The organism is Lysinibacillus sp. VIII_CA (genome assembly GCF_049943995.1).
GTDB classification, from domain to species: Bacteria; Bacillota; Bacilli; order Bacillales_A; family Planococcaceae; genus Lysinibacillus; species Lysinibacillus pinottii.
In genome coordinates this window covers 1-57671 of record NZ_JBNFXM010000014.1, presented here as the reverse complement: position 1 = coordinate 57671, position 57671 = coordinate 1, and the positions used below count along the sequence as shown (strand labels likewise).

Annotated in this window: 51 protein-coding genes, 3 pseudogenes and 1 riboswitch; of the genes and pseudogenes, 38 read left to right on the top strand and 16 right to left on the bottom strand. The window is 35.4% G+C overall.

Annotation, left to right across the window (positions count from 1 at the left end):
• Positions 1-58 precede the first annotated feature (58 nt).
• Positions 59-1135: an undecaprenyldiphospho-muramoylpentapeptide beta-N-acetylglucosaminyltransferase gene (locus ACP3VS_RS16965; protein WP_012294400.1), complete on the top strand. Its 1077-nt coding sequence runs from the start codon at positions 59-61 to the stop codon at positions 1133-1135.
• Positions 1136-1207: 72 nt separating this feature from the next.
• On the opposite strand, the gene ACP3VS_RS16960 is transcribed toward ACP3VS_RS16965, so the two are convergent.
• Positions 1208-1756, bottom strand: coding sequence for a GNAT family N-acetyltransferase (locus ACP3VS_RS16960; RefSeq protein ID WP_012294401.1), 549 nt, complete (start codon positions 1754-1756; stop codon positions 1208-1210).
• A 541-nt stretch (positions 1757-2297) separates the two neighbouring features.
• On the opposite strand from ACP3VS_RS16960, the gene ACP3VS_RS16955 reads away from it, so the two are divergent.
• The 9 genes from ACP3VS_RS16955 (at position 2298) to ACP3VS_RS16915 (ending at position 14475) form a co-directional block, all read left to right on the top strand.
• A complete protein-coding gene (locus ACP3VS_RS16955; protein WP_426389323.1) occupies positions 2298-4325 on the top strand; it encodes a diguanylate cyclase domain-containing protein in 2028 nt (675 codons plus the stop codon).
• Positions 4326-4438: 113 nt separating this feature from the next.
• Complete coding sequence (locus tag ACP3VS_RS16950; RefSeq protein ID WP_036168245.1) at positions 4439-5116, top strand: response regulator transcription factor; 678 nt, start codon at positions 4439-4441, stop codon at positions 5114-5116.
• Positions 5113-6498, top strand: a complete 1386-nt coding sequence (locus ACP3VS_RS16945) for a HAMP domain-containing sensor histidine kinase (RefSeq protein ID WP_036161625.1) — start codon at positions 5113-5115, stop codon at positions 6496-6498. The genes ACP3VS_RS16950 and ACP3VS_RS16945 overlap by 4 nt, the downstream gene beginning before the upstream one ends.
• Positions 6499-6730: 232 nt before the next feature.
• Entirely contained in the window at positions 6731-9556 is a 2826-nt protein-coding gene (locus ACP3VS_RS16940; RefSeq protein WP_036168246.1) for a 2-oxoglutarate dehydrogenase E1 component, read from the top strand.
• 91 nt (positions 9557-9647) lie between these two features.
• The gene (gene odhB / locus ACP3VS_RS16935) at positions 9648-10904 is read left to right on the top strand and encodes a 2-oxoglutarate dehydrogenase complex dihydrolipoyllysine-residue succinyltransferase (protein ID WP_426389320.1); all 1257 of its coding nucleotides are present in this window, start codon (positions 9648-9650) and stop codon (positions 10902-10904) included.
• 297 nt (positions 10905-11201) lie between these two features.
• Positions 11202-11388: riboswitch (Lysine riboswitch) on the top strand.
• A 118-nt stretch (positions 11389-11506) separates the two neighbouring features.
• Positions 11507-12364 (top strand): transporter substrate-binding domain-containing protein, encoded by an 858-nt coding sequence (locus ACP3VS_RS16930; protein ID WP_031418189.1) that lies wholly within the window; start codon positions 11507-11509, stop codon positions 12362-12364.
• A gap of 169 nt (positions 12365-12533) precedes the next feature.
• Positions 12534-13259 (top strand): amino acid ABC transporter permease, encoded by a 726-nt coding sequence (locus tag ACP3VS_RS16925; RefSeq protein WP_012294408.1) that lies wholly within the window; start codon positions 12534-12536, stop codon positions 13257-13259.
• A gap of 12 nt (positions 13260-13271) precedes the next feature.
• On the top strand, positions 13272-14006 hold the full coding sequence (locus tag ACP3VS_RS16920; RefSeq protein ID WP_012294409.1) for an amino acid ABC transporter ATP-binding protein: 735 nt from the start codon (positions 13272-13274) through the stop codon (positions 14004-14006).
• A gap of 271 nt (positions 14007-14277) precedes the next feature.
• Entirely contained in the window at positions 14278-14475 is a 198-nt protein-coding gene (locus ACP3VS_RS16915) for a DUF6501 family protein (protein WP_012294410.1), read from the top strand.
• A 46-nt stretch (positions 14476-14521) separates the two neighbouring features.
• Here the strand turns inward: ACP3VS_RS16915 and ACP3VS_RS16910 are convergent, their stop codons facing one another.
• The 4 genes from ACP3VS_RS16910 to ACP3VS_RS16895 all read right to left on the bottom strand — a co-directional run bounded on the left by ACP3VS_RS16910 (position 14522) and on the right by ACP3VS_RS16895 (position 19016).
• Positions 14522-15595, bottom strand: coding sequence for a toxic anion resistance protein (locus ACP3VS_RS16910; protein ID WP_012294411.1), 1074 nt, complete (start codon positions 15593-15595; stop codon positions 14522-14524).
• Positions 15592-16242 carry a 5-bromo-4-chloroindolyl phosphate hydrolysis family protein gene (locus tag ACP3VS_RS16905; protein WP_012294412.1) on the bottom strand — a complete coding sequence of 217 codons (651 nt, stop codon included), beginning with the start codon at positions 16240-16242 and terminating at the stop codon, positions 15592-15594. Before ACP3VS_RS16905 ends, ACP3VS_RS16910 begins: the two co-directional genes overlap by 4 nt.
• A gap of 722 nt (positions 16243-16964) precedes the next feature.
• Positions 16965-17246, bottom strand: a complete 282-nt coding sequence (locus tag ACP3VS_RS16900) for an acylphosphatase (RefSeq protein WP_031418192.1) — start codon at positions 17244-17246, stop codon at positions 16965-16967.
• A 42-nt stretch (positions 17247-17288) separates the two neighbouring features.
• Positions 17289-19016 (bottom strand): methyl-accepting chemotaxis protein, encoded by a 1728-nt coding sequence (locus tag ACP3VS_RS16895; protein ID WP_012294415.1) that lies wholly within the window; start codon positions 19014-19016, stop codon positions 17289-17291.
• A gap of 87 nt (positions 19017-19103) precedes the next feature.
• Between ACP3VS_RS16895 and ACP3VS_RS16890 the strand changes: the two genes are divergently transcribed.
• The 3 genes from ACP3VS_RS16890 to ACP3VS_RS16880 all read left to right on the top strand — a co-directional run bounded on the left by ACP3VS_RS16890 (position 19104) and on the right by ACP3VS_RS16880 (position 20657).
• Positions 19104-19424 (top strand): DUF1033 family protein, encoded by a 321-nt coding sequence (locus ACP3VS_RS16890; protein ID WP_227256844.1) that lies wholly within the window; start codon positions 19104-19106, stop codon positions 19422-19424.
• A gap of 222 nt (positions 19425-19646) precedes the next feature.
• Positions 19647-19847, top strand: a complete 201-nt coding sequence (locus ACP3VS_RS16885) for a cold-shock protein (protein ID WP_004230088.1) — start codon at positions 19647-19649, stop codon at positions 19845-19847.
• 324 nt (positions 19848-20171) lie between these two features.
• Positions 20172-20657: a YkvA family protein gene (locus ACP3VS_RS16880; protein WP_036161631.1), complete on the top strand. Its 486-nt coding sequence runs from the start codon at positions 20172-20174 to the stop codon at positions 20655-20657.
• A 52-nt stretch (positions 20658-20709) separates the two neighbouring features.
• Here ACP3VS_RS16880 and ACP3VS_RS16875 read toward each other — a convergent pair whose 3' ends face one another.
• Together ACP3VS_RS16875 and ACP3VS_RS16870 are read right to left on the bottom strand one after the other, a co-directional pair.
• On the bottom strand, positions 20710-21534 hold the full coding sequence (locus ACP3VS_RS16875) for a S1C family serine protease (protein WP_031418196.1): 825 nt from the start codon (positions 21532-21534) through the stop codon (positions 20710-20712).
• Between the two features lie 61 nt (positions 21535-21595).
• Positions 21596-22204, bottom strand: a complete 609-nt coding sequence (locus tag ACP3VS_RS16870) for a hypothetical protein (RefSeq protein WP_036161635.1) — start codon at positions 22202-22204, stop codon at positions 21596-21598.
• A gap of 169 nt (positions 22205-22373) precedes the next feature.
• Between ACP3VS_RS16870 and ACP3VS_RS16865 the strand changes: the two genes are divergently transcribed.
• The 4 genes from ACP3VS_RS16865 to ACP3VS_RS16850 all read left to right on the top strand — a co-directional run bounded on the left by ACP3VS_RS16865 (position 22374) and on the right by ACP3VS_RS16850 (position 25639).
• Entirely contained in the window at positions 22374-22844 is a 471-nt protein-coding gene (locus tag ACP3VS_RS16865; protein WP_031418198.1) for a DinB family protein, read from the top strand.
• Positions 22845-22923: 79 nt separating this feature from the next.
• A complete protein-coding gene (locus ACP3VS_RS16860; protein WP_207890008.1) occupies positions 22924-23481 on the top strand; it encodes a TetR/AcrR family transcriptional regulator in 558 nt (185 codons plus the stop codon).
• A gap of 19 nt (positions 23482-23500) precedes the next feature.
• Positions 23501-24736, top strand: coding sequence for a beta-ketoacyl-ACP synthase II (gene fabF, locus ACP3VS_RS16855; RefSeq protein ID WP_426389316.1), 1236 nt, complete (start codon positions 23501-23503; stop codon positions 24734-24736).
• Positions 24737-24895: 159 nt separating this feature from the next.
• On the top strand, positions 24896-25639 hold the full coding sequence (locus tag ACP3VS_RS16850) for an amidohydrolase family protein (RefSeq protein ID WP_099805151.1): 744 nt from the start codon (positions 24896-24898) through the stop codon (positions 25637-25639).
• Between the two features lie 49 nt (positions 25640-25688).
• Here the strand turns inward: ACP3VS_RS16850 and ACP3VS_RS16845 are convergent, their stop codons facing one another.
• Positions 25689-27293, bottom strand: coding sequence for an ABC-F family ATP-binding cassette domain-containing protein (locus ACP3VS_RS16845; protein ID WP_031418205.1), 1605 nt, complete (start codon positions 27291-27293; stop codon positions 25689-25691).
• Positions 27294-28456: 1163 nt separating this feature from the next.
• On the opposite strand from ACP3VS_RS16845, the gene ACP3VS_RS16840 reads away from it, so the two are divergent.
• Both ACP3VS_RS16840 and ACP3VS_RS16835 read left to right on the top strand, forming a co-directional pair.
• Positions 28457-28993 carry an RNA polymerase sigma factor gene (locus ACP3VS_RS16840; RefSeq protein WP_099805149.1) on the top strand — a complete coding sequence of 179 codons (537 nt, stop codon included), beginning with the start codon at positions 28457-28459 and terminating at the stop codon, positions 28991-28993.
• Position 28994: 1 nt separating this feature from the next.
• Positions 28995-30596 carry a DUF4179 domain-containing protein gene (locus ACP3VS_RS16835; protein ID WP_426389345.1) on the top strand — a complete coding sequence of 534 codons (1602 nt, stop codon included), beginning with the start codon at positions 28995-28997 and terminating at the stop codon, positions 30594-30596.
• A 556-nt stretch (positions 30597-31152) separates the two neighbouring features.
• Here ACP3VS_RS16835 and ACP3VS_RS16830 read toward each other — a convergent pair.
• From ACP3VS_RS16830 to ACP3VS_RS16820, 3 genes and pseudogenes are all read right to left on the bottom strand, one after another.
• Positions 31153-31341, bottom strand: a pseudogene (locus ACP3VS_RS16830) (DUF6262 family protein); the annotation flags it as partial.
• 206 nt (positions 31342-31547) lie between these two features.
• Positions 31548-31985 carry a DUF3021 domain-containing protein gene (locus ACP3VS_RS16825; RefSeq protein ID WP_080695195.1) on the bottom strand — a complete coding sequence of 146 codons (438 nt, stop codon included), beginning with the start codon at positions 31983-31985 and terminating at the stop codon, positions 31548-31550.
• A 4-nt stretch (positions 31986-31989) separates the two neighbouring features.
• A complete protein-coding gene (locus ACP3VS_RS16820; RefSeq protein ID WP_012294430.1) occupies positions 31990-32436 on the bottom strand; it encodes a LytTR family DNA-binding domain-containing protein in 447 nt (148 codons plus the stop codon).
• A 174-nt stretch (positions 32437-32610) separates the two neighbouring features.
• On the opposite strand from ACP3VS_RS16820, the gene ACP3VS_RS16815 reads away from it, so the two are divergent.
• The 7 genes from ACP3VS_RS16815 to ACP3VS_RS16785 all read left to right on the top strand — a co-directional run bounded on the left by ACP3VS_RS16815 (position 32611) and on the right by ACP3VS_RS16785 (position 37093).
• On the top strand, positions 32611-33234 hold the full coding sequence (locus tag ACP3VS_RS16815; protein WP_012294431.1) for a CPBP family intramembrane glutamic endopeptidase: 624 nt from the start codon (positions 32611-32613) through the stop codon (positions 33232-33234).
• 430 nt (positions 33235-33664) lie between these two features.
• The gene (locus ACP3VS_RS16810; protein WP_036161646.1) at positions 33665-34087 is read left to right on the top strand and encodes a hypothetical protein; all 423 of its coding nucleotides are present in this window, start codon (positions 33665-33667) and stop codon (positions 34085-34087) included.
• Positions 34088-34394: 307 nt separating this feature from the next.
• Positions 34395-35357, top strand: a complete 963-nt coding sequence (locus ACP3VS_RS16805) for a helix-turn-helix transcriptional regulator (protein WP_416278067.1) — start codon at positions 34395-34397, stop codon at positions 35355-35357.
• 76 nt (positions 35358-35433) lie between these two features.
• The gene (locus ACP3VS_RS16800; RefSeq protein ID WP_012294434.1) at positions 35434-36066 is read left to right on the top strand and encodes a type 1 glutamine amidotransferase family protein; all 633 of its coding nucleotides are present in this window, start codon (positions 35434-35436) and stop codon (positions 36064-36066) included.
• Positions 36067-36282: 216 nt separating this feature from the next.
• Positions 36283-36654 (top strand): IS3 family transposase, encoded by a 372-nt coding sequence (locus ACP3VS_RS16795; protein ID WP_206700888.1) that lies wholly within the window; start codon positions 36283-36285, stop codon positions 36652-36654.
• Between the two features lie 3 nt (positions 36655-36657).
• On the top strand, positions 36658-36984 hold the full coding sequence (locus ACP3VS_RS16790; protein WP_426389313.1) for a DDE-type integrase/transposase/recombinase: 327 nt from the start codon (positions 36658-36660) through the stop codon (positions 36982-36984).
• Positions 36926-37093, top strand: coding sequence for an IS3 family transposase (locus ACP3VS_RS16785; RefSeq protein WP_080695197.1), 168 nt, complete (start codon positions 36926-36928; stop codon positions 37091-37093). The genes ACP3VS_RS16790 and ACP3VS_RS16785 overlap by 59 nt, the downstream gene beginning before the upstream one ends.
• Positions 37094-37196: 103 nt before the next feature.
• Here ACP3VS_RS16785 and ACP3VS_RS16780 read toward each other — a convergent pair whose 3' ends face one another.
• Both ACP3VS_RS16780 and ACP3VS_RS16775 read right to left on the bottom strand, forming a co-directional pair.
• Positions 37197-37835 (bottom strand): response regulator transcription factor, encoded by a 639-nt coding sequence (locus ACP3VS_RS16780; RefSeq protein WP_426389311.1) that lies wholly within the window; start codon positions 37833-37835, stop codon positions 37197-37199.
• Between the two features lie 184 nt (positions 37836-38019).
• A pseudogene (locus ACP3VS_RS16775) lies at positions 38020-38379 on the bottom strand (glutathione-dependent formaldehyde dehydrogenase); the annotation flags it as partial.
• A 1235-nt stretch (positions 38380-39614) separates the two neighbouring features.
• On the opposite strand from ACP3VS_RS16775, the gene ACP3VS_RS16770 reads away from it, so the two are divergent.
• The 7 genes from ACP3VS_RS16770 (at position 39615) to ACP3VS_RS16740 (ending at position 45796) form a co-directional block, all read left to right on the top strand.
• The gene (locus ACP3VS_RS16770; RefSeq protein WP_062794080.1) at positions 39615-39908 is read left to right on the top strand and encodes an ETX/MTX2 family pore-forming toxin; all 294 of its coding nucleotides are present in this window, start codon (positions 39615-39617) and stop codon (positions 39906-39908) included.
• Between the two features lie 498 nt (positions 39909-40406).
• A complete protein-coding gene (locus ACP3VS_RS16765) occupies positions 40407-41387 on the top strand; it encodes an epsilon-toxin family protein (RefSeq protein ID WP_426389309.1) in 981 nt (326 codons plus the stop codon).
• 160 nt (positions 41388-41547) lie between these two features.
• The gene (locus ACP3VS_RS16760; RefSeq protein ID WP_426389307.1) at positions 41548-41877 is read left to right on the top strand and encodes a hypothetical protein; all 330 of its coding nucleotides are present in this window, start codon (positions 41548-41550) and stop codon (positions 41875-41877) included.
• A 24-nt stretch (positions 41878-41901) separates the two neighbouring features.
• Positions 41902-42234, top strand: coding sequence for a DUF4288 domain-containing protein (locus tag ACP3VS_RS16755; RefSeq protein ID WP_051563241.1), 333 nt, complete (start codon positions 41902-41904; stop codon positions 42232-42234).
• 1129 nt (positions 42235-43363) lie between these two features.
• Complete coding sequence (locus ACP3VS_RS16750) at positions 43364-43801, top strand: helix-turn-helix domain-containing protein (protein WP_036161659.1); 438 nt, start codon at positions 43364-43366, stop codon at positions 43799-43801.
• Positions 43798-44979: a macrolide family glycosyltransferase gene (locus ACP3VS_RS16745; protein WP_426389305.1), complete on the top strand. Its 1182-nt coding sequence runs from the start codon at positions 43798-43800 to the stop codon at positions 44977-44979. The genes ACP3VS_RS16750 and ACP3VS_RS16745 overlap by 4 nt, the downstream gene beginning before the upstream one ends.
• A gap of 469 nt (positions 44980-45448) precedes the next feature.
• Positions 45449-45796, top strand: a complete 348-nt coding sequence (locus tag ACP3VS_RS16740; RefSeq protein ID WP_243432493.1) for a DUF5839 family protein — start codon at positions 45449-45451, stop codon at positions 45794-45796.
• Between the two features lie 836 nt (positions 45797-46632).
• Here ACP3VS_RS16740 and ACP3VS_RS16735 read toward each other — a convergent pair.
• Positions 46633-47349 carry a hypothetical protein gene (locus ACP3VS_RS16735; RefSeq protein WP_197149045.1) on the bottom strand — a complete coding sequence of 239 codons (717 nt, stop codon included), beginning with the start codon at positions 47347-47349 and terminating at the stop codon, positions 46633-46635.
• 886 nt (positions 47350-48235) lie between these two features.
• On the opposite strand from ACP3VS_RS16735, the gene ACP3VS_RS16730 reads away from it, so the two are divergent.
• A complete protein-coding gene (locus tag ACP3VS_RS16730) occupies positions 48236-49258 on the top strand; it encodes an alpha/beta hydrolase (protein ID WP_031415857.1) in 1023 nt (340 codons plus the stop codon).
• Between the two features lie 285 nt (positions 49259-49543).
• Here ACP3VS_RS16730 and ACP3VS_RS16725 read toward each other — a convergent pair whose 3' ends face one another.
• Positions 49544-50416 (bottom strand): GNAT family N-acetyltransferase, encoded by an 873-nt coding sequence (locus ACP3VS_RS16725; protein ID WP_196243900.1) that lies wholly within the window; start codon positions 50414-50416, stop codon positions 49544-49546.
• A 668-nt stretch (positions 50417-51084) separates the two neighbouring features.
• Here ACP3VS_RS16725 and ACP3VS_RS16720 point away from each other — a divergent pair.
• The 3 genes and pseudogenes from ACP3VS_RS16720 to ACP3VS_RS16710 all read left to right on the top strand — a co-directional run bounded on the left by ACP3VS_RS16720 (position 51085) and on the right by ACP3VS_RS16710 (position 54781).
• Positions 51085-52584, top strand: coding sequence for a methyl-accepting chemotaxis protein (locus ACP3VS_RS16720; protein ID WP_422762360.1), 1500 nt, complete (start codon positions 51085-51087; stop codon positions 52582-52584).
• 236 nt (positions 52585-52820) lie between these two features.
• A pseudogene (locus ACP3VS_RS16715) lies at positions 52821-53118 on the top strand (MFS transporter); the annotation flags it as partial.
• 514 nt (positions 53119-53632) lie between these two features.
• Positions 53633-54781 (top strand): copper amine oxidase N-terminal domain-containing protein, encoded by a 1149-nt coding sequence (locus ACP3VS_RS16710; protein ID WP_426389302.1) that lies wholly within the window; start codon positions 53633-53635, stop codon positions 54779-54781.
• A gap of 138 nt (positions 54782-54919) precedes the next feature.
• Here ACP3VS_RS16710 and ACP3VS_RS16705 read toward each other — a convergent pair whose 3' ends face one another.
• On the bottom strand, positions 54920-55120 hold the full coding sequence (locus ACP3VS_RS16705; protein WP_031415863.1) for a hypothetical protein: 201 nt from the start codon (positions 55118-55120) through the stop codon (positions 54920-54922).
• A 590-nt stretch (positions 55121-55710) separates the two neighbouring features.
• Between ACP3VS_RS16705 and ACP3VS_RS16700 the strand changes: the two genes are divergently transcribed.
• The gene (locus tag ACP3VS_RS16700; RefSeq protein ID WP_197149047.1) at positions 55711-57597 is read left to right on the top strand and encodes an FAD-dependent oxidoreductase; all 1887 of its coding nucleotides are present in this window, start codon (positions 55711-55713) and stop codon (positions 57595-57597) included.
• Positions 57598-57671 lie beyond the last annotated feature (74 nt).

Here is a 57671-nt window from a genome sequence, read left to right as displayed (position 1 = left end):
ACACTGTAAACAAAAAGTAGTCTACCTACAATGGTTTTTAAGGAATAGGAGAATTCATGTGAAACAACAAACAATCATTTTAACCGGTGGTGGGACAGCTGGCCATGTATCGTTGAACCAAGCGATACTCCCGTCTTTACTTGAACTAGGTTATGATGTCCACTATATTGGCTCAGAACAAGGTATTGAAAAAGAATTAATAGGCGAGGCTTTCCCTGATGTACCTTTTTATGGTATTGCAAGCGGCAAATTGCGTCGTTACTTTTCAATGAAAAATTTTACTGATCCATTTAAGGTGCTTGCGGGAATGATGCAGGCTTTTCGTATTATTAAAAAAGTAAAGCCGCAAGTCGTATTTTCGAAAGGGGGCTTTGTTTCTGTCCCTGTTGTCATGGCAGCCAAACTGGCAGGTGTTCCAGTTGTAATCCATGAATCAGATGTGACACCTGGGCTTGCCAATAAAATTGCTTTACCTTTTGCCTCTCACGTGTTCACCATTTTTGAAGAAACATTGAAGCATTTACCAAATGATAAGGCAACTTGTACAGGTTCCATCATTCGTCCTGAATTGTTGGAAGGGGAAAGAGCAAAAGGATTAGCATACTGTGGCTTTACGACATTAAAACCTGTTTTGCTTGTCATGGGTGGAAGCTTAGGCTCAGTGGTTTTAAATGATGCCCTTCGAAAAAATTTACCAGAGCTTTTAAAACAGTTTTATGTCATTCATTTATGTGGGAAAGGGAATTATGATGAAACGTTAGCTTCATTGCCTGGCTATAAACAATTTGAATATGTGACGACAGAGTTGCCTGATTTAATGCATGCAGCAGACTTCATTGTGTCTCGAGCGGGGTCAAACTCTATCTTTGAATTTTTGGCACTTCATAAACCGATGCTTTTGGTGCCATTATCTGCTCAAAAAAGCCGTGGTGATCAAATATTAAATGCTAATTTATTTAAAAAGCAAGGCTATGCAGAAGTGTTACAGGAAGAAGCTTTAACAAAGGAATCCTTCATGAAGTCTGTTTATACATTAACAGAGCGACAAGTGGAAATGGTTGAAACGATGTCCAAAACAAAGAAACCAAAAACACCTGACGAGATGGCGTCATTAATTTTGCACTATCAAAAATAAATATCCATTAAAAAAGCTATGAGGGATGTCGATGATGACAACACCTCATAGCTTCTTCTTATATTAATAGGCTTACATTGCTTGCTCTTCGCCTTCTTGCATTTCATAAGCAGTTGTTAAGTAGAATAAATCCTTTGGAATTTTAAATAAATCAAATTGTGCCATACCACTATTTACTTGAGCTAACAAAGTTGGGTGACTTTCATTAGCGCTCACAACATAGGGTAATTTTAACGCAGCACGCTGTGATTTTATATTTTCAACGCGAATACGGAGGAATACCGTATGAAAATTATATTCAAAAAATAACTCGTTTAAAAAAAGCATTTTTGCCTTTTGATTATAGCCTTTTCCTTGGTAAGGGAGTCCAATCCACGTTCCTAAAAAACCTGCACCGTCTTCAACATCGTGTATACTAATGGTGCCGATTGGTTGACCCCAGTCATCAGTAATGGTCCTCGAGATAGCGAGTCCTCTCGCTTCCTCTTCGATCAATTGCTTTGTCATAAACCAGTATTCATCAGCGGATGTGGCTTTCTGACGGACAAAAGGGAATACAGAAGGGTGTGATAATAGCTCATAAAGCTCTGTACATTCATGCAGGTCTCGATGTTTAAGCATACGAAACGCCTCCTTTACTAGGGTAGTTAAAACAATTCCGTTGAAGCATAAAGAAGAAAACTAAATTTCGTACTGGAATTAAAACCCAAAGAACTAGACGTTATAACTATGATATTCCATAATCTCCCGCTGTCTTACTGATTTCGACCATACCGAAAAAAGACTAGTTTTTTAAATATAATATAACATGCTAGCTGTTTGATGCAATCATTTTGCTCGTAAAAAACAAAATTTTAAGTTTAATAGTCAGTAAATTCTGATAAAAGGATAGAAATGATTCATTTATTTGCCATATTTAAAATTAAGTAAATTCTATTACTTTTATCTAAAATTAATCAATTAAATAGTTCTATAGTATTATGTTTTTATGTTTAAATAGTTAAATTATCAAAAATGTCCTTAAAAGGATATAATTTATCTAATTCTAGAACGGTAATTTTTTATTTTTATGTTATAATAGCAGAATTAGTTTTTGCGTATAATGACGTATATACATAGCATTTTATTATGATGGCAATGGCCTTTTTCTGGAGGTGACAGTATGGAGTATCTTTTAAGCGAAGATTTTTTTAATGAATTATTTATTGGCAATGATTTTGTTTTTCTTATGAAAAAAGTAAAGGAAGATTTTCAATATATTCGCTTAAACAATGCAGCTCGAGAACTGTTATCGATCGATGTAATTAGAAAAATGCTTTCCGCCGTTACCTCGAATCGAAATTTTTCGATCATTCAGAAAAACTATCATCATGCAATTGAAGAACATATTCAGGTTGACTATGTAGATTATGCATATGTACAGTCGGAGGTTCGTAAATATGAAACAACTGTACGCCCTTTGCGCTATAATCAGGAAGACTTTGTTTTAGCCATTACAAAGGAAATTCATTATGACCGTAGTATTGAAGATAAGTTTTTATTTATGCGGTCCCTATTCGATCATGCCTTTTTTTCGACTGTTGTGTTATCAGCTGAAGGTATGATTTATGAAGTGAATTCAAGCTTTATGGAAGATTTTCAAATAGATAATGAAGCCGTCAAACAAAAAATGTTTTTTGATTTACCGATTGTTCCTAAAGAAGAAGTTCAGCAAATTAAATGGTATCTACAGCAAGCGGCTAGAGGAGAAAACGTTCATGAAAAGTTTGTAAGACTGCTTACGTTGGATCACCAAGAACGCATGTATTTACTGTCACTTTCGCCTGTCATGCAGGAGGATAATTCCTTTGCAATCTTTCTGATTATGCAGGACTTCACACAGTTCACCTTGCAAAAAGCAGAATTACGTTCGAAATCTCACGGCTTTGAAGTGTTTAAGTCGGCATTAAATTCAGCTACGGCCATTGCTATTTTAGATAGTGAATGTCATATTTCAGAAGTGAGCGAGATGTTTTTACAAGCTTCAGGTTACACAGAAGAGGAATTAATTGGTCAGCCTTATGCGCTACTTAAGCCACGGTACCAAACACAAAATTTTTTACAATTAATCAATGATAAACTTGCTAGTGGGGAAATCTGGCGAGGAGAGCTGTGCTATCGGACCAAATATCATGCTGATTATTGGGTGGAGGCAACTATCGTCCCATTAAAAAATGAGTTTGGTGAAATTGAACAAATTTTAACCATTAACTATGATATTACAGACAAGAAAAGAATGTTCACAGAACTAAAAAATATTGAACGAACTTTCCGTCTCATTACGGAAAATACAAATGATTTAATTGTCATCACGAATGAGGATGGAATCATTATTTATGCTTCACCCTCCTATGAAATATATTTAGGCTATGAAAATGTGGAGCTACAAGGTCAGTTTTACAGTGCCATTATTGATACAGAAAGCCAGCATGAATGGCAAACATTTATAAATAACTATACTGGTCAGACAGATACACAGTTCGAGCTTTTATTGAAGGCGAAGGACGGCACACCTATTTGGACAGAAGGCAATGTCACGGTGGTTCATGACCCTGATCGAGAAAAAGTTTCACAAATTATGATGGTGTCCCGTGAAATTACCCATCGTAAAGAGAGAGAAAATGATTTGCTGTATCTTGCCTACCATGATTCTTTAACACAGCTTCCTAATCGCCGTTATTTACAAAAAGAGTTTCCGACAATATTGGCAGAAGCCAACGAAAACAATGCAAGTGTAGCGATGCTTTATTTAGATGGGGATGATTTTAAAGCTGTCAATGATCGCTTTGGCCATGATACAGGGGATGCTTTTATTCAGAGCTTTGGTCAGGCTTTGAGCAAAACCGTTAGAAGTCATGATATCGTTATTCGAATAGGGGGTGATGAATTTCTTGTCATCCTCACAGGTCTAACGAGGGAAATTGAAAAAAGGCATAGTCAAATTATGCATATTATCCGTCGCATTCGAGATGAATTAGCAACAGGCTGGATGATTGAGAATCATCAGTTTACGCCAACTGCTTCAATAGGAATCTCGTATTATCCTGATCATGCCCAAACATTGGATGAATTAATGGATTTGGCTGATCAAGCACTATATAAATCAAAAGAAGCAGGGAAAAATAATCTCTATATTTCGGAAGCCCATTAAAAAAGTCTGTCCACAAATTATTCGTTGTGAGACAGACTTTTTATTTGATGTTATGCTATAACAGTATAGGGATAAAAATCCTACATCGTTATTTCGGAATAGAAGGTGATTATGTGCCTAAGAAAATATTATTAGTGGAAGATGAAAAGCATATTGCGCGTTTTGTTGAGCTCGAATTACAGCATGAAGGCTATGACGTGACGGTTGCCTTTGAAGGGCGGGAAGGGCTATCCCTGGCAACAACAGATGCATTTGATGTGCTATTACTAGACGTGATGCTACCGGGTATTAATGGTATTGAAATTTGTCGGCGAATTAGGACACAATCTCAAGTGCCTATTATTTTAATAACGGCAAGAGATGCTGTTATGGATCGTGTAGCTGGTCTAGATGCTGGAGCAGATGACTACATCGTCAAGCCATTTGCGATCGAAGAACTATTAGCAAGAATTCGAACGATTATACGTCGTGCAACAACACAAGAGCCAGCAAATAGTGAATGTTTGAGTTTGCGTGATATTGAGATAGATATTGCAGCCTATGAAGTTTTCGTGCAAGGGAATAAACTCGACCTAACTAAGACAGAATATGATTTACTGAAACTATTAATTGAACACAAAAATAGAGTTTGTACACGCGAGCATATTTTAACGTCTGTATGGGGCTATGATACAGATATAGAGACCAATGTGGTAGATGTGTATATACGTCATTTACGGTCTAAGCTCCCAGGTGATACGAATGCCTATATTGAGACGGTTCGAGGGGTTGGGTATGTGATGCGTGAATGAATCAGTTACTTATGTACCTCCGTCGTCAATCTTTGCAGAAAAAATGGATGCTCACCTCCAGTAGTGTGATTTTTTTAAGCTATACGATTATTTGCGTGGTTGTTTATATTTCCCTCCATACGTGGCTATTAAATGATGAGGAAAGCAAAGTTGAACGGACTAGCAGGGATATTATTTCATTTTTACAATCACAGGGACCAGATATTACGATTCAACAAATTCAACAAAATACTGGTTTGCTCAAATCGATTGTCGACCGAGATGAAACTGTTAGAATGTTTAATGCGGACGGCGTGGATATTTTGCGTATCAATAATACTTCAGCTGCTGCACCACTTAGCTCCATGCAGGAGATTTTTGAGACGACCATTGATAAGCAGGATGTACTGGTCATGAATGAACCAATACGCTTAGGCTTTTTTCAAGGATATGTCCAGGTTGTCCATCCGCTCACTGGTTTTCAATCGCTCATGCATTATCTATTAACAGCCATGCTCATCGCAGGTGTTGGGGCATTGGTGTTATCAGGTTCTATTGGATATTATCTAGCCAATTATTTAATGAAGCCATTGCGTGAATTACGTGCTTCCATGAAAATGGTGATGGATCAAGGCTTTAATGAGCCCATACAGTTAACCAACACGTCACACGATGAGATTGGTGATTTATTGAACATGTACAATGCCATGATGAATGAGCTGCAAATTTCTTTTACACAGCAGCAACAATTTGTCGCTGATGCTTCTCATGAGCTTCGTACGCCCATCCAAGCAATTGAAGGACATCTTTCTCTGTTGAAAAGATGGGGCAAAAATGATCCAGCTATTTTAGAGGAGTCGATTGATACTTCATTAACAGAAATTGCTCGCATGCGTAAAATGATTGAGGAATTATTAGAGCTTGCAAGACGTGAGGAAAAAGATGAAATGAGTGAGGCGAATGCACTAGCTGTAATTGAAGCTGTTATCGATGAAATGGAGCTTGTACATCCAAAAGCGCGAATTATGCTGTCGAAAAATGATGAAATAGGTCCTTTATTTATAACTGAAAATGCACTAAGTCAAATCATTCGTAATATAATAGAAAATGCAATTCGTTATTGTGAAAAAATTCCTGAGATACAAATTTCTATTTCAGTTGCTGGAAATTATGCATGTTTAGAAATTGCTGATAATGGTATAGGAATAGCAAAAGACAATATTCCTTTTATATTTGATCGTTTTTATCGAGTGGATGAGGCAAGGAACCGTAAAATTGGTGGAACAGGCTTAGGATTAAGTATCTCGAAGATGTTGCTTGAAAAGTATAATGCCACGGTAGAAGTCAAGAGTGAGGTTAATATTGGAACCGTTTTCTCGTTAAAGATCCCGCTAAAATATTAAGAAAAATGCACGCTTTATTTCATTATTCTATCCTTTGCGAAAAAAATTGCTTAATTTGCTAAAAAGAGTTGTATTTTTTGTGAAGAGTAGTAAGATTGAGATGGAAAAAACGTTCTTTAAAATATGGAAAAGTAGTGTGAAACATTCTTTTAAAGAACGGCTAAATATTATATAATTAATTGCAATTTAATTAATGGAACTGCCGTAAGGCAAAATTTGGAGGTCATTTTTCATGTCGAACAACGTTACAACTGTAAGTTCTCCATGGTCAGCTTTCTCTGGTCCTAACCTAGGATATGTGATGGAGCAATACGACTTATTCTTACAGTCTCCTGAAGAAGTAGAACCGGAGTTAGTTTCTTTATTCCAACAATTTGGTGCACCAGTAGTAGTAGAAGGTGAAGTAGCTGTAGCTAGTCATACAGCAGCGGCTCCTGCTGGCGATTACAAAAAAGTGTTAGCCGCTGTGAGATTAGCCGATGCAATTCGTTCACGCGGTCATTTAGCGGCAGATATTTATCCTCTGAAAAACCGTGAACTACAAACAGCTCAAATTGACGAAAGCGCGTTCAACTTAAGCGCTGCAGATTTAGCTGAAATTCCTGCAGCAATCTTCTTCAAAGATGTGCCAGCAAACGTGAAAAATGGTAAGGATGCAATTGACTATTTAAAAGCTATTTATACAAATAAAGTAGCGTTTGAATATGAACATGTAGTAGCTACAGAAGAACGTAATTGGATTCAAGCGCAAATTGAATCAGGCTCTTTCCAACAAGCACTTTCTTCTGATGAAAAGAAAGCCTTATTAGATCGTTTAACACGTGTTGAAAATTTTGAGAAATTTATCCATAAAACATTTGTAGGACAAAAGCGTTTCTCTGGTGAGGGCTTAGATACGCAAATTGTACTATTTGATGAAATCATTAAAACTGCAGAAGCGCTAAGTGTTGAAAAAGTACGTATTGGTATGGCACACCGTGGTCGCTTAAATGTTTTAACACATATTTTAAATAAACCTTATGACATGATGTTCTCTGACTTTGCACATGTATCAAATGATTTATTTATGCCGGAAAATGGTCGCCTTGAAATTACAAAAGGGTGGACAGGTGATGTGAAATACCATATGGGTGCTTCTTATAACCGTGATTCAGGTATGAATGTGAAACTTGCCTACAACCCATCTCACTTAGAAGTGGGCAACCCAGTAGTTCTAGGTGCTACTCGTGCAACACAAGATGACACTTCAAAGCCAGGTCAAGCGGTTCATGATCGTACAAAAGGCTTAGGAATCCTAGTACACGGTGATGCAGCATTCCCAGGTCAAGGTATCGTAACTGAAGTATTAAACTTCGCTAAAACTGAAGGATTTACAACTGGTGGTACTATTCATATTATCGCGAACAATATGATTGGTTTCACTACGGAACAATATGATTCTCGTTCTTCTGTTTACTCATCTGACCCAGCAAAAGGGTATGAAGTACCAGTAGTTCATGTGAATGCAGATAGTCCAGAAGCAGTGGCTCAAGTAGGTCGCTTTGCAGCTAACTATCGTCAAAAATTTGGTAAAGATATTGTTGTTGATTTAGTTGGTTACCGCCGTCACGGTCATAACGAAACAGATGATCCAACGGTTACAAACCCAGAAACATATAAATTAGTTTCTAAGCACGAAACTGTTCGTGCGTTATATGGTGCAGCATTAGTAGCAGAAGGTCTTGTATCAACTGAAGATGTAGCAGCATTAGATACAGCTATCTATGCAGAAATGCAAGCTGCTTACGATCATGTAAAAGAAATGGCTTCAAAAGATGAGCATCATCAATTAGAAATGCCAGAAGAATTAAAAGTAGAGTTCCCACAAATTGATACAGCAGTTGGTGCAGAACGTTTAGGTAAAATCAACGAAGAGCTTCTAGTGTTTGAAGAAAACTTCGAGCCACAGAAAAAGCTTGGAAAAATTTTAGAAAAACGTCGTGATGCATTTGCATCTGCAAAAATCGATTGGGGTCATGCGGAAACTTTAGCATATGCAACAATTATCCAAGATGGCACACCAGTACGTTTCACAGGTCAAGATGCTCAACGTGGTACTTTCTCACAACGTCACTTAGTGCTTCACGATAAAAACAATGGTAATGTCTTTACACCACTTCATCATATTTCTGGTGCAAGTGCATCCTTTACAGTACACAACTCACCACTGACTGAAGCAGGGGTAGTTGGCTTTGAGTATGGTTACAATCTAGAAAATGGCCATGTATTAACAGTTTGGGAAGCACAATTTGGTGACTTTGCGAATATGGCACAAGTAATGTTTGATAACTTCATTTCAGGGGCACGCTCTAAATGGGGTCAAAAATCTGGCATGGTGATTCTATTACCACATGGTTATGAAGGCCAAGGTCCAGAGCACTCTTCAAGCCGTATGGAACGTTATTTACAAATGTCAGCAGAAAATAACTGGTTTGTAGCAAACTGTTCAAATGCAGGTAACTACTACCACTTATTACGCCGCCAAGCAGCGTTATTAGGTACTGAAGGTGTTCGTCCACTTGTGGTTGTATCACCAAAATCATTATTGCGTCATCCATTAGCAGCAGCTAATGCTGAGCAATTAGCAGATGGTTCATTCCAAGAAGTGATTGAACAACCTGGCTTAGGTACAAAAACGGATGCTGTAGAGCGTATCGTATTAGGTACTGGTAAAGTGATGATCGACTTAGCAGATCGCGTGAAAGATGGAGAAGGTTTCGATCACTTACACATTGTTCGTGTAGAACAACTTTACCCATTCCCAAAAGAGCAAGTTGCTGGTATTATTGCTAAGTATCCTAATGCTAAAGAAATCGTATGGGTACAAGAAGAACCTAAAAACCAAGGCTCATGGAATTATGCACTAGAAACATTATATGAACTTGCAGAAGGTAAAAAGCTTCGCTATGTAGGTCGTCCTGCAATGAGCTCAACTTCTGAAGGAGATGCAGATTCTCATAAAGCAGCTCAATCATCACTTATTGAAGAAGCAGTTGCTGAGCCAGTAAAGGTTAAATAATCACATATAAATATTGATAGCTGGGCTACTTGCCCATAAGCAGTAGCCCTTTTATGTGCATCATGCACGTTAATCAAAGGAGGAAATGAAAGTGGCTGAAATTAAAGTCCCTGAATTAGCAGAATCGATTACAGAAGGTAGTATCGCACAGTGGGTAAAAAAAGTGGGCGATCGCGTTGAAAAAGGTGAATTCATCGTTGAACTTGAAACAGATAAAGTAAACGCTGAAATCATTTCTGAAGAAGCAGGTGTATTAACACAAATTTTAGCTGAAGAAGGCGATACTGTACTAGTTGGTCAAGTTATCGCAATTGTAGAAGCAGGCGAAGGCGCAGCAGCTGCACCAGTAGCGGCAGCACCAGCTGAAGCAGCTCCAGCTCCAGCAGCGCCACAAGCGGCACCTGCAGCACCAGTAGCAGCAGCTCCTGTAGTAGAAGAAACTTCTGGTGAGCGTGTCATCGCATCTCCAGCGGCACGTCGACTTGCACGTGAAAAAGGTATTGACCTTGCAGCGGTATCACCAGTAGATCCACAAGGCCGTGTACGTGTACAAGATGTAGCGGCACATGGTACAGCACCAGTAGTAGCAGCACCTACACCAGTAGCAACTACAGGTGGCCCAGTTGTATTCACACCAGTAGCTAATTCTGACCGTGTAACGATTGAAAAAATGAGCCGTCGTCGTCAAACAATTGCAAAACGTTTATTAGAAGTTAAACAATCAACAGCAATGTTAACAACATTCAACGAAATTGACATGACAAACATCATGGCACTTCGTAAACGTAAACAAGAAGAGTTTGTGAAAGCAAACGACATCAAACTTGGTTTCATGTCATTCTTCACTAAAGCTGTTGTTGCAGCACTGAAAAAATACCCATACGTAAACGCTCAAATCTCTGGCGATGAAATTCATTTAAATAACTTCTTTGATATCGGTATTGCAGTATCAACTGAAGAAGGTTTAGTAGTACCAGTTGTACGCGATGCGAATAGCAAAAACTTTGCAGAAATCGAAAAAGATATCGCTAACTTAGCGACAAAAGCTCGTGATAAAAAATTAGGCTTAAATGACATGGCTGGTGGATCATTCACAATCACAAATGGTGGTGTATTCGGTTCATTAATGTCAACACCAATTATGAACGGTACGCAAGCTGGTATTTTAGGTATGCACTCCATTGTAAACCGTCCGGTTGCAGTAAATGGTGAAGTTCAAATCCGTCCAATGATGTATGTAGCACTTTCTTACGATCACCGTATCATCGATGGAAAAGATTCTGTAGGATTCTTAAAAACAGTTAAAGAGTTAATCGAAAATCCTGAAGATTTATTATTAAATTCATAATTCCTTTAAACCCTGCAAACTTTGCAGGGTTTTTTCTTGGCTTCTGTATCACTAAAGTCATTAGTAATTTTGATAATCCAAAACTATTTACTTAGTATAAAAAGAATAGGTAGTAAAAATATGTTGTTTTCCAGCAGATATATGGATAAAAATACGTAGATTAATAATGGATAGGGCAAGCATAATACCCTAATATTGTCATTAGTCAGAAAAATGATAAAACTCTCTTGACGTACATACTAGTTTTATAGTAGTATCTAAATATCAATTAAATAAACAAACCTCACTAACAAACATCAGTGAGGTAGAGGCGCGGTATTTATTAGTTCATTGTTGAGTACAAGCAAACAAAGACGCAATGAAGAAGGAAATATCGCCGAAGTATAAAAGGAGCTCGTACTTTTATGCTGGGTCTGCAGTGAATAAGTGCAGGACTGTCCTAGTAAATTCATTTCCAGGTTTACTAGGTTGTGCTATCTCGGAAACATGGAATACTAGTGAGGATTTGGGCAACTGTCATAAAAGGTAAGACCTAAGTTCACAAAACTTAGGTCTTTTTTCGTACAGTTGTCTTATTTTTTTACAGAAAAGGGGAGTTTTTCATGAAAAGAAAATGGTTGTTAGTAATGATCTCTATCATGACGGCAATTGTGCTAGCTGCATGTGGCACTAGTGACAAAAAAGAAAGTAGTTCAGGTGATGCTGGCGCAGATAAAGAAGAAGGCGGCGGTGAATTCCGAATTGGAATGGAGGCGGGCTACCCACCATTCAACTGGACACAGCAAAACGATGCAAATGGAGCAGTAAAAATTGCAGATAACGCAGAGTATGCAGGTGGCTATGATGTACAAATGGCGAAAAAAATCGCTGAAGGTTTAGGCAAAGAATTAGTGATCGTCAAATTGGAATGGGACGGCTTAGTACCAGCGCTACAATCTAATAAAATTGATGCAATCATCGCGGGAATGTCGCCAACAGAAGAACGTAAGAAAACAATTGATTTTACTGAAAACTACTATACTTCTGATTTTGTAATGGTTATTAAAAAAGGTAGTAAATATGAAGGTGTCAAATCAATCCAAGATTTCTCTGGCGCAAAAATTACATCACAACTGAATACTTCCAACTACAATGTGATTGATCAAATTAAAGGTGTCAATAAACAAACAGCAATGGAAAGCTTCCCAGCGATGCGTGTAGCTTTAGAGGCAGGCAAAATTGATGGATATGTAGCCGAACGTCCTGAAGGAATTTCTGCGGCAGCTGCCAACGATAAATTCACATACGTAGCATTTGAAGAAGGCTTTGATACAGATCTTTCAAATACTTCGATTGCTGTAGGCTTACGTAAAGATGATGCTAATCTAGAAAAAATCAATGAAATCCTAAAAGGTATTTCTGAAGATGATCGTCAAGCGATAATGGAAGAAGCTATTTCTCAGCAACCAGCAGCACAATAAAAAAATGGCACGGACTAGTTGCTAGTCCGTGCACTATCATTTCATCATTATTAAAATGAGAACCTCTCTACATAATGATAATGTCCTAGCGAAATAAATCATAGACTAGTAGAAAAAGCTAGGGCACGAAAAAGATAGCAAGCAACATGACATTGTAAGGAGGAACATCATGAGTCTTGAATGGATACTTTCAATTATTGAAAACAACTGGCAAATGTTTTTACGAGGTGCGTATTATACGTTACTGATTTCGACTATAAGTACAATTATTGGTGCATTTATCGGATTTTTCATCGGAATTATGCATACGATTCCAGTTCGTAAAAAAGGTGTGAAATTTTATAGCTTAAAGCTTATTAATTTTATACTCACATGCTATGTTGAATTTTTCCGTGGTACACCAATGATTGTACAGGCTATGGTTGTCTACTATGGATTAGATATCGCATTTGGCATAGACATGCACTTTATTACAGCGGGGATTTTAGTCGTTTCACTTAATACAGGTGCCTATATGGCAGAAATTGTCCGAGGTGGTATCGTATCGATTGATAATGGTCAATATGAGGCAGCATCAGCTATCGGTATGAATCACTTCCAAATCATGCTTCACGTAGTCCTACCACAAGTAGCACGAAACGTACTGCCTGCGACAGGCAACCAATTAATTATGAATATTAAAGATACAGCTGTACTAAACGTTATTGGAGTAACAGAATTATTCTTCCAAACAAAATCAATCTCCGGTAACAACTTCCGTTATTTTGAATCGTTCTTTGTAGCTTGTATTCTTTATTTCATAATGACATTCACTGCATCACGAATCCTTCTCTATGTTGAAAAACGTTTAGATGGACCAGATGCCTATCAAAAAGAACAAAAAGAAGCAATATAGGGGGACGCACAAATGGCAGTCATTAAAATTGAACATTTAAGTAAATCATTTGGACGTAACCAAGTGTTAAAAGATGTTAATTTTCAAGTGGAAAAAGGAGAAGTTGTTTGCTTAATAGGCTCCTCTGGTTCAGGCAAATCCACTTTACTTCGTTGCATTAATTTATTAGAAACACCAAGTGGTGGGCAAATTATTTATCAAGGGGAAGACATCCTAGATGAAAAACACAATATCCAAGAATATCGAACACATTTAGGGATGGTATTCCAGCAATTCAATTTATTTAACAACCACAATGTTTTAAATAATTGTACGGTGGGGCAAATAAAAGTTTTAAAACGCTCGAAGAAGGAAGCAGAGGAAACAGCGCTTAAATATTTGAACATTGTTGGTATGGAACAATATGTAAACGCAAAGCCTCGACAGCTTTCAGGGGGGCAAAAGCAACGCGTAGCCATTGCCAGAGCATTATCCATGAATCCTGAAGTGATGCTTTTTGACGAACCTACATCAGCACTAGACCCTGAGATGGTAGGGGAGGTATTAAAAGTGATGCGTCAATTAGCTGATGCAGGCAATACGATGCTGATTGTAACGCATGAGATGGAGTTTGCCAAAGAGGTAGCAGATCGCGTAGTCTTTATGGATAAAGGTGTAATTGTCGAAGAGGGCCCACCATCACAGGTATTAATAAACCCTCAGCATGATCGGACGAAAGAGTTTTTAAAACGAACATTAAAGCAGTAGGACCTCATCAAAAAAAGTGAGTCCTATAATAGAGACTCACTTACTTTCTGGAATTCCATTCTGCATAAAGGACAAAGCAGATTACGAATGCTATTGCAATAATAAAAAACCATTGTGGTACACCGCCAAAGCTCATCATAACACCTCAAATGTAAAATTATTTTTGGATAGATTAGGTATTGTATTTCTTTTTTCTCCACAAAAGCCTAAAAATATTATAAAATAGGCATTAGACATTAGCTTTATGCTAGTAAAGAGAGGTAGAGAGAATATGTTACATTTAAAATGGAAAGATGCGCCAACATTACGAACAGTGACTTGCAAACATACCAATGCATCAAAATACCTAGTATCAAATGTTTTAACAGTAGGAAAAGAATATGAAGTAAAAAATGAAACAGAAGAGTTCATTTTTATCATTGATAACACTGGCAACGTCGGTGGCTACTATAAAGATTATTTTGCATAAAAAGAAGATAGGGTGGTTCAGATCATTTACTGAGCCACCCTTTTTTTCATGAATCCCTCTGATAGCCTCTTATATCCGTCGTATTTTGCAACTGTTGCTTTTCCTGTTCCGTCGCCGTATGTAAGGCGAACACATCTTTTATAGCTGTTTGTAGCTCATATTGCGTTTCCTTAAATTTCGATACTTGCTGTTCGAATGAAGGTCTTGCAAAACGATCCTGTGTCTGTGATAATCGTTCCTCAAGCTGTGCATAATGATGATCCATATGCATGGATAGCATCATTGCTAGTTGATTTTTCCATAAAGGAATTAATGTGACAATGGAAAACTCAATTTTTTCAGCTAATGTTTGATTCGCTTGTTGTATCATACGAATTTGTGGTGCCGTTTGTAGGGCTACTTGTTGAGAAACCTGTAAATCATAAATACGTTGGTCCAGCCTCTCAATTTGTGCAGCGAAATCATTTAGTTGTTGAATGGCAAGAGGCTGTTTATTTGCTTGGACACTTGTTATTTTTGTAGGAAGCTCCACCTCAATGGCCTGCTGCTTTTTCATTTGACCAGCTGCAATCGCAGTAGCTAGTTCCTCGAAAAATCCTCGATTATGTGTATAAAGTGCTTCTAAGTTCTCTACATCCCGAATTAGTTGGAGCTGAGCACGTTCCAATTGCACCCCGATACGTTCCACCTGAATACTAATACGCTCAAATTCTGTTAGCGTTTGTTTCACAGTAGGCTCTGTTTTACCACCAAATATTTTTTTGAAAAAGGTTTGTTTTTTTGGCTCTAAAGCTGTCGGGTCTACGCGATCTAAGGTTTGCATTAAGGAGTCTAGCATTTGACCTATTTTGGTCACGTCCTTTTGCTTCACCTGCGCTAACATTCGATCCGCAAACTGGGACAGGGAACGCTGTGAATCCTGTCCTAAAGACAGCAATGATTCAAAATCAGTTAAATCAATTTGGCTGGCATATAGTAAAGCCCGACTTTGCGCAAGAGGCGATAGCGTTTCGTACGTCGCCATCGCCTCATTTTGTGGAGTTGTTTCTAAATAAGATTGTACTAATGGAGAAAGACCAGGAATGGTATTTAATTGAAAAGCATGTTCATCTGCCGTCATTTGTCATCGCCTCGCCAGTCCAATTGTTCTCTACGTCTAAGATTAGAACGATTTGCGAATTCAATCTCCATTTGTAGGTGGTCAATATCATTCGCAAGCGCATCCTTTAAATCAATTTGAATCGTATCATTTAAGTCCGTTAATGTTTCACGCGTTTTTGATAACGTCAATTGAATTTCTTTATCCTTCACAGGCTGTCTAGAAAGCATTGTATACTTATCCGTTAATTCCACTGCTGAAGGTAAATGCGCATAGAAAAAGGGTTCAACATTGTAAAACTTACGTGGGTCTGTCTTGACAATTTTGACGATGTTTTTTGAAATACGGGTCATCTCCAGTAGTTGTTTAAAAGCAGATACGGAACGTACACGTAAATAGTTTTGACTTAATGTTTGAATTTGCTTATTAGCGGTTGATAATTGTGTTTCAATGTGTTTGAATTCTTCTTTTGTGATACCTGCTATTTGCATGACTTTCTTTTTTTGTCTATGTTTCAGCAACGCTGTACTCGTCGCATATGAACCAGCAAACAGTAAACCACCAAGGAAGAATCCAGGATTTGCTGCAATTGCTGCGATAGAAACAGTTGTTAGCGAAATAACGAAGCTAGCAGTATGTCTAGAAAAAAACTGTCCAATACTAAGCATTGTTTCTTCCTCCTTGCATTTCAATATGTCTATCTTCTTATACGAAATAATCGACATAAAGTTTCAATGAAAAATGAAACCTTACATAAATTTTACTGCGAATCGCAAATTTTCTCAATGATATTACCTAGAATAACTAGGATTAAGTTGTTCAGTATGTATGTCCACTTATTTTTAAGAGATTTGTGAACATCATATCGTATGGATTCGAATTTCTAATGATTAGGTTTATGTGCTGTCTAGCTTGAAATAAACGTGTTGACTTATTTTTCGATCGTGCGGTTCTATTTCCTAGTGTAAGAATTAAGCATGGATGCTACTTTTTTATTCCCTAATACAAAACATCAACAACTGCTTTTAAACGAACCACCAATCTAAGTGCTTATTTTAAAATAGTTTAATAAACCAAAATAGGATAATTATTGTATAATAAAGTCGGTATATACGATAATAGGATTGTGAAAAAAGAAAGCGGTGGAAAAATGAACAATAGAAAAGGAATAATTATTGCTAGCATCATACTCTTATACTGTGTAATTGACGTTATCTATACATTTGTATTATCTGGAAAAATCAATTGGTCTATATTATTTTTAGCCGTATGTATGATTGGTTTAATAGAGGTCGCCATATTCAATAATAAATACCTAAAAAAGAATATAAATCATTAATAATTATAGGGTGCATTTACCTTTAATACCTTGTAAAAAAGAAGAGCCAGACTAAACAATGTCTGACTCCATTCGTACATATCCTTTTAAATCATCATATAACTCTAAAGAAAATGAATTGGAATCGGCTTGGGGACTAACACCCTTTTGGACAAAAAGAAGGAATTCATTCAGCGCTTTTTCAGGTCCTTCTACTTCAACCTCAATTTGCTCGGCAGCATTCAATCTACAATACCCTTTTAGCCCTAATTCAATGGCTTTTTGTTTAATAAAGAATCGGTAGCCTGTCCCATAGACGTCACCAAAAAATTTAATACTTGCTCGTTTGTTCAAGGAAATACCTCCTACCATTAGAGAGGGGATGAGCCTCTCTCTTTATTGCATAACTCGTTCCTTTTCTAAATAGGCAATTAAGTTATTAATATAATATAGAACTTGAGTTGACGCTTCATCTACTTCTTTAAGATGGCTATCAGCTTGTGCGATATTGCCAGCTTTAAAGGCTGTTGCCGCACGCTTCGCTGATTCGTGGACAAGTAAATGATAATTGTCTAAATCATGATAATCCTGTAAATGACCGAAACGCTCCACCGTACGAGAAGCTGTATACCATTTGCCAAGTCGACATTCTCTATGCGAAGAAACATCACTTGGTTCAACATGTTCTAGGCCAAGGAACATATTATAAATGCGCCATTTCCATAAAATATGATCAGCTTTAGATAGCTGTAAAAGGGCTATGGATGAAAGCTGTACATTATTATTGGCAATAATATCATTACGGAAACGATTGATTTCTTTCCCTAAAAGGTGGATATCACTGGATGTATTATGACTATAATCTCGAATATCTTCCTGCAAGCTAGAAATTTCAATCATTCTAGAGGAGACTTCATCGATGGCTGCCGCCTGTTGCTGCGAAATCGCTGCGGTATTGGTCACATCTAAGTTAATACCTTCAATCGCATGGACAATCGCATTCAATAATGGTAACGATTCTTTCGCCTCAACAGTTGCTTCTTTAATGATTGCTGTTGTTTCAGTAATCGAGTCGGAGACTTCATTGGAATAGCTCTTTAAATGGTGAACATTCGTTGAAACCTCGCTCAAAGCCGAGACTGTGCTTTCCGCAAGTTTTCGTACTTCTTGTGCGACAACCGCAAAGCCCTTGCCATGTTCACCCGCACGTGCAGCTTCAATGGAGGCATTTAGAGCCAGTAAATTGGTCTGGTCCGCAATTTGGTTGATTAATGTCACGACTTGTTCAATATCATTCACCCGTTTTTGTAATTCTGAAAAAGATTCTACAATCGAAGTAAACGTTTCTTCTGTTTTAAAGATTTCTGATAATGCATGTTCAATGGCATTTTTACCTTGTGTCGCATGGTCAACAGATTCAGTTGTTTTCTCAGATATATGAGAGGACATGCGGGCAACTTCATTGATTGAAGCGGCAATTTCCTCAGTAGCAGCTGTAGAGGACTGGATCTCCTCATTTTGCTTATCTAAACTAAATACTAAATCTTTCATATACATGATTTTGGCATTGACGTCCATCAAGGATGATATTTCACCCACAACATTCTCAATGATGCGCTCCGTCAATACCTCCACTAATAGTTCCTGATCGACATTGACAGCGGACTGGAAGGATTTCATAAACTGAAAGGCTTTATTGGGCTTCATTCCAAAGTTATGTAAAATATAAGTAGTAATATAAAAGGCAAACTGATTGAAAACGACAATTAATTTACCAGGCTCATATTGATGCTTACGGAATAAATTGAAAAACTTGACGGTTTCATCCACATATTCGTCATCCCGCGTTGCTAGGAAAAATTGTGTTAAGTATTGATTAATGTTTTCTTCACTAATGGTTAATTGAGAGGTAGGGGATATCTCACTTAAATAGTGGTGAAAAATGGCATTCATAGAAGGAGTAATATCTTTTAGCTTTTCGTAGAGCGTCTTTAAATGCTCTTCATCTTGCGTATTGAAATGGTTAAATGCCAATGTTTGATGGAATCGGCCTGTTGCACGTAAATCTGTACCACGTTTTAGTAGTTCTTCTAGCTCAGCTTTAGGTCGAATGCTTGAAAACATATAAAAACCTCCAAAAATTATGTATAATAAGGTAATAATAGCATAATTCAGGTGGTTTTAATAGACATTTCGGGTGTGTTTGCTAAAATGAAAATATCTTATGACAGCAAGGAATGGGCAAATATGTATACAATTATTTACATGAAAGCAGACTATGAGCCTTGGTGGAAATTTGAGGGCTGGGAAGCTTTTATTCAAACACACGATACATTTGAAGCAAAGGAGCAGTTTGAGCTGGCTTTACAGCATAAATTAGCACACTTTCGTTCAACATATGATAATGAAGCAGTAAAAGAAGGGCAATATTGGGCTTTTTGGTCAGAGGATGAAAGTTTCTACTGTGAGGCATGTGATGATGACGCACAAGTATATCATGGAATTATTGCATGTAAAATGGAAGATATGTAAAAATTTTTTGAAATAAAGTAAAAAAACAATTTTCTTTATTTGACAAAATTATGAATGATGGTTATACTTAGGTTAACAATTTAATTGCTTCACCGGAAACATGAATTCACATATTACAAAAAGTGATCGCATTAGTACGGTACTCTTTGTAATATGTGAATTTTTTTCAATCGCTGAAGAAATTACATATTGTTCACTTTTATTTTTTGGAGGTTTTCTTAAATGAAACAAGGTACAGTAAAATGGTTTAACTCAGAAAAAGGTTTTGGATTCATCGAAGTTGAAGGTGAAAACGACGTATTCGTACACTTCTCAGCTATCCAAGGCGAAGGTTTCAAAACTCTTGACGAAGGTCAAAAAGTGGAATTCGAAGTTGTAGATGGCAACCGCGGACCACAAGCTGCTAACGTAACTAAACTTTAATTCTCAGAAATTAAAATTACTTTCGTTAAACCCAGACATCCTATGCAAATAGGATGTCTTTTTTTTATATCATTGCAATGTTCAATGATTATAAATCTTAAAATGGGATAAATATAAAGTAGTACTGGCAATGTGCTATGAAATGGATAGCGCGACAAAAGATGCAGATAGAAGTGTCAAAGTACTGGATCACGCGCAAAGCGGTGGATAGAATGAGCAGAGTGACGGATAGAACCACAAACGTGAAGGATTGTGCCATGAAAGTAACTGATTAGCGTCATAAAAAGGCAAACAAGGGTACTTACTATTGGAGGTAGATTTATTATGGAAAATTTAGCAAAATTACCGAATGAACAGGAGCAGCAAGATTTTTATCAGAAGTTACGTACAAAATTAGTAGAATTTCTTGGGTCGAAAAAGGGGAAAAGCAGTAAATTTACACCGTATTTAATGTTTGTGCCTGATTTATTTCATCTATTAGTGAAAACATTAACCGATGCAGGGGTGGATAAAAAAAGTCGGGCATTGATTGGTGCGTCAATTGCGTATTTTGTGTTTCCAATGGATTTGATGCCTGAGGGAATATTAGGATTTGGTGGCTATTTAGATGATATTGTGTTGGCAACATTTGTGGTGAATACGATTATTAATAAATTAGGGCCAGAAGTGCTGGAAAAGCATTGGTCAGGGGATGATCATCTTTTGCATGCCCTCCAGAAGGTCGCTGAGATTAGTGATGAGGTTGTAAGTAAAATACCTGTGAAATCAGCCATTGCTCAGTTTGTGAAACAGGAAAATAAAGATAAATAATATTATTATGTAAACTTAATAGCTGATAAAAATGAACCTGTATCTTACAGGTTCATTTTTTGTTCGCCTGTTCTAATATGTGGTGGAGTTGCTGGACAGGGACAAACAGACCAACTCGTCCTATAGGTTCATATTTCATTGTTGCGAAGATAACACCGATGACCTCACCCTGTTGATTAATGACGGGGCTACCACTATTACCCCGATAAACGGGCGCTTTCAGCATCATTACGGGTTCTTGCCACTCGTCTAATTGAATGGATTCCAGCAATGTTCCCTCATTAGCTATTCCTGTAAAGGCAAGGGGGTTACCGATAAAATGGATATGCTCATTGGAAGGGAAGGTTGGATCATCTGCTAACGGAAGATAAGGGAGCTGTTCTGCTTGTACTTGCAATAAGGCTAAATCCACATCCGGATAGCTTTCGATTAGCTCTGCTTCCATTACTCCTTCATCAGGAAACACAACGGATAAAGTTCGTGCTTGTCCTACTACATGGGCATTGGTGACAATGAGACCATCAGGTGAGATGGCAAAACCAGTGCCTTTACTGGAAGCTGTCGAAATTTCCACAACAGCTTTTTTGTAGGTTTGTATATCTTCTTGTGCGGATAGCTTTGTTGATACTTTCATAAATTCGATAGCTGGAATGGAATAGATTTGAAAAATAAGTGCGAATGTATTGAAAAACAGGACGAAAGCCATACTCCATACAATCCAGCGTACGAATGGCTTGGGTTTTTTTGTTTTTTTGCCTTGAAGACGGTCTTCTTGCTCTTGTGCTAATGCTTTTTGCTGTTCAGTTAACACAAGCTCAATAAATTCTTCTTCCGTTAATTCTTCCTGCTCGTTAGCTGGCTTATGTAGGTCACTCATAGGATGATGCCTCCTTTTGCTACATAACAGGCGCCCAAGCAGAACGCCTGCTATCATCATACTATTCTATTTTTTGTAAGGTTGAGGTTACGACAAATGGCTGCTCTTGATCAGACTCCATTCTATCTTCCTTTTTGATGAGTCCAACCCCTTGTGCAAAATAATTGGTCGTTGTGAATTGATCTTCCGTGCGTGTAACTTGGATGACATTCGAATAGACTTTTGTTCCTGTATCGACTTTAGCGGTTATGGATTGAATGGTCCAGCCTTGAAAGCTTGTCCCTACTTGTATAGGTTGTTGCAGTACTGTTTCTAGCACAGGGTAAGCAGCTACTTCTGTTGAACTAGGTAAACGAGGGTTGCTGTCAACGGGTTCACGATAGATAAGCTCAATCTTTGAATCTGTAATGCGATAAATTTTTAATAGGGTGACACCACCATTATCTTCAACCTGAGCGATATGTTGTGGATCTAGATAGGTAGTTTGTAGGGTAAAGCTTGCAAATTCATTTCCTTCACCTTGAAAATAAGCGATAGAGCCATCAGGTGGGAAAAAGGTGAGTAGGGACATTTGATCTTGGACAATTGGGTGCACAGGTTCATTTTTTATTTCTTCATTGCACCCTGTCAATAAAAGGGCAACAGTAAGTATGAGAATAGGATGTTTCATGGGCACACTCCTTCGCTACTTTTTATAATTATACGTGAATGCAGGGAATTATACGAATCATAGCTAATGTTTATTATAATATTATTATGTAAACTGAAAGCTAGAAACTTGTAACTATGGAACAATTTAACTAACATAGAATTGAAGTTAAAAAATGGGGGGCATGGTTATGTATAGACAAGCGGATGATTTTTTACAGGAATGGACAATGGCTGCAGAAGGAACATTGAAAGTATTACAGGCAGTAACTGATGACAAGTTAGATCAAAGTATCGTGGAGGGTCATAGTACACTCGGCTGGCTTGGTTGGCATTTAGTTGGAGCGGCTGGATACTTTAGTTATCTAGCAGGCTTAAAGGTACCAATGATTCGTCAAGAAGACCCTGTACCAACATCAGCAGTAGAAATTGTACAAGCGTATGTGAAAGTTGTGAATGGTATAAAAGAGGAAGCGGCAAAGCTTTCAAATGAAGATTTACTTGAAGTCGTGAATGGCTTTAAAGGACCAATACCAAAAGGCGCATTATTACGTGCATTAATCGATCATCAAACACATCATCGCGGACAAATGACAGTGCTACTTCGTCAAGCTGGTTTACCAGTACCGGGTGTTATGGGACCAACAAAGGAAATGCAATAGACTTCCATTGCAGCAGATAAACAACGTATCTGCTGTATTTTCAGTTGACACTTACCTACTAGTAAGTTAGTATAGAGCCATGACAAATAGAAAATCACAAATTATCGAATTAACATTGAAGAATATTCAAGAAAAAGGTTTCACATCATTTAGTTATGATTATTTAGCGAAAGAGCTCGGTGTCACTAAAGCAAGTATTCATTATCATTTTGAAAAGAAGGAAGACTTAGGGCTGGCTGTTTGCGAAAGAATTCAAAAAGGATTAAGGGAGGTTTATACATTCATTAAGGAATCTACAGTTGCAGTTGAGGATAAACCTTTCGCTTTTATATTACAACGGATAAAATTCCTAGAACAAGATGGTGTTTGTCCCATTTCAGCATTGCATGCGGACTATCAAGAATTATCACCTGCGATGCAAGAAAAAGTTCAACAACTTAGCCAAATGGAAGTAGATGTCTTGGTGGACTTACTTCAGGATGCTAAGCACCATGGCTCATTAAAGTCGACAATGGATTTAGAGGCATTAGCCATATTGCTCATTTCTAGTACGAAGGGTGCCTTGCAATACAAACGCGTTTTAGGGGAAGATTTCTTTCACAAAGTGCTAGATCAATTAAAGGAACTGTTAAAGTAAACGAGGAGGAGAAACATAGATGGTACGTAGAGTAGTTATTACAGGATATGGTGTCATCTCACCACTTGGTCAAACAGTATCAGACTTGTGGGGGAATATTAAAGAAGGACAATCAGGTATTAAAAGGTTAGAAGCAGAAGAATTCCACGGCATTAATACACAAATTGCTGGTTCTATCACTGACTTTGATGCCACTAAGTATATGGATAAAAAGGAAGTAAGTAAATATGATCTTTTTGTACAATATGCACTGGCTGCATCTCAGCAGGCTTTGGAGCAAGCAAACTTAAATATGGAGCAAGTTGAGAAGGAACGTCTAGGTGTTTATATTGGCTCAGGTATTGGAGGAATTGAGACAATTTTAGCGAATCATCAAGCCATGCTTGATAATGGACCAAGGAAGGTTTCACCGTTTATGGTGCCGATGATGATTAGCAATATGGCCGCAGGGATTATCGCGATTAAAACAGGCTTTAAAGGGCCAAGCTTTTCACCAGTTTCTGCTTGTGCAACAGGTAACCAAGCGATTGGTGAAGCATTTTTAAATATACGTCACGGCTATGCAGATGGAATTTTAGCTGGTGGGGCTGAGGCACCGATAAATCCGCTGAGCTTTGCTGGATTTTCCCGCATGAAGGCGATGTCTACTAGAAATGATGCACCAGAACAAGCTAGTCGACCATTTGATAGTCAACGTGATGGCTTCGTAATGTCAGAGGGAGCAGGGATTGTGTTCCTAGAGGAATATGAACATGCTAAGCAAAGGGGCGCAACAATTCTTGGAGAGATTGTAGGCTATGGGGTGACGACAGATGCTTTCCATATAACAGCCCCTGACTATACTGGGGCGGCTCGTGCGATGAAACTGGCATTAAAAATGGCCGATATTGACGTGACTTCTGTCGATTATATCAATGCACATGGTACGAGTACACCAGAGGGAGATAAATCGGAAACAAAGGCTATTAAAAGTGTATTTGGTGAGCATGCCTATCAATTAAAAGTGAGCTCTACTAAGTCGATGACAGGTCATCTTTTTGGGGCGGCTGGTGGAATCGAGGCCATCATTACCTTAAAAAGTATTATGGAAGACATCATTCCACCAACGATCAATTACGAAAAGCCTGATCCAGAGTGTGATTTGAATTATGTTCCAAACGAGGCGCTTCATCAAACCGTCAACATAGCTTTGTCTAACGGTTTTGGCTTTGGTGGTCATAATGCTGTATTGGCTTTTAGAAAGTTTGAGGAATAATAGCACTCAATGGTATGAAATGAACGTTTCATACCATTTTTTTATTATAGGAAAGGAGTTACATCTACATAATAAGTTTTACTTATGGAATTACACAAATAATCAATATTTTCGCTTATGTTCTTTCTATGATATGTTTAAAAGAAGGGGGGATGGATAGTGAGAATTTTTGATGCGCATTTCCATATTATTAATTTTGATTTTCCAATTATAGAAAATCAAGGCTATACACCGCCAAGCTATGTGGTAGAGGATTATCAAAAGGAAACAGCTCTTTTTAATGTAGAGGGGGGCGCCATTGTCTCTGGTTCCTTTCAAGAATTCGATCAGAATTATTTATTAAAGGCTTTGACACAATTAGGTCCTGCTTTTTGTGGCGTGACACAATTACCGTATACAGTGACTGATGATGAAATCCTTCATTTACATAAAAATGGGGTTAGAGCCTTACGCTTTAATAGTCAACGAGGCGGTTCAGAGGATTTATCAAGACTTGATAGCCTGGCAAGAAGAGTGTTTGAGCTGGCAGGCTGGCATAGTGAACTTTATATAGATGCCAAATATTTACCTGAGATTGCTTCAATGCTTGAAGCATTACCAGCTATTTCAATTGACCATTTGGGCTTATCGGAGGAAGGGCTACCACATTTGCTAAAGCTTGTAGAAAAGGGTATACGTGTGAAAGCGACTGGTTTCGGACGGGTAGAATTGAATGTGAAAAATGCTTTGCAAGCCATCTATAGCATCAATCCAGATGCGTTAATGTTTGGAACAGATTTGCCATCGACAAGAGCTAAACGACCTTTTGAATGGGCGGATGTTGAAATGATTCAAGAGCTTTTTGATGAACAGGCTGCGGATAAAATTCTCTATCAAAATGCTAGGAAATGGTATAACAAGTAAATGCAAAAAATCCTCTACCCAAACGTACGGTAGAGGATTTTTATTGGGATTAGCTTAAACCTTGGCTATCTTTCCACTCTAAGAATTCATCATATGTTAATTGCTTATCTAAAATTGAACCGTCTTCACGGATTTCAATTACACGGTTAGCAATTGTTTGAATGAACTGATGGTCATGAGATGTGAAAATCATTGCCCCTTTGAAACGAATTAAGCCTTCGTTCAATGCTTGAATGGATTCAAGGTCAAGGTGGTTTGTTGGTTCATCTAGTAAAATCACGTTTGCTGTTGCAAGCATCATTTTTGATAGCATACAACGTACTTTTTCTCCTCCTGATAAAACAGAAGGTGATTTTTTCACTTCTTCACCAGAGAACAGCATGCGTCCTAAGAAACCACGTAGGAAGCTTTCTGTTTCATCATCAGGAGAATATTGACGTAACCATTCCACTAATGATTTTTCTGTGCCTTCGAAGTACTTGTCATGATCGTTTTCGAAGTAGCTTTGAGAGGTAGTTACACCCCATTTAAATGTACCAGCATCTGCTTCTTTATCTTCCATTAAGATATCAAGAAGCGCCGTTTTAGCAAGTGGGCTACCCAGTAAAACGATTTTATCTTCTTTGTTCATGGAGAAACGAATATCTTTGAATAGTGATTCGCCCTCATGGCTGGCAGTTAGACCTTCAACTGTTAATACATCATTCCCGATTTCACGACCAATTTGGAAATTGATGAATGGATATTTACGGCTTGATGGTTTAATGTCATCTAACTCGATTTTATCCAGCATTTTTTTACGAGATGTCGCTTGCTTCGATTTAGAAGCATTGGCAGAGAATCGTGCGATAAAGGCTTGTAATTCTTTAATTTTTTCTTCTTTTTTAGAATTTTGGTCTTGAGCCATTTTTTGAGCTAATTGAGAAGATTCATACCAGAAATCATAGTTACCTACATATAATTGGATTTTAGAGAAGTCCAAATCGGCAATATGTGTACATACTTTGTTTAAGAAGTGACGGTCATGGGATACAACAATGACTGTGTTTTCAAAGTTAATTAAGAATTCTTCTAGCCATTGAATAGCTTTTAAGTCAAGGTGGTTGGTAGGCTCATCGAGTAATAGTACATCAGGCTGACCAAATAGGGCCTGTGCCAGTAATACTTTTACTTTATCAGAACCTTCAAGATCACCCATTAGCATGTAGTGAAGGTCATCAGAGATACCTAAACCGTTTAATAATGTTGCTGCTTCTGAATCAGCTTCCCAACCGTTTAGCTCTGCAAATTCACCTTCTAGCTCAGCGGCACGCATACCATCCTCATCGGAGAAATCTTCCTTTGCATAGATAGCATCTTTTTCTGTTTTTACGTCATAGAGGCGTTTATTCCCCATAATAACAGTGTCAAGCACTGTATGATCATCGTATTCAAAATGGTTTTGTTTGAGGACAGATAAACGTTCGTCCTTGCCCATTGATACGTTACCCTCTTGTGCTTCAATTTCACCAGAAAGAATTTTTAAGAATGTTGATTTACCAGCACCGTTTGCGCCAATTAAACCATAGCAGTTACCTGGTGTGAATTTTATATTTACGTCTTCAAATAGTTTACGATCGCCATAGCGAAGACCTACATTACTAACTTGAATCATGCAAGTTCCTCCTTTTTTCACAATGGCTCTAGTATATCATGAAATATGTTCCATAGTCTATAAACATTATGACAGCAAGGTTTATTGGCAATTGCTTGAACGGGATATGTGTAGGAATAATGGAGTGTGGAAATACGAATCGAAATAAGTAAGGTTTTTAAACGTTTTTAGGGAAAAGAACAGGTAAGTAAATGAAATTGATTTATCCCTAATTTATTACCTTTTAATACTTAATTGAAAGGAAGATATTAAATGTCTAGAAAAGTAAAAGCATTGAGAATGGATGATGTTGTTTTTCAGCCTAGCTTACAACCCAAGCAATCTGGAGATAATACCAATATGATGGTTATGATACACCAGATTATAAAATAGCTTATTCCTTATCTTTTAGACTTGCTGAAATGAAAGAATTCAGAGTAATTACTGAGATTTCAATAGATAAGGAAACGAGATATAAAGTCTGTGTAATATCTGCTTAGAATTGATTACATTTATTTAAACCTAGCTTCTTGAATACATCTTGAAACCCTGAATCGTAGACACTTAAAAAGTGTAGACTATTCGGGGTTTTTGTTTTATGGCGAAACCCCTATAAATATCTATTGGAATATTAAGTGGCATGTGATTGGATTCATCTGTTCAATATTAAATTTAAAGCTTATTAATAAATGTTCATTTTAAGTAGACCCTAGTTAAACAAAACGATAATGTAGTAATATCAATGTATTGAGTTGTTTGTTAAAAGTTGTTGAATTAAAGGAATCAATACATATTAATTTTTGGTTATGTGAGAGTTAGTTCTGTTGATCAAAATTTAGATTCGCCAGTTGAAGGAGCTTGAAGTGTCACTTTAGGAATCATTTCCCACCTATTCTAACGATAAGTATAAAAAGCCAAATTTCTCATCATTAAAATTGAGAAATTTGGCTTTTATCGTTGCTCTGGAATAGCGCCCGGTTGCTGAATATCAAGTCGGTGATTTGTCTTTTGCTTGTTAAAGTAAGCACGCCGTTAGTTTAAAGAAGTTTATAATTATAATAAGTGTTTTTGAATTATATAAAGTGCTTTCTCCATCAAATTCGAAGAAAGTATTCATTTGAAAAATGAACTATTTATAATGCTAAATTGTTACTTGTGTAGAAATCGGAAAAGGAGGTGGGATTGTGGAACAAATTAGCAATGAAAGGGTCTTGTTTCAAACATATTATAAGGACGTCTTCAGAGCTTGCTATTACATGCTTCAAAATAAATACGATGCAGAGGACCTTTGTCAGGATGTATTTGCAAAAGCTTTGTGTGAAGATTTCCAATCTATACAAAATCAAAAATCTTGGTTACTTAGTATTTCTATGAATATGTCTAGAAATTATTTAAAGAAAAAGAACAGACTGCTATTAAAAGAAAACCTTGATTTCCTATCATTGATACGAGTTGACAATACCCAAAATATTGAGCGAACAATACAGCTCAATGAAAATAAAAGTGAGTTAGTCGACTTAATGAACAAACTACCTGTTCGTATACGGAAGGTAATGATATTGAAATATGTGCATGATTGTAAAGATAGAGAAATCGCTGAAATTCTAAAAATACCTGAAGGGACGGTTAAATCGAGGCTTTTTAAAGGTAAAAAATTAACGAAAGAGTTTATCCAAGTAGATGAAAATTTGTTATTTGAATGGAGGGATCATCGTGAGTAATATGGACGATTTAATGAAAGAAAAAGTGAAGTACGATCAAGTAGATTATCCTACTGAGAATGAAATGTGGAGTAAAATCATCCGTAAACAACAAAATCATAATTTTAAAACTAAAAAACATAGCTATAAACCACAAGTTATATTAACCGTCATTATGTTCACAATTGTTTTATCAGCCACACCTGTATTTGCTAAATATACAACAGAAATCTTGGACTGGATGCGAAATATGAATAGATCAGGCATTATTACTTCTTTAGAAAATGGCTTTGGACAGGAAGTCAATAAAGCTGTAGAAAACGAAGCTGGTTTATTAAATATCCATAATATAATTTCAGATCAAAATGGTACTACTATTAACTTTAGCTTAGATATTGATCATGAATATCCAATCGATGCAGCAGATTTTGAACAAGCATTACTCAAAATAAATGACGGAAAAGAAATAAAGCTGGAGACTAACGCAGTATATAATCAGGAAACGGATCAAATAGTAGGGATTCTACATACAGATGAGGGAATCCCGCACAACAGCAATGTTACACTTCAACTTGGAGGTGTAAAGGAGACACAGTTGAAAAGTGTAGAGTTAAAAGATGTGCTTCAATCGAATGCGTTCCCTGAAAAGATTACTATTAATCAAGATGGAATATCACATATAGAATTCACTTCAAATGAATATCAAAACGGGCAGTATACATTGGATTATCTTATTGATCTGGAAAAGTCCAATAACATAGAAAATGCATATTTATCTTATAAAATTCAAGGTGAAAACATTGCCAATTTTGGCGTTACTTATAAACGTCCACAACCAAATGTCATTAAAAGTAGTGATTCACTAGAGATACCACAAGAAATGGTAGAAAAATTAGGGGTATTTTTAAGTTATACTGATACAGTAAGCTATAAACCAGATACATGGAGCCTAGATTTCCAATACAATCAGGATCTTGCTAAAAAATCTACATTTGTTATGAATATAGACGAAAAAATTGAGATAGGCTCTCAGCAACTTCAATTTAATGAGCTTGTTATTACACCGAGTGAGGTAAAGCTTTATTTTGATAAAAAATATATAGATTCTAATTCTAATATAGCTCATTTCAACTATCGTCAGTTTAAATTACGAATTGGTGAACAGGAATTATCGGGATATAATTTTAAAGATTATATTTCTTTTGAAACACTGGGGCTTATAAAGGATATTACGAATAAAGAAATTTCTCTTACTTTAAATGATGCGAAGGTTTCTTATGAAGCTGGGAAGCAAGACAAAGTAGAGCTAACAAATATTTCTGAAGTTCCAAAGACTATCAATGCAGAATTAAACGGGTATCCAATTGATATTACCTACTATACGAAAGGTAATGATTTAATTGTTGAATCAGAAAGTAAGAACGAGCAATTTGGAGGTATCACACAAAATGTTATTTATGAGAATGGCCAAAGAATCTTTGCTGAAACTCGTTCTAATGACGGAGTGTTAAGAACACACAACCAAGTAGAAACATTTAAAAATATAAAAGAAAAAGATATTACATTAAACTTCTTCCTTTATACTGTCAATGAGGATCGAGCTAAAACTATTGTTTTACAGTAAATCGTTTGCAGTGTAACTTCTTTCAGCAAATGTTTTATGTAACGTAAGTGAAACGGCAGTTACAAATGTTTTATGTAAGTCTTTTCGTAGCGAAAGTACACGACTGCTTGGTGTTTTATGGTAGATTAAGGAGACTGTGAAGAACTGTAAGTCTACTACATGATAATAAAAGGATGACTCATTTGAGTATAAAAAAAGCGTGTTTTGATTAATTCAAAATACGCTTTACTATTTCCTTGGTTGTTGTTTTCGAAAAGATTATTGCTTTTCAACGCTTAACGCATCTAAATGAGTGATTTTTGTTTGCTTTACTTGTGTTTATGTATTGAAAGCTTCGCCTCAAAAAGCTTTCCACGACCGCTAAATACAATACATCTGCATCTAATTGAGGAATTTCCTCTTGAAAATTAGTATAAACCAATTTGACTGTTCAACAAACCATCACGATAGGTGCAGTTGTTGTCAATCCAATATTCAGCTAGGATTAACTAAAACGAGACAAATAAAAACACCTCAACACAATTTGCTTCGTTACAAACACCTTCTCCGGAGAATCTTGTTGAGTTCGTAGTGTTTCTATTCTCGAACGGATGTCCTTGTTGTTATAAAGTGTTGCTTTCGATACATAAGCTTCGCCAGACACACTATTAAAATTTATCCGTTCATTCGCTTTTATAAGCCTTTTAATTGCTTCATCTACTTTTTGATGTGTGTTAGCTAGACCTAAAAGAAAAAGGTCAACCAGAAAAAACTGGCTAACCTCATATTACAAACTTTGGCCAGATTGTGGAGGAACACTTTTCAACGGGATTTGATATTGTTGTTAAAATTCAGAGTGAGATTGTGAAGTTTCTCACTTAAACTAACAGGTCAGGTTAGTTGTAAGGCTTGAATACAAAAGAGGCTTCTTATGTTGATTAACCTCTTTAAATAATTTTCTATCAAAGAAATCTATTGATTATTACTACTGTCTGTATGAACAATGATTTTCTGCTTCATTTTTTTTACTTCTGATTGACTATAAAAATAAAATAACAGCCAAACTAGTGCAAAAATTAATACATTAAATAGTAACAATAGAATCGTTAGTTTTATCGAAAATGTTGGAAGCCATTTTAAAGAAAAGGCGACAGCTATAAAGGTCCCTATAGCGATAAAAAAATGACAAGCACTTTGTTGTAAAAATGTTAAACGTTCTGTCCTATAGACGTATGAAGGTAGTATACAGGCAATGCCAACAGTAACTGATCCCAAAATTTGTTGTGGAAAATTAGATATAACAGCTTCTAAAAACAAATCCCCTTTCAACCAATATCCAATAAGATTTACAAAAACAAAAACTGTACAGCCCATACTTATTCCAAACCATAAATTCTTGAAAAAGTTCATGTACTTATACCCCCAAGCGCTCTTTAAATGATTTTTTATAATTGCGTGAAATGACTTCTTTTATTCCTAAAGTAAGCTCGATTTCCATTGTGCCATTAAAGGAAGCTTCAATATTTCTGATTTTTCTAGGATTAATGATGGCAGATTTAGAAATCCGAATAAATCCTTCCCCTAGTTGCTGCTCTAACTCGTACAAAGGTTTATTCATAAGTACACGATTACCATCGTCGCTATATAGTACTAAATCTTTGCCTTCCGTCCTAATAGCTATAACAGAATTAGGCTCGATAATATGTACTTTATTGTTAGCGGTCCCTGTTAAAATTTGTTGTTCTTCTTGTTGTAAGAGTGAGATTGCAGCCTGTATAGTTGGCGTTAATTTAGAAACGCAGATTGTTATGTAGGGTTCATCAATTTGTGGATCAATTTTTATGTCTATCTTCAACTCCATCACCTCTCTATAAAAATATACCATAAATTACAAATCGAATAATGCAGGTTGTCATCCATAAAAAGCATTTCACCTTTCAATAAAGACATGTTACATGTAACGTATTGTTGCTAAACTTTGATGTCGTTATATTAGGCCTTAGAAACATTAATTTAATATAAGGGGACAGTTAATATGAACGAGATCACAACGCTAAAAGAGCAAAGAAAGGCAGGATGGATATTAGCAAGCATATCAAGTATGCTTTCATTAAGTGTTATTTATTGGTATGTAACTAATCCTAAAAAATTTATTGAGAATGGGTTGGGCTATTCTCTGGAACTGCACTTGAACTTACCTATGTGGTTTTTCACTGCATTCATCGTAATCGGGTATATTTCCTATACAATTTCTGCAATACCTTTAGTAAAAAGCAATTTGTTTACATTTTCTTGGCTTAAATTGATTGGTATATGGGCTGCTATTGTAAGTGGAATAGTAGAAGAAGTCGTATTTAGACATTTGCTCATGGAGTATGTATTATCTATTGGATTTTCAAATCTTTCACAAGTAATAATCTCAGGAATTGCGTTTGGAATTGCTCATGGCGCATGGGTGTTATTGCGAGGAGAGATGAAAATTGCGCTTCCAGCAATTCTTTCAACGACAATCTTAGGTTGTCTACTTGCTATGCTCTATATTTATACTGGAAGGAGCACCTTTGCACCAATTGTAGCCCATATTCTAATCAATATGGTAATAGAGCCATGGTTGATGCTAGCTGCTATTTCAGGGAAATGGCAACTAAATAAAAATTAATGGTAATAATTGAGAGGGATGTTGTGTAATTTCGCCTCTCGATATTAAATAATTTTATGGGAAAAGGTTATTTAATTTACCACTGTTAGCAAATTTGAAGTTTTTTCAGGACCTATGAGGTTCAGTTGTTTAATCTAAGCTCTTGAATTCCTATAAAAAAAACGGAGTAATCTTTCATTTTCTGTGATGAATCATCGATTTTACCCGACGTGATGGCTAACGGAGTGATTTAGTTCAACAAGCTATAAGCGATTTTAGGAATAAGCCCATATTTTAGTTATTCCATTAAAGGGCGCTTTACTTGAAGATCATTGAGCTGCATAATGTAGCTCTTTTCTCTTATTGAACTAACGGGGCAGTTTAGTTGAAGAAGAGGCTGATAGTATAGTGAAGCGTTATAAAAGTCACCCTATAAAAGGAGTTTATTAAAATGAGTATGGCAACCTATATTGGTTTGAATTTTTCAGTAAAACTTAATGAGTATTATACAAAGGATGAAGTTGAAATTGATTACGTTTTCTCAGATCAAGAAAATCGTAATGTAGTTAAACAGAAGCATTTTACTACGCCCTATATTTATGAAGTTTCTGAGAAAGGTAAGCCTATTTGGCAAATGAATGAATATCAAAAGATGCATTCACCACATAACTACAAAAAATCCAAAAAGACTTTTCTCTATTTATGTCACTTACTAAAAGAGTTACTTCCACAAGGTGATTATTGTGAAGTTTATATTTGTTGGTTGGGTGAAGAAGATGAAGAGCGGGAGGGTGATTTGAAAATTAACTTAAATAATCTACAGATTGATGCAATAGATATTTATGAAAAATACTTTATCCGCATAGAAAACTAAAGATTCAACTTAAAATAAAATTAGCCTTCTTTTTGTTGAACTTACTAAACTAACGAGGCATTTAGTTGAAGAGTGTTTTTTAACTTGTTGTTCAACCTCCGAGCCAGATTGTTGAATAACACAGTTGATGAGTTATGCCCAAAAATAGAATTAGATTATGAAGAATTATACTTAAATTAACAAGACAGAATTGTCTAATTCATGGAAATAAGTTAAATTCTAATGATAAATGTAAAATTTATTTTTACTAATTAAGTAAAATAAACTTATATGATAGATAGTAAATTCCAAATAGAGGTGGATTTATATGCCTAAAATTGACAATATGTTAGCAATTATATGGATGCTTAGTTCAGGTGAAAAAATTACTGCAAAACAAATTGCAGAAAAGTTAGAGATGAATATAAGGACTGTTTATCGTTATATTGATACACTTTCAACAAGTGGTGTACCAATAATTTCAGACACAGGACATAACGGTGGATATACATTATTAAATAATTTTATTGAAGTTCCTCTTTTTTTTGATTTTGAGGAGCAAACTTCACTATTCCACGCTGCTGTTTTTGCAGAAGAAGCCGGATATTATGGAGGTGAAGCACTAAATAGGGCCATTTCAAAACTAAGTAAATACTCAAATCAAGAGCAGGAAACAAAGATAAATCAACATTTAACTAGTCTTGAAGTAATAAGTCGATTAGGTTCACTCTCTCTGGAACCTTTTTTGAAGGAGTTGGAGCAGGCCATAGCTGACGGGTACTCAGTAAAAATTCTTTACCATAAAAGTGGCGAAAAGCAATTAAATTATAGATTGGTCGATCCGTACAGAATTATCTATTGGAATAATAAGTGGTATGTGATTGGATTTTGTCATCTTAGGAATGATATCCGTAGTTTTAGAATTGATCGAATTGAAAGTCTAATGCTAACCGAAAATAAGTTTAACCGGCCAGAAAATTTTTCAGCAAGTGACTTTTTTATGAAAAACCTCCTTCCAACTATAGAAGATAAGGAAGGGATTACTTCTTTAGTTATTAATGGGAATACAGGGACGTTGGGAGATATTTGCCAACATTGGTTTTTAGGACATTATTTACAAGAACGTACTTCTAATCAAGCAGTATTTCTTCTTGAAAAGGATATTATACATACATATGTACCATATTTACTTTTACCGTATGGTAAATCTATTCAAGTTATTGAGCCAATAAGTCTTAAGAAAAGACTTATTGAAGTTCTGTCGGAATTAATAAAATTTCATCAAGTATAATACAACTTCCCTGACGTTAGGTGTCAGGGAAGTTGTATTATACTAGGCATATCAATTCGGATAGGAGAGTTATTTAATGCAAACAAAAAAAGTTTATCTTTATGTTTTTAATACAATGTCAGACTGGGAATATGGATATTTAATTGCTGAACTAAACTCAGGGAGATATTTCAAAAAAGATTTAGCCCCATTAAGAGTAGTTACAGTAGGAGCTAATAAAGAAATGATTACTACAATGGGAGGACTGAGCATACAACCAGATATTTCTCTTGATGAATGTACGCTTAAGAGTAAAGATCTTTTAGTCTTACCTGGTGGGACTACTTGGAGAGAAGATATTCATCAACCGATCTTAAGAAGAATTGGCGAAGCTTTAAAACTTGGTACTATTGTTGCTGCAATTTGTGGTGCAACTGAGGCTCTTGCGAATATGGGATACTTAGATTCTAGAAAACACACAAGCAATGACTTAGAGTATATTAAAATGGTCTGTCCTAATTATAAAGGAGAAAAATTTCATGAGATGGGACCTGCGGTATCAGGTGTGAATTTGATTACTGCATCAGGGGTAGCACCTCTAGAATTTACTATGGAAGTACTGAAAAAATTAGATGTATTTACACCTGACACATTGCATTCATGGTATAACCTAAATAAGACTCATAAAACTGAATACTTCTTCCAGTTAATGAATTCAATAAATAGCTGATCTAAAAATCAACTTAGCAGTTTTATATTAGTTCAAATAAAAACCATGCTTTAGACACAATGTCAAAGCATGGTTTTTGTATATTACTTAAATATGTTTATGTAAGTAAATATGGTGAAGAGGCTCTGCAGGATAAACGTGGTCGTAAGAAAGAACAACAGGAGTTAACAGCTGAAGAAAAATTCAAGCTAGAAATGAAACGTTTAGAACGTGAAAATGAACGATTACGTGAGAAAATGCCTTTTAAAAAAAGTTGGAAGAACTCGAAAGGAGGAATCGTTAACAAGCGTTCGTTTACAAAATAAATATAGAGCGATTCAAGAGTTACATGCGAAAGAAAATCTGCCAGTAATCCTTTTATGTGATATTGCCGGTTTATCTCGTGCTGCCTATTATAAATGGCTACAACGTACGCCAACAGTTAGAGAGCTAGAGAATAAAGCGATTCTTCAGGATATCCAAGCTATTTATCGACAAGTCGAAGGAATTTATGGATATCGAAGAATGACTTTAAATATCAATCGTAAATACAATAAAAAGCTCAATCACAAACGTATTTATCGATTAATGCAAATAAGTGGTTTATAATCCGTGATTCGTCGAAAAAGAAAGCGATATGTTTCTTCACCTGCACAACATGTCGCTGAAAATCGATTAAATCGTGAATTTACTGCAAGAAAACCCAACGAAAAATGGGTAACAGATGTGACGGAGTTCAAATTAGGAAATGGAAAGAAAGCTTATTTAAGCGCTATTCTAGATCTTTACGATGGCTCTATTAACAGTTATGTATTGGGGCATTCAAATAATAATGAATTGGTATTTAAGACGTTTGATTTAGCAATGTTTAATTTAAAAGATGGAGAACAACCGTTACTTCATAGTGATCGTGGCTATCAGTACACATCAAACATTTGAAGCGTTACAACAAGCGATTGAGGATTATATCCAGTTTTACAATAACGATAGATACCAAGAACGATTAAACGGCTTAAGCCCATTAGAATACAGGGCTAAAGCCGCTTAAAAGCTTTTTATTATTTCCACTGTCTACTTGACAGGGAGCAGTTCAAATATAAAGGCGTGGTTTTAAATCGTTTGATTGAATTCCTCTTCATGATTCTACAATGCTATTCATCAATTTTGTATCCGATACCTCTTACTGTTTTAATATAGGGTATATTTAACTTTTTTCTTATATTTTTTATATGGGCATCAATCTTCCGTGTTTCTCCTGAATATTCATAATCCCAAACCTTTTGTATAATGGTATTTCTAGTAAGAACCTTTTTCTCGTTACGAAGTAGTAGCTGTAAAATTTTAAATTCTTTTGTGGTTAACTGTATTTCCTCTTTATTTACATAAACTTTAATTCTTTTACAATCAACTTGAAGTTGATTAAAATACAAATTATTGCTTCTTCTAAGTACTGCTTGTACTCGTCTAATCAACACATGAAATGGAAATGGCTTAGTTATGTAATCGTTAATCCCAGGATCAAAGCCTTTTATTTTACCTAGTTCTTCTTCTAAAGCAGTTAGAAATATAATGGGTATATTAAATTGACTGCGAAACATTTTGACCACTTCATACCTTTTGGGCATTTTTATATCGAGGAGAATCAAATCATAGGATTGGGATTTTAGTCTCTTTATTCCCTCGTCTGCATCAGATACTACTTCTACATAATAATTATGTGTCATCAAAAACTGCTTAATTAATTCTTGAACTTTTAAATCGTCTACTACTGCAAAAATTTTATAGTTCATTTGATATCCCCCTAGTTTGACATTATAACCACGCTATCTGTAGTTTATGTGGAGAAACCTAGATTTTCTACAAAATTACTCATTTAAAATAGGTGGTAGTGGTTTTTAAGAATGATTCAATGCCCCGGATCAATTGAAAAAGGTACTTTTGCAATAGAGAGACAAAAGTACCAAAACGCTATATTTAGGGTTTTAAAACCACTTTAATACAGTCTTCCTGTTTTGTATCGAATATTTCATAACCATGTTTTGCTTTTTCAAGAGGGAGGACGTGTGTAATGATATCACCTGCGTTCACTTTACCATCTGCGATTAAGTTATAGACATGAGGCATGATATGAACAACTAGGGCTTGTCCAGTACGAATCGCTACATTACACTGGAACATATCTCCGAGTGGGAAGGCGTTGTATCGACCTCCATATACACCTGTAATTTGGATAGTTCCTCCTTTACGTACAGCTTGACTGGCTGTGACGATAGCTCCCATAGCACCACTTTGAAGTTTTACGCCACTTGAAAGAAATTCGAGAGGCGTCATTTTGAAAGAGGGGGAGTAGGGGAAATTCAGGTATGGGGGAATGAATAGTTTTAATAAGAAGATTGTCCATATTAAGTAGTTAAAATAGACTTATACAATAATTATAAACAGAACTTGAAAGCATATATCTTTGTCAACGGTTGGATCGGGTTGTTGGTAGTAGCCTATCCAAATTCAATAAAAAGCGAAGGGAAATCATTGTTGGTATTTTGCTTATGTAATAGAGTTCATTACTGTTCGATAATATTGTTCAAAAATTTATTATGCAAGCAGTACGTTAGTATGTAATTAAACGTGATACTATTCTACATTAAAAGATGAAATCAAAGCGCAATTTATCAAATAAAAAGAAAAAAATTGACCGAACTGAGGTTACACCCAGATGTTGTTTACTAAGTCCTTTTTAGCGAATCTGTTTTTGCATTATACTTTTGATATATGGGTGGCTCCAACAAATCAAATCCTGAAAGCACCATTTGACCAATGATGCCATATTGCAAGCAACAACTGAAACAATAGAGATTCTAGCTAAACTTAATCTAAGAATGAGAGACTTTAAAATAAGAAATATATCCTGAGAAAACAAGACTATTTAGGATAAGGAAGAGAGGTACAATAGTGTAACCTTATTGGAGGTATTAAAGTGTAAGTTACTCCGGAACTCTTCAGTGCCCCCCCACGCTTACTGCAAATCATTACCCCATCGGGTCCCAGATTGCTTAACATACAAAGTTACTCCATTAAAAACTTCATAATTACATAAAAAAATGTGTCATTTGATGAAGAATTTTATTTTTTTACTGCTCTAATTAAGTATTATCACGTTGATTTCAATATTATTTATAATACAAAGTGTGAAAAAGTAAGAAAAACCCCACATTATGAGCCTCTTTTGAGTATGTTTATGGACAATTTGTAAAATACTGTGAAATCTAATAAACTATTAATAAATAAATTATTAGGATGTGATTCTAGAATAAAAAGAAAATATGTATCTAGTGGATTAATAATTGTTACTTTATTAGGTAGTGGTCTTATTCCTAATATTGTCAAAGCTGCTGAAGTTCAAGAGCATAAAAATAATATTCTAAATATGGAAAACACAGGTCCACAAGGAGCCGATTCCACCCATAGCTGGTTTTATACCATATCTTCGTACTCCTGTATTCGGTGAAGATGTTGAATACTCTGGAATAAATTTCAAACAAAATAATGTTACAAATGTGGTACCTATATTTATGGGAGAAAATACTTTTATAAATAATTCAGAGCAAGAACAGACATTTAATATTACTTCTTTTAGTGAATCAATTACCAAAAGTACATCCACTTCCATAGAAAGTGGATTCAAATCATCCATTACTACAAAAGGCAAAGTTGGTATTCCTTTTGTAGCAGAGGGTGAGGTATCTGCAATCCTTGAATTTAATTTGTCCACTACAATTAGTACAACAAGCACCATTACTGCCAATTCACAAGCTGTTAAAGTTCCACCAAATAAAATATACAGGCATTTGTCGAAACAAAAATAATTCCTATAAACTAAAAAACATTGTAAATCAGTGCTTATTTATTCTTAGTTCTATTATTTGTGTTTGATAACATCGAAAGTTATGGGGCCTTCACCTCGTTCACTACGGTTTTAGTTTAGACGCTACCATTATACTGAATTTGGGGAGTTGCCCATCAGTATGAGGTATAGTACTAAGTATGTAAATTCTCTGCTCTTATTTCCGTTCAGTTTCTGTTATAGTTTTTCCACAAAAGGTTAATATCTTTTAATCATGTCTTGTACAGTACTGGGTGAGATGAATGAATTAAAACCATACCACTTCAAGCCCCAATCATACTGTAGATATTCCATTACTGAACATTCAATTAAAAATTATATTATTCTACCAATTATTGATTTTTATGGATTATGTATTATAAAATTAATATTTTTTGTTTATTAATCCAATAATAATAACAACTAAACTTAGTATGTAGCCATACGCTAAATTATACATACTAAAATTGGAGGAGAAATTATGAAAAACAAAGCAAAAGTAATATTAATGGGAGCTACTATTGGTCTAAGTTTACTTTCATCACCAATAGCAATGGCGGCAAATGGAGATAATAATGTTAAAGAGAATCAAAGTATAGCAAATTTTAGTCCCATTAAAAATAGTTTTCCAGATGCAGCAAATGGTTCAAGGTTCCTAGTTAATTACTACGGCAGATATTTGACTTCTAATGGGCTAGGTTCAATTGGTAAACACCCAGAAAATATTGACTTTGAAGTAAAAAATACCTATGGTAAATTATCTATGGAACCTCAAGTAATTAGTCAAAATCCTCTTTGGGCTGGTCAAAGTGACTTACGAAATGATACCGATAGGGATCAAACGTTAAGCTCGCAGGAATTTCGCAAATCATTTTCAAATACTACAACGGCTACAACTGAACATGGATTTATGTTTGGTACTGAAACCAGTCTGGCAACAGGGATACCTTTTCTAGCAGAAGGTAAAATCACACTAAAGGCAGAATATAATTTTAGTAGTAGTCAGGCAAATGAGACTTCGGAAACTGTAGAATATGTTGCTCCTTCTCAATCTATTGTTGTTCCACCACATACTATTGCTAGAGTAGTTGCTGTATTAGAAATTAAAAAAATTAAGGGTGAAATGGATATTTATGCAGAAGTTGGATTAAATAAAGAAAAATTTGGTTATGAGGAGCTTCCAATTTCTAGTATGGGAGGACTTAAGTGGGTATCTCTCGGTTCGATTTATGAAGAGGCTTACAATCAAGCTAAATTGTCTGGAACTCATGAATTTCCAGATATTAAAATAATATCAAGAAGTGTCAATAACCCTGATTATTTTTTAGCTAGTGGAAAGGGACGCTTCGAATCAGAATACGGAAGTCTATTTAATGTTCAAGTTGAATATATAAGCACAAAAAGTAATGAAGTTATAAAGACCGAGAATTTGATGGTAAGTCCCACAATAATTTCCGAGTAAATATATAAATAAAGTTATATATTTTGTGGATAATTAAGTGATTTATACATTTATTGTAATAAATAAATTGAATATTAACATTCAGAAAATTGTTCTAAATGGTGCGACATAAAAAAGATATAAGATATTAGAAGACCTACTACTCCCATTTCGTAGACAGATGAAAAAACATACTCCTGCAGCTGCTATCGGAGTTCTATATTTTGTACCAGGTATAGGACAAGCCCTCGTAATTGGAACAGGAATCTTCACAGTAGGTTTGGCCACTTATAAAGTAGGAACTCGAATTGGAGACTGTATAAATTCGTTCATAGAAAAAGAGACAGCAGACGAATATATTTCTAAGAACAGAAAAGGCTCTATTAGAAGTGAATTCCCAGGGGAATATTACGGAAAAACTCTCAATGAAATCGAAAAAGATGCCAACAACGGCAATGCTGCAGCAAAAAAAGCAAAAAAATTGTTAAATGATAATCGCTTTAAAAAATAATTAAATAGTTTAGGGGTATAAATTATGAAGATATATTCAGTGAAAATATTATTAGAATCTATTGTAATACCAAACACCCATTCATCTAAAACATTCGAAGAAATTATCATATTGGTAGAAGCTCAAAATTCCGATGAAGCAGAAATAAAAATCCGCCAAAAATTTGTTGATGATACTTACAAAAATGCAGATGGTGGGCAAACTACATGGAGTCTTGTAAAAATACTTGATATATTTGAAACTGTTGATCAATTCGAAGGAGATATGAATTTCAAAGAAGTTTATAGTCGCTTTTTACCTTTCGATAAACCAATTACTGCAGATGAAGTCATAAAATTATATTCCCTTGATAAATAAAAAAAGGGCAACAGTATTTAATACTGTTGCCCCTTTTTATTTCAATAAAGAAACATCTATTTCTTCAACACTCTATCATTTATATTAATTATCTGGAGTATAAGTGGGGTATTAGCGTTATCATTGTCCTGAAGTGTTGAAACAAGATATTGTGAGAGAGCAGAGCAATTTATAGCTGCTCTTTTTATTTATGCTGTATTAAAAACAAGCTCAAAACTTATTCGTGGTGAATGGACTTTTGAGTTAATATATAAAGAGAATATTATCTGTTCAAGTAAAGTTAATTATAATATTCTTAATAATAGTTATAAAAAACACAAAAACCACCATGCTAAAAATACTGCTTTTTAGAGTAGACATAAGAATGTAAGGAGCCAACTGCTATGAGATTGGATTCTATCTTTGTTAAATAAAGATAATAAGTATAAAAGGTTTAAAATATTAGGTTTACTATTAGTTGCCTGCCTTATCTTTTATTTTTATTTAAATAATTTAGATATAGAGCAACAAATCAGGCTTTCCCTAGTTGTTTTAATTTTAGGTTTTTCAGATATATTGAAAAAAGCATTTAGAAAACATACTATTTGAGACTGGGATATAACTAGTTATTAGTTCACGATAAAATAGGAATTACATACAACGATGCGTAAAATAAAGAAAGTTTGTATCCAACAGAAAACCAATCTAAGCGATGTAATACCAACATTTAGATTGGTTTTCTAATAAACTACATCAAAAATTAAACTTCTATTTTTACCCCCATCCTTACTTGGTTAGAACGTTGTGTCCAATTATTAAAACAAAATGAATCAGTAGTGAATATTCACAGAAAAACAGGTCTTTCTAGGAACACTGTTTACTCAATTAAAAGGCAATTAGAAAAATGAATGTAGATATGAAATAAAGTCACAACGTTAATAAACAGTTTTAAGTAAAATCCTGTGTTGGCATGCAGGATTTTTTAATTGTTCCACAAACGGGTCAGATCATGGAATAACCATCGAATATCGATAGGGTATCTTTCTTGCGTATGAATATTTGCCACAATATTTAACAAGAAATGTTATGAACTGTTGATAGATATCTCCTTAAATCCTCTATATTATAAAAATAAAAGGAGATGAAAAACATGATTGGTATGAATATTCGTGTTTTGCGTAAAAGGCATAAACTAAGTCAAGAACAATTGGCTGAAAAGGTAAACGTATCACGGCAGACCATAGCGAAGTGGGAAAATGGGGAGGCTATACCTGATATTTACAAATTCAAAATGCTCGGTGATATTTTTCAAGTAACCATAGATCAATTATCCCAAAATTTGAATGAAGAAGAAGCAAATCGGATTAGTCCTAAAGGGAAGCAGTTCTTTGGTGTTGTGAAGGTAGGAGAACGCGGACAGATTGTAATTCCAAAACATGCACGTGAAATGTATCAGATTCATGCAGGTGATAAACTGGTTGTTTTGGGAGAGGATGCGACAAAAGGAATCGCTGTCTTAAAAAGTGACGGCTTCCTAGAATTTGCAGAGATGATTCGAAATGCGGAATCCAAGGATGAGAGTGAATGAGTAAAATCATCTTTTTTTCGTTACCCGCACATGGTCACACCAACCCCACTATTCCGGTAGTAACCGAATTAATAAAGAAAGGTCATCAAGTTTGGTATTATTCCTTTTTAGAATTTCAGGGCAAAATAGAAGACACTGGTGCTTTTTTTATGGCTTGTGATGAATTCTTACCTAAAGTTACACATATAGAATTGGATCGTAAGGTTGGCAAAGATTTTGCAGCATTAATTGAAATGGCTGCGGATATAACGATTGCTTTGGATAAAAAGGTGTGTAAAGAATTAAGGGATATTCAGCCAGACTGCATTGTATCTGACTCTTTATGTATTTGGGGAAAATTATTTGCTGAGAAACTAGGAATTCCATATATTTGTTCGACTACTTCGTTTGCCTTTAATCAGTATACAGCAAAACTAATGAAGCGGAGTTTCATGGAAGTCTGGAGAATGATTCTAGGCATGCGAAGAATTAACAGAAAAATTAAACTATTAAATGATCATGGTTATCGAGTAGAGAATTTTGTATCGTTAGTTCAAAATGATAATGAAACGGACACCATTGTTTACACTTCGAAAGAATTTCAGCCAATGGCGGATACCTTTTCTGAGCGCTATGCCTTTGTTGGACCGTCCATAAAGCAGTCTATACCGATACAGAATGATAAAAGAGGTAGAAAAGTAATCTACATCTCTCTTGGAACTATACTAAATCAGAATCAGGATTTTTACCAAAACTGTCTCAAAGCATTTGGGAAGACAGACTATGATGTTGTGATGTCAGTCGGAGAAAAAACGGAGATTTCGTCTCTTGATAGCGTACCAGAAAATTTCATAGTGAAAAACGCTGTGGATCAGATTTCAGTATTACAGAAAGCAGATGTATTTATTACCCACTGCGGGATGAATAGTACGAATGAAAGTCTATTTTTTGGAGTTCCAATGGTTTTATTTCCGCAACATAGCGAACAAAGAATGGTAGCTGACCGAGTTGCCCAGCTCGGTGCAGGAGTAAAACTTAAAAGAAAAACTCCAAAGGATTTAGCAACAGCGGTAGCTGAAGTGCTTACAAATCGAGTATACCAGAAAGAAGCGCAGAAACTGTCAGAAAGCTTTAGGAAAGCTGGTGGTGCGTTAGAAGCAGCTAATGTGATCCTGAGTATAATTGGAGAGAAATCCTAACGCCTTTGTTTTTTACAAAAGTTTATATGGTGAACAAAACTTCAAGAAGCAGGCGCATTTCTTTATTAAGGAATGCGTCTTTCTTCATCTAAAGGGTCAGATTATAGAATAACGTACTTTAACGCTGTGGGAATTTACTATTCTGTAATCTTCAAACAAAAATTGGATGACAAAGTAACTGGGCTAACCCATGATATTCGAGATAATATCATAGAAGTAAAAGACTCTGCTAAATCAACGGTGAAACAGACCATTAATGTACTCAATATGCTGGTGCGAGTTTTCAGTCTGTAGGTAAGCACCGCATTAAGGCTTTTTGCCCCAGTTTTAAATTTTACCAGACCGTACAGCAGTTTTTTAAATGATAACAATAAAAGATATAAAGAAGTCTACTAAGCAGGCGTCTGATAAGAAAAGTAATCTTTACAATCGTTAAAAAAAACTTTATCAAACCCGTACAGGTTTTTTAATGGGCTTTAAAGCCTTTGTAGGTGTTATATATGAGTCATTGAAAAAAATCAAAGCAGAGGACAAGTTAGGGTTGTCTCACGGCTATTTAGAAACAATCAAATATCACTCATTAGATGCAGCCATTTCAGCCAGTGATCAATACGTTAAAATCAATCCTAAAAAGTACACATGGCATATCCCTAAGTATTTACTTGATTTAAACATCCAACCAGGTGATATTGTTAATGTCGGAAAACCAATTGCACGTATCTTAGTAACAGAAGTTTTTAGGGAAGAGATTGAAGAGACAGGAAAACAATATAAAAGAATTAGAGGGCTTTTGGAAAAAGTATCCCAAAAAGTATAAGTTTTTACAACATGCAAGGATCGGGTACTAAGAGTTATCTTAGTTGCGTGAAAAGAGCCAAGTATAACGTGCAGGATTAAGAGTGTGCTACAGCACACTCGAAAAGCGCGTCGCACTTTGGTTGGAACGGTATACGGGAGGGTTTGATATTGTATACATAACAAAGTAGAACTATATGGAGAACGAAATGATAGGTATACCGGTTGAAAAAGGAATGAAATTTTGTTGTAAGGGTAGCCAGAATAATCACCATTAAATTTCAGAGTGCCCTTCTACGCACCTTCAAAAATTCGGTGTGCTTAATGGCATAAAATCGGAATCCGATTTTTGACCTCTGGCGATTTAATTTTCTCTAAATAGTGTTCCCAATGGGAGTGTGGCCACACTCCCATTGGGAGGAGATTCCTATGACCTTTACGAATATTTAGTTGTTATTTTTCAAAAAAATAAGCAGTTATATTTGTTGTTGCTTTGCTCGAATTGTAAAGAAAAAACTATAAGTGAAAATAAGTAAACTATAATTATTAAGAGTAACGAATTGGTTATTCAAATCTAAAGACAGTAGGGATAATACATTGTCCCTACTGTCTTTAGATTTTTGAAATTTTTATTTTTTACTCTTTTCTGATGATTTTATAATTATTAAGCTAACGATACTTATAAGCGCAACTCCATACATAATAGTTTTATTGGTTTCGCCCCAAGTATCAACCATTGCTAGTAGAATTATTAGTAGTAATAAAAAGTAAAGTAAGTAACTTCGCATTTGTTAAACTCCTTCTTAAGTATAGGAAAAAAAGTAGAATTAATAAATTTCCACTTTTAACCATTCAGTGTTAAGCTAAATTCTTTAAAGCACGTTCATTAAAGAAGTAATTTTCATCTTCATGTTTATTATTTTCGTATGAAAATAAAGGTCCACAAGATCCTATGATTGCACTTATATTAAAGAAATCCATAAATAATTGTTTAGATGCTGAAGATAACTTACTAGCAACAGAGAAATCTTCTAGAGCTTGACTTAGAGCTTTAGTTTGGCTATACCCCTTGTCTTTACGATAATATTTATAATTTGTAAGAACTTGTTGCATTACTTTAGTGGCACCACCAAGAGTGTCTAATAATTTGTGAACTTTAAGGATTTTTGTTACAGGAATAAGTCCTCCAAGAGCTCCGACGCATGCAGCTATTTCTATAACTGAAAACGAGTAAGCTGAAATATTAGGAATTTGAACTTCACTTTCACCAATTTGCTCTAAGGAACCAAAGTTTAAATATTCGCCTTCAGCTGTGATTGTTAAACCAGAATGGTTTGATAACCATTCTGCGACTTCTTCAGCACTTTGCTTTTCAGATGGTAGTTGCTCAATTGCATGCAGTAATTTATAAAAATCACTATCTTTATTAAATCCTAATTCATTTAAATATAATTCTTCTTCATTTGTTAGTTCAGTTGCTTGAGTAGAAATTGCCGACATAGTTACTCCACCAACTAATAATGCAGAACAGCAAAATGTTGTGAATGTCTTTTTGAATAAACTATTATGAATCATTATTTTTTCGCCTCTTCCTTATAAGTATATACTGTAAATTTTTTTATTAATTGTAAATTATTTATATTATTTACTATTACAATAATAACATTATTGAGGTTTAATAGAAAGTGTTTGTAAAAATGACTAAATATTCCTTATTTTCTGTTTCATCTTAATTCTGCAGTGAAACCATGTTTGGTTATGCGATTTTATACACGTTGCAGGTAGTAAGACTACCATTAAAACGCTGTCAAAACAAAGATATATAAAATTTCGTATACACAATAACTAGTGATTCAAAAAAAGGCAGTAACGACAAAGGTTGGTCCTTCATCGTTACTGCCTTTTTTTAATGTTATGTATAGTTGAAATGCATGAACGTGAATAATTTTTTAACTTTTTTTGAAAAAAAGGTTGTTAAACCGAAATGAAATTACCTTTATAGAGTGTTAGATGGTTAGCCAATTATAACAAATACAAAAAATATCTATACTTCTACAACATTCTTGTATCCACACGCAGGTAAATGCTGAAACTGAAGAAGTTTCTGAGAAGAATTCTATCGATGAAGTAGATAAGGAGCTTTATACAAAATATAGACAGTATCATGAAAAACTCAAAAAGCCTAGGTACTCCACATTGCTATTCCACATACATAATATTCTCTTCTAAAGGTTGAAGGTTGAAATCTGATATAATTCATTTGTATGAGGTTCAATAATATCTAAATTAGACTCATTCATCTAATTAGATAAATATTGTGTGGGCGGAAAAAAAGAAGGAGGAAAATCAGAGTTTAAAGGACGCTGATCTTTTTTGCATAACGTAGGGCGTATCCACCCTTTTCTTTTTCCGTCAAGTGAATTTCATATAATAATGAAGTGAGGTAAGGTGTTCATTCAATTTGAAAACTAAAAAAAGATTTTATCAGAAAAAAAAGCGATGGATGATTCCCGTTTATATTATTGTCATTCCTATATTGCTTATATTTATAATTGGTCAGTTTACACCTGTACTTAATACCTTTATTATCAAGCAGCTTTTTGAATCTGATTCTTTTGCATCCCCTAAGGACATTGAAACAATAAAAAGGCAAGTCCATGTTGAAAAAGATATTGTTTATGATGAACATGGAATTGAGAATAGTCTTTTAGATATTTATTATCCGAAAAATATGAAGGAAGAACTCCCTGTTATCATGTGGATACATGGTGGTGCATTTGTATCAGGTAGTAAGGAACAAACGCAAGAATATGGAATGGCATTAGCCAATGAAGGATATGTTGTAGCAAATATAAACTATGCTATTGCACCGGTACAAAAATATCCGGGGCCAATCATACAAACTAACCAAGCTCTTAAATATTTACAGGATAATATTTCGAAATATGGCGGCAATATGAATCATTTATTTATTGGCGGTGATTCAGCAGGTGCACAAATTGCCAGTCAAACCATTGCGATAATAACAAATGAAGCTCTAGCAAAATCAATGGATATTCAACCTACAGTTGATAAAAAACAGTTAAAAGGTGCTCTTTTATTCTGTGGGGTTTATAACATGGATAAAATAGGTGCTCAGTCATCTCCAATAATAAAAAAAGGTATCCAATCAGTATTTTGGGCATATACAGGAACAAAAGATTTCAAGTCTTACTCTAGAATAGATGAGATGTCTACAGTTAAACATGTAACACCTAATTACCCACCTACCTTTTTGACAGTTGGAGATGCAGATCCACTAGCCCCACAATCAACAGAGCTTATAGATGTTCTCAAAAAGAATGGTGTGGAAGTAGAAAGTGTTTTATTTGAAGGAACAAATTCTGACCTAGGTCATGAGTATCAATTTGATTTTACTACTACGCACGCTGAACAAACACTTGGGAAAACGCTTGCCTTCATAAAGAAGTATAGTGGGAAATAGCTCAATACGCACATCAGGTTTGGTTTAATGAAATTGGCTTCTGTCCGTTACTAGTGAGCTAAAAAACATCACATAGTAATATCACCTTTGTAGAAATACCTTGTAACTTCATTTCACTGGCTTTTAATTTTACTTCTTGCCGATGACTCACTCTCATCCCCATAAAAATAAGCACCTCCAATTGATATTAGGATACATTACCCTAAATTCAATTGAAGATGCTTTTTTGTTTTGTCTAACCCGAAGGAGTCAGTTCAAGGGGCAGCCTATCCCTCTTTTTGTTACCTAATTGAGTTTTGTGAAGTATCTTATCTCTTCTTTATCCGTATAAAAGCCAACCGATTCGTATAGAGATAAGGCTGATTTATTTGTCGTTAGTACCATGAGAGTAGCTTTTTGTAGCTTATGAGACTTAAGATATTTCAAAGCCTGTGTAAGCGTAAACTTTGCAATTCCACGCTTTCTCCATGGTTCACGGACATAAACGTCCTCAATTACACCGTAGTCTTCTTCCTGCCATGTCATTAGTCCGCCAACAATAGTGTCTATTTGACGTATGACCATGGATGTCCATAGCTTGTTTTTTTTGTATTCAGACAATCTATTAAGACCAAGTGGAGCATCTGGCCAAATTTCAGCTTCAATATTAAGGTAATCTCTTTCCTCGCTAGATGTCTCCATGCTCCAGTGTGAGAATTGAAACTCCCCCTGAAGTTTTAACTCCACAACCGGTTCAGTCAAATCTCGATTCATGCTATACAAACTATTCAGAGGGAGATATCCTTTTTGGATAAAAAACTGATTGTTTGCTGTTTCTTTCGAATCGTTACCTACACAAAGTATTGTTCCGTATTCTTGAGGTAAAGTTACCTTTAATTGCTTTGCTCTTGTTAAAAGATATTGATAGACTTTGTCGAGCAACGTAATGTCCTGTTCTCTTTCAGAAATGGTTTTCAGATTAATATATATAGAGTGATTGTTCTCTTTTGAACGACCTGGAGGAACAACGTTAATGATGCTAACTTGCCCCTTAGCGACCATTTTCCCATCTTCAAATGCGCAATAAACGTTACACCAATTATCTTCGTCCCCGACCCACCAAAATGTCGCGTTGTCTTTTGCTGTTACTGATTGGTACAACTCACCAAGTAAAGGCATATCTCCATGTTCGAAGTTACGAATGAAAAATTCTGTTGGTGATTGGCTCAAAATAATACCCCTCTCAATAGTAGGGGGTTCCGCAGTTTAGAGGGCTAGCTATGCGTTTTCCCCTTGAATAATTTGCCCTTTGCTAACATTTGTTTGCTCACAGTAAACTCCTCCTTTGACTATTATTACCATTTAAAATAACACACTTTAATACTTGTATCTACATATTTTTATCTCTATATTAATTTTTTTCAACAAATTTATAATCGAATTTTCATAACACACTAATTCAATTCTTTTAATAAACCTTCAATGACAAATTCAATTAAAATATATGAATATAGCATTGATTTAGTATGTATTTAAAAAGATTCCTTTGTTTCGCGTTGGATAGCCCGAAAGAAGTAATCAAAAAAATCTCTTTTTATCATAATCCCTGGGAATTCACTAGTAATTTGAGTATTTGGATACAGATTCAAAAAAATATATAGTTCTTAAAGTAAATGAGGTAGCCGTTATAAGGAATATAGTGCATCTAAAAAATATATTATTTTTCGAGTGCTTTTTAACTATTTTTTCGGTTATAATGAGAAAAACACGAAATATGATTCTAGTTTTATAACTAATGATTCTTGAATTAGTCATGTAATCTATACACTATCGAAGGGGAACTAAGAATGTTTTTAAAAAAAGAACGGAACATAACAATTGGCGATCTTATTAAGTTGAGTGAGGCTCAATTGCAAATGGCTAAACAGGGTCAATATGATTTTGAGTATACTTTAGCTTCAACAAATGATGAGGAATTAAACCAGTTAGTACATAATTTAAATCAAGTAAATAGGCTTCGGAAAGAATCTGAAGATCAATTGCAGAAAAAATTGGGTAATGTATTGAAAAGTAATGAAATGGGTCTTTGGGAATTACGAGTATTGAACGGACGCTTGGATGATTCAAACAATGTTTTCACAGCTTCGTCAGAATTAAAAGAGCTCTTAGGGTTTGATAGTTATGCTCTTAAAGACAGTTTTCAAGATTTTTTGAAGGTAATTACAGAGGCGCATCGTTCTGATTTTAAAGAGATGCTAGAGGAGAGTTTAGAAACACAAACTCGATTTAATATGGAGCATTTGATATGCTGTCGTGACGGTCAAGAGCGCTGGATACAGACTACAGGAATGGCTTCCCATCTTGAAGATGATCAGTATCAAATCATTGGTTTGATGATGAATATTCATGATAAAAAAATAAACGTGGAAAAATTACAGGGATATGTAACACGTTATGATTTAATTAATAAAGCTCTGGTAGAAGCGCCATGGGATATGATTGTAGATCAAGGGAATCCATTAAATCCACAGAATTCCTTTTGGTGGAGTGAACAATTTCGAAGAACATTGGGCTTCAAGGATGAACATGATTTTCCAAATATTATGAGCTCTTGGAGTGATCGCTTGCATCCAGAGGACAAGCAGCCTGCATTAGATGCGTTTAGTGCCCATTTATTAGATTTTTCTGGGCGTACGCCATTTCAAGTAGATTATCGCCTTCAATTAAAATCAGGTGAATATCGCTGGTTTCATGCAAACGGTACAACGCTTCGTGATAATGAGGGAGCTCCTTTGCGAGTGGCAGGAACTATTCGAGATATTACACATGAAAAAAAGAAAGAGCAAAATGTGCAAGAAACTATGACACGTATGGAGGAATTATCAGCTTCTATTAATCAAATGGTTGATGGCATTAATTCTATTACTATGCAGGCACAGGAACTGGCGAACACACAGGAAAAAACTACAGAAGCTGCCAATGATGCGAAAGGGGTAGCAGATGAAACACAGATTATATCACATTTTATTCGAGAGATAGCAGATCAGACAAATTTACTAGGGTTAAATGCTGCAATAGAAGCCGCACGTGCAGGAGAACAAGGAAAAGGTTTTGGTGTAGTAGCTGAAGAGGTAAGAAAATTAGCAGTTAATTCGGCTAAGGCAACAGGTAATATTGAATCAAGTTTAATGCAAATAAAGGTTTCTATTGATACAATTATTGACTATATGGATAAAATTAGTGGGCTTGCGCAAATGCAGGCGGCTCTTACAGAACAATTGAATGCCTCGGCAGATGAAATTGGTACAATGTCACAGGATTTGGTGGAATTTTCAAAGCAACAATAAAATAAAAGAGTATTTCGCTAAAAAAGCTTTTATATAAAGCAAATAGGGGAATTCTCATTAAAATAACCAGGTACTCCTAAAGTTTTTTATGAGTATCTGGTTTTATTTATGAGTTTTAAAAAGATGCTTTTTTTTTGACATTCAGTACACGTAGTGCTAGCAGAGATATACTTAGATCAAGAGACTACCTAAAAGTCCCACAGTAACATATCTTATTTTTATTTATTTACTCAGATGGTCATGGTTTATCGGAGGTTGGAATTGCTATAGGATTTCGTGTAGATGCTAGGTATCTTCCGTCGATCGTAACAGGGATGCTTGTAGATAAAGTCGGACGAACAATTTTTGTATTGCATCAGGAGTGACTTTGTTATTTGCGGTTTATTAGCCGTATTCGCACCGATTCTATGGTTCTATTAATCGTAGCACTTTCTTTAATTGAATAGGGTGGAACTTAATTAGTGGACTGCACAAACAGTGGATTCGACAGAGCCTTCTACACGTGCAAAAAAACAACTTAATTTAAGGTTCTTTTGTTGACACTCGGTACTACGAAACGAGTGTCGGCACTAATGATACATGAGCATGTTTTGTAAAAAGATGGGTCAAAACATGCTTTTTATATTTGTTCTCATACGTAGGATAAAAAAGTCTCGAAACACTCGTTTTTTAACATACTAGAGAAAGAGGGAGGTAGGGAAAATTCAGTTATGGGGGAAATGAATAGTTTTTATAAACAAAAAAATCAGTCTAAATGGAGTAGCATCAAAAAACCAAAAAAATTTAAAAGATAATAAAGATACAAAATTTCAAGTTTACATTAGCTATTCCCATTTATACCCTGCAAGGCAATATTTTTAGCCCCAATTCAGCCCCATATCGCCCCAAAAAAGCATTAATCTGCTATAGCTTGTACACTCTCGAAGGTCAGAGCAATAGCCATTAAACGTAGCAACTCTTAATAGAAAAGTGTATAATTTGGCTTATATTGGAAAATGCGAACGTAGTAGTAAATTGAAAATATGCAAAACGTATTGGGGACTATAAAATGAGAAGAAACATTATCAGTACAGTAGTAATTTTTTTATTAATTGTTCCTGTTAGTCTAACTGTGCAGGCAGCAAATCTATTTGAACTTTATAATGATATTACAGAAAATGATCTTCATAACAGTATCATTTTGTCGCCTGAAAGCTCAAAGGCATTTGTTAATGGTAATATGGTTTCTGCCATACAGCCAATTGTAAAAGATGGAAGAACCTTAGTACCACTTCGCTTTATTTCTGAAGGATTTGGTGCAAGGGTAGATTTCAACCCTCAAAATAATACCATAACCATTAAAAATTCGGATAAAACTATAACCTTGAAAATAGGGAACAAGGCAATAGATGTGAATGGCGATTCGATTCAAATGGACGTTTCTGCAGTCCTGCATCATAATACAACCTATATTCCTCTAAGATATATAGGGGAGGCATTTAATAAGAAAGTAGTCTATTTGAAGAATGAAAACCAGCAACCATATAGTTTGATTATTATCAGGGGTGTAAATGCTACGGAGCTTGAAAACCTTAGACTTGTTCGCATTTGTGAATGGCTATTTCAGGGGGAATCTATTGTCTATAGCGATCGTTTTATGGCTGTGATGCAAGAAAAAGGTCAATTATTCTATAGCAATTATTTTTCTGATTTTGAACCCTTTGTTTATGAGGAATTTATTGAGGATGAAAATATAGTTAAACTAGGAGATATTTGGATTAAAACGGATATGGGCAATTTTTATATGGACTACGCATATAGCACTACAAAAGAGTTTATTTTATATTATGTGGATGGACAAGCCATTTCAAGAGTAGCCGTAGAAAAAGCACCGATTAAAGCTGTAAAACCTTATCAGAATCATGTTTATTATCTAACAAGATATGAGCGGGGGATAGTAAATGCGCCTGAAACAAGTAATTTAAAATATGCAACACGAGCAAATGGACAATGGGTTTCTGATTATTTAGGCATGCCAGGTTTTTATTATGGTTTTGATACGATAGGTAATGCCTATAACTGGAAAATAAATGATAATGGCATCTATATTTTCGGTTATAATAGATTTGGCAATTTAAGCTCAGAAGATAGAAAAAAGACTTTTGGAAATTACAGGGTAGACTTAAAGGGGCACCATCATGAGGTCATCAACCCTTAAAGGTTGCGTTTTAAGCTGAATTGGCTGGTTTACGTTCTGTTTTGTATGGAACTTTAGCCAGTCAATTTTTATTTACTCTGTTCACTATATCTGGAATGGGTACATGGTCGAATGGTTTATATATAGAGGGTTTAACTATTATTTGCGTTTCTTTTTAGTATAAAAAATAAACCAAATAAAATATAGGATTGGCATGAGTGACAAACCTAGTGAAACATATTTATGTTGCTCATTAGGTAAAATAATAATAGAAATAATCGCTAATATAATGGCAGGGAATACAGTGTAAAACCAGATTCGTACAGCTTTATTTTTAAAAGTAAGTTCAAATCGATCCATACAAGAGCACCTCATTTATTAATCCTAAAGACCATTGTTCGGATAGTTGGGAATGATTTCCTAATAGAAAATATATCATAGTAAAATAAAAAATAGAAGTAAAATGGTAGGGGTGACGGATAAAACTAGCTCATTAAAGGTTATCGAAAAATATTTTTTGTCCTGTAACTTTATTTGAAGTTGATGCGTCTACTTAGTAGTGTATTTAACTATTTTTGAAAAAGAATAGTGAATTTACATCATTTACCAAAGGATTTTTAGTTGCTTATCGACAAAAATATAGATTAAAATGATTCTGACTGTTTTTTTATCAGGTACAATGTATCCTGATCAACTACTTGTGCCCGCAAGCACATCCCCGTTTTGACTGCTTACTATAAGTGATGAAACAAACCTTGTCTGCAAATCGGAAAAATATCCCAATCCTTTATATGATGGAATACACGATAATTTCATAGAAAAATACTGTAGAAAATGATATGCCTTATGGTTGTAGGCAAAAAATCAATAGGACATTCAGCTCTTTCAAGTGGCAGAAATGATGATAAAATAAACATGTTATTGGAAATATTAACTATCGGAGGTTTATTATGGGTAAAGGCGTATTATGGACAGCCACTGCTATCCTAGTAGTTTTACTTGGGTTTGGAAGCTACTACTTTATTAAAGAAATAACGAACTCTATGGCATACAATAAATTAGTGGATGAGTATAAAAAGCCAGTACCCATCAACAATATAGAGTCTGAATATGATGTGATTGTCATTGGTGGTGAGCCTGAGGGTGTCGCTGCTGCTGTTGCTTCTGCTCGTAATGGAGCTAAAACCTTATTGGTAGAAAAACGTGAAGAATTGGGTGGATTATTTACATATGGGATGCTAAATTTTCTAGATATTCCACGTGATGGTCATAATAACTCCATCAGTGAAGGTATTTTTAAAGAATGGCATGAGCTAGTGAGAGGCAATGATGCTTTTGGTATCGTCGGAGCTAAAGCAGCGTTTAAAAAGCTGATTGATGAGGAACCCAATTTAACATTGTCGGTGCAAACGGAAGTAGTTAAAACGAATCTTCAACAACAACAACTAAATTCTGTTGAGCTAAAAAATGAATACGGTACATATGTCGTTAAAGGAAAATCATTCATAGATGCTACTCAGGATGCAGATTTTGCGACGATGTCTAAAGTTCCTTTCTTTGTTGGTGGAGAAGATATTGGAATAAAGGATAAGCGCATGGCTGTAACATTAATGCTTCACTTGAAAAATGTCGATTGGGATCAAGTAAAAAAAGCGGCTAAGTCAGATGTATTTGGCGGGGCTAACTTGAATCATACCGTAATGTGGGGCTTTACAAAGCTTCATGATGAATATAAACCTTTGCAAGAAGGTACAAGATTAAGAGGGTTAAATTTAGCCCGAGTGGATGATGAATATTTTATTAATGCATTACAAATTTTCGGAATTGATGGTTTAAATGAGAATTCGAAGCAGGCTGCCATAGCTGCAGGTAAAAAAGAAACATTGCATGTACTAAAATATTTACAGGAAAACTTCCCCGGATTTGAAAAAGCAGAAATTGTCAGCTTCCCGGAAGAGCTTTATGTACGAGAAACTAGACATATTTGGGCTGAATATCAATTACCAATGTCCGATATTTGGCAGAATCGTGATCATTGGGATAGTATTGGGATTGCCTCTTATCCAGTAGATGTGCAGGCTCAAACACCACATGATTATGGGTATGTTATTTCTGCGCCAAAGCAATATGCGATTCCATTCCGATCTCTAGTACCAAAGGATATCGATGGATTACTTGTTGTGGGACGCTCTGCAGGTTATTCATCTTTAGCAGCGGGAAGTGCCCGTATTGTCCCAACTGGTATGGTGACTGGTGAAGCGGCAGGGACAGCGGCAGCACTAGCTCTTCAACAAGATGTTACTTTTAGAGAAATGAGCAAGGATAAGAAATTAATTGCTGCATTAAGGGAGCAGTTGGATAAACAAGGTGCCTATGTCGATTCATTTTCTGTGGACTATCCTTATCAGGGCAAATGGTATGATGAAGCCATTCAAACATTAATTAACTATGGACTTGTTGTTGGCGGCTATGATAATGATTTAAAGGTCGACAGTAAAGCAACGAAAATTAAGTTTGCTAAAATGTTGAAAGAAAGTATGCTACGTGCCGGCTCAGAGAGTACAGCCGATAAAAAAGATAAGCTGGAGATTGTTATTAATAAGGTATATAGCACGGGTGATGAAGCTATTACGCGAGATGAGCTGGCACAATATTTGGCAGATGTGCTCATCGGTGAATCGACTGCAAATAGCTGGGAAAGTTTAATTGATAAAGAAATTGTTTCGGAAAAAGTAGCGAAGAAAGTGAAAGACAATAAGCAATTGAAGTTAAAAGAGATGTATGCCATCATGGCAGATGTCATTCATTATGTAGAAAAAGAACGTTCCTCTAAATGAACTGCACCCCAATTGTTAGACACATCTAACAATTGGAGGTGTAGTTTTTTTATGACGAAATTTACAAATGAACA

Coding starts and splice junctions, on each gene's coding strand:
- ACP3VS_RS16960 (WP_012294401.1), bottom strand. CDS start 1,756: ATGCTTAAACATCGAGACCTGCATGAATGTACAGAGCTTTATGAGCTA.
- ACP3VS_RS16955 (WP_426389323.1), top strand. CDS start 2,298: ATGGAGTATCTTTTAAGCGAAGATTTTTTTAATGAATTATTTATTGGC.
- ACP3VS_RS16945 (WP_036161625.1), top strand. CDS start 5,113: ATGAATCAGTTACTTATGTACCTCCGTCGTCAATCTTTGCAGAAAAAA.
- ACP3VS_RS16940 (WP_036168246.1), top strand. CDS start 6,731: ATGTCGAACAACGTTACAACTGTAAGTTCTCCATGGTCAGCTTTCTCT.
- ACP3VS_RS16930 (WP_031418189.1), top strand. CDS start 11,507: ATGAAAAGAAAATGGTTGTTAGTAATGATCTCTATCATGACGGCAATT.
- ACP3VS_RS16925 (WP_012294408.1), top strand. CDS start 12,534: ATGAGTCTTGAATGGATACTTTCAATTATTGAAAACAACTGGCAAATG.
- ACP3VS_RS16920 (WP_012294409.1), top strand. CDS start 13,272: ATGGCAGTCATTAAAATTGAACATTTAAGTAAATCATTTGGACGTAAC.
- ACP3VS_RS16915 (WP_012294410.1), top strand. CDS start 14,278: ATGTTACATTTAAAATGGAAAGATGCGCCAACATTACGAACAGTGACT.
- ACP3VS_RS16910 (WP_012294411.1), bottom strand. CDS start 15,595: ATGACGGCAGATGAACATGCTTTTCAATTAAATACCATTCCTGGTCTT.
- ACP3VS_RS16905 (WP_012294412.1), bottom strand. CDS start 16,242: ATGCTTAGTATTGGACAGTTTTTTTCTAGACATACTGCTAGCTTCGTT.
- ACP3VS_RS16895 (WP_012294415.1), bottom strand. CDS start 19,016: ATGTTTTCAAGCATTCGACCTAAAGCTGAGCTAGAAGAACTACTAAAA.
- ACP3VS_RS16890 (WP_227256844.1), top strand. CDS start 19,104: ATGAAAATATCTTATGACAGCAAGGAATGGGCAAATATGTATACAATT.
- ACP3VS_RS16885 (WP_004230088.1), top strand. CDS start 19,647: ATGAAACAAGGTACAGTAAAATGGTTTAACTCAGAAAAAGGTTTTGGA.
- ACP3VS_RS16880 (WP_036161631.1), top strand. CDS start 20,172: ATGGAAAATTTAGCAAAATTACCGAATGAACAGGAGCAGCAAGATTTT.
- ACP3VS_RS16875 (WP_031418196.1), bottom strand. CDS start 21,534: ATGAGTGACCTACATAAGCCAGCTAACGAGCAGGAAGAATTAACGGAA.
- ACP3VS_RS16870 (WP_036161635.1), bottom strand. CDS start 22,204: ATGAAACATCCTATTCTCATACTTACTGTTGCCCTTTTATTGACAGGG.
- ACP3VS_RS16865 (WP_031418198.1), top strand. CDS start 22,374: ATGTATAGACAAGCGGATGATTTTTTACAGGAATGGACAATGGCTGCA.
- ACP3VS_RS16860 (WP_207890008.1), top strand. CDS start 22,924: ATGACAAATAGAAAATCACAAATTATCGAATTAACATTGAAGAATATT.
- fabF (WP_426389316.1), top strand. CDS start 23,501: ATGGTACGTAGAGTAGTTATTACAGGATATGGTGTCATCTCACCACTT.
- ACP3VS_RS16845 (WP_031418205.1), bottom strand. CDS start 27,293: ATGATTCAAGTTAGTAATGTAGGTCTTCGCTATGGCGATCGTAAACTA.
- ACP3VS_RS16835 (WP_426389345.1), top strand. CDS start 28,995: ATGGACGATTTAATGAAAGAAAAAGTGAAGTACGATCAAGTAGATTAT.
- ACP3VS_RS16825 (WP_080695195.1), bottom strand. CDS start 31,985: ATGAACTTTTTCAAGAATTTATGGTTTGGAATAAGTATGGGCTGTACA.
- ACP3VS_RS16820 (WP_012294430.1), bottom strand. CDS start 32,436: ATGGAGTTGAAGATAGACATAAAAATTGATCCACAAATTGATGAACCC.
- ACP3VS_RS16815 (WP_012294431.1), top strand. CDS start 32,611: ATGAACGAGATCACAACGCTAAAAGAGCAAAGAAAGGCAGGATGGATA.
- ACP3VS_RS16810 (WP_036161646.1), top strand. CDS start 33,665: ATGAGTATGGCAACCTATATTGGTTTGAATTTTTCAGTAAAACTTAAT.
- ACP3VS_RS16805 (WP_416278067.1), top strand. CDS start 34,395: ATGCCTAAAATTGACAATATGTTAGCAATTATATGGATGCTTAGTTCA.
- ACP3VS_RS16800 (WP_012294434.1), top strand. CDS start 35,434: ATGCAAACAAAAAAAGTTTATCTTTATGTTTTTAATACAATGTCAGAC.
- ACP3VS_RS16795 (WP_206700888.1), top strand. CDS start 36,283: ATGAACGATTACGTGAGAAAATGCCTTTTAAAAAAAGTTGGAAGAACT.
- ACP3VS_RS16785 (WP_080695197.1), top strand. CDS start 36,926: ATGGAGAACAACCGTTACTTCATAGTGATCGTGGCTATCAGTACACAT.
- ACP3VS_RS16780 (WP_426389311.1), bottom strand. CDS start 37,835: ATGAACTATAAAATTTTTGCAGTAGTAGACGATTTAAAAGTTCAAGAA.
- ACP3VS_RS16770 (WP_062794080.1), top strand. CDS start 39,615: ATGGGAGAAAATACTTTTATAAATAATTCAGAGCAAGAACAGACATTT.
- ACP3VS_RS16765 (WP_426389309.1), top strand. CDS start 40,407: ATGAAAAACAAAGCAAAAGTAATATTAATGGGAGCTACTATTGGTCTA.
- ACP3VS_RS16760 (WP_426389307.1), top strand. CDS start 41,548: ATGAAAAAACATACTCCTGCAGCTGCTATCGGAGTTCTATATTTTGTA.
- ACP3VS_RS16755 (WP_051563241.1), top strand. CDS start 41,902: ATGAAGATATATTCAGTGAAAATATTATTAGAATCTATTGTAATACCA.
- ACP3VS_RS16750 (WP_036161659.1), top strand. CDS start 43,364: ATGATTGGTATGAATATTCGTGTTTTGCGTAAAAGGCATAAACTAAGT.
- ACP3VS_RS16745 (WP_426389305.1), top strand. CDS start 43,798: ATGAGTAAAATCATCTTTTTTTCGTTACCCGCACATGGTCACACCAAC.
- ACP3VS_RS16740 (WP_243432493.1), top strand. CDS start 45,449: ATGGGCTTTAAAGCCTTTGTAGGTGTTATATATGAGTCATTGAAAAAA.
- ACP3VS_RS16735 (WP_197149045.1), bottom strand. CDS start 47,349: ATGATTCATAATAGTTTATTCAAAAAGACATTCACAACATTTTGCTGT.
- ACP3VS_RS16725 (WP_196243900.1), bottom strand. CDS start 50,416: ATGCCTTTACTTGGTGAGTTGTACCAATCAGTAACAGCAAAAGACAAC.
- ACP3VS_RS16720 (WP_422762360.1), top strand. CDS start 51,085: ATGTTTTTAAAAAAAGAACGGAACATAACAATTGGCGATCTTATTAAG.
- ACP3VS_RS16710 (WP_426389302.1), top strand. CDS start 53,633: ATGAGAAGAAACATTATCAGTACAGTAGTAATTTTTTTATTAATTGTT.
- ACP3VS_RS16705 (WP_031415863.1), bottom strand. CDS start 55,120: ATGGATCGATTTGAACTTACTTTTAAAAATAAAGCTGTACGAATCTGG.
- ACP3VS_RS16700 (WP_197149047.1), top strand. CDS start 55,711: ATGGGTAAAGGCGTATTATGGACAGCCACTGCTATCCTAGTAGTTTTA.